We start from the raw sequence: 45,810 nt of genomic DNA, 5'->3' as shown, positions 1-45,810 counted from the left end.
ACATCATGCCCGGCATTGTGGGCATGCCGGGCATGTTCATGGTGGTCGTCATCTCCATGTTGTGCCCGCCATGGCCGGAGCTGGTGGGCGCGGGCTTGCCGAAGCTCTCCAGCAATGTGGTGATCTGCTCCATCTCCGGTGACTGCGCCTTCTCGATATCCGCGGCGAGCGCGCGCACCTGCTCGTTCCGGGTGCGGCTCGGCACCAGCCGCGCCATCTCGACCGCCTGCGCGTGGTGCGGGTACATCATCTGCAGGAAGGTCACGTCCGCGTCGTTGAAATCGCTTCGGGTAGCGGGCTTTCCGGAGCTCGCCGACGAGGAGCCGTGATCCATACCGGGCATGGAGTTGTCGTTGCTACAACCTCCGGCGAAAAGCGCTGCGGCGGTGGTCGTCGCGGCAATGGCGACGGTGATTCGGCTACGGGTGATGAACATGTCTGTGCTCCTGAGGAATTGCGAATGAACGGTTTTCGGGCAGGCGGCAGCCGCGTCCGTGGTTACGGGCGCGGTGGGGTCTGTCAGATCCGCAGAATCGACAATTCGGCCAGGGACAGCACGGTCCACGGTGGTGCGCGTTCGCGTATCGGCCGCCACTGGCGCGGTTTCGACATACCGCCACCCGGTCGATCGAGGGTGATCCAGTAGAGCAGGACGAGCATCAGGGCGACCGCGACGGCGGTCAGGACGAAGACGCAGGCGTGCATGCCGCCGTGTGCGTGGCCGCAACCGTCATCGGTGCAGTCCGGTCCGGCGGCCGCATTGTGGTCGACGGGCAGTGCCATGGTCGCCATCGTGTGGTGGTCATCGGCGGGCGCGACCGAGAAAACTCCGGCGTGCATGGCGACAATGCCTGCGAGCAGCACCAATACGCCGAGCACCCGGACGAGTCCGGTGGTGCGCGAAGACGGCTGCGGTTCGACCACAACGTCATTCTAGAGAGCGCCCAGGTGTCGCCCGCTGATACCCCCTGGCCGTATCGGACACCGGCTAGGTATTCGCGATATCGATGACCAGCCGGGTGGGATTGGTCAGGGTGCTGACCTCGAAGGCCGGGCGATCGGTATTCACCCCGATGAACGATTGGGTCGTGCCCTCGAAGACCCCACTCCGATACACCCCGGCGACTACCGGCGCACTGGGATCGGTGGCCGGATCGGGACCCGAATACGGCGTCACGCCGTTGTCGAACGGATACGCCGACCCGGTGATCTGAACCTCCAGAATCGACCGGCCCGCGACATCGACGACCTTGCCGCTGGCGTCCTGGATGGCCTGCCCGGTGTATTGCACGATCCAGCCGGGCGTGCCCGCACCGCCGAGTTCGTAGACCACGCGATCGAAGCCGGCATGGTGCCCGATCCGGATGCCGGACACGGTCACGCCCGCGTCGCTGGACGGGGTCCCGCGCTTGGGGCCCGCATCGTGCGGTGCGGTGTCGGGCGCATCGGTGAATGTGCCGGTCGTGGTCGGCGCGGTGGTCGTGGTGTTCGGGCTGGACCCGCCGTCGCCGCAGCCGACGAGCACCGTCGCCGCGGCGGCGACCAACAGCACCATCCTGTTACGCATGTGGCTGATGGTATTGGCCGCGGCTCGCGCCGTCGGGGATTTGCGATGACCCGGTGTTCGGCACCGGAGTGTCGCCGACATGCCGGGGTGGGCGCGATCCATCGGCAACGATCTAGCACACTTGAGGTGTGGGAGATGTCGAGGACGTACTTGGCCGGCTGCGGCGGTACCCGGATGTGGAGGCGCTGAACCTCTACGCCGTCGATGCCGCCGACCGGTTGATTCTCGACGTCGCCGCCGATGCCATCGATGCCGCCGGCAGCGGCCGGATCGCCGTGATCGGCGATGCCTACGGCGCGCTCACCCTCGGCGCGATCGCCGGACACGATCTGCGCGATATCCGTGTCCATCAGGACCTGCTCACCGGCGAACTCGCGTTGGCCAACAATGCCCGCGTGCTCGGTCTCGCGGATCGCTATACCGCACACACGCTTTCCAAAGAATTGCTCGCCGACGCCAAGGTCGTGTTGCTGCGACTACCGCGCATGCTCGCCGGACTGACCGAGGTCGCCGACGCCGTCGCCCGCTACGCGGATCCCGAGGTGACCGTCGTCGCGGGCGGCCGCGACAAATATCTGACCAAATCCATGAACGATGTACTGGCCGAATCGTTCGCGCAGGTGCGCGCGAGCCGGGGTCGGCAGAAGTCCCGCACACTATTGGTGAGCGAGCCGAAACCCGTTGCCGCGCCGCCGTTTCCGGTGCGCGAGCGGATCGACGATATCGATATCGACGTGGTCGCACACGGCGCGGCGTTCTCCGGCGCCAAATTGGATATCGGAACCCGATTCCTGTTGCAGCACTTCAAGTGGATGAAGCCCGATGCCCGCGATGTCATCGATCTCGGTTGCGGCACCGGCATTCTGGCGGTCGCGCTGGCCAAGGCGCGGCCCGGCATCCGGGTGGTCGGCACCGATCAGTCGGCGGCCGCGGTGGCGTCGGCGCGGGCGACCGCGGTGGTCAACGAGGTCGCCGATCGGGTGACCGTGGTGCGCGACGACGCCATGTCCTCCGCCGCCGACAACAGCGCCGATCTGGTGCTGTGCAATCCGCCGTTCCATGTCGGCGCCGCCGTGCACACCGGATCGGCGATCAAGATGTTCGCCGAAACCGGTCGGGTGCTGCGTCCCGGCGGTGAACTGTGGACGGTTTACAACTCACATCTGAACTATCGCGGTGTGGTCCAGCGGATGGTCGGCCAGACCGAGGTGATCGGCCGCAATCGGAAATTCACGGTGACGCGATCCGTGCGTGGGCTGCGCGACGTACAGCGGTAGTAGAGTCCGAATTGTCCGTACCGAAGGGTCGCTCGGGAACTCGGCCGGGTCGATACACGTTGGACAACCTAGTTGGATATCGGACACCGGCTCGCATGAGACGGCTCGGGACTGACGGCCACGGCGACGTGGACCACGACTCCAGAAAGGCATCAACGGTGCGCACCACTAGCAATCCGGTTTTTCGTCAACTTCCTCGGCAAGAGGGCAGTGGCTATGCCAACTTCGGGTCAGGGGTGGCGGGCGCGGGCCAGATGACCCAGCAGTACGGCCAGCACCCGCAGTACCCCCAGTATCAGCAGGCACCGGCCACCCGGGCCATGACCATCGACGATGTGGTCACCAAGACCGCGATCACACTCGGTGTGCTCGCGCTGTCGGCGATCATCTCCTACGGCCTGACCAACGCGAACACCTCGCTGGCGCCACTGTTCGTCATCGGCGGTGGTCTGATCGGCTTCGTGCTGGTGCTGGTCGCGACCTTCGCCAGAAAGATGGACAACCCGGTCGTCGTGCTCTCGTACGCGGTCTTCGAGGGGCTGTTCGTCGGCGCGCTGTCGTTCATGTTCACCAATATCGAATTCGGCGGCGTCGGCGGCAGTGCCATGATCGCGCAGGCGGTGCTCGGCACCTTCGGCGTCTTCGCGGGCATGCTCGTGGTCTACAAGACCGGCGCGATCCGGGTGACCCCGCGCTTCACCCGAATGATCTTCGGCGCGATGATCGGCATCCTGGTCCTGATCGTCGGCAACCTGATCGCCAGCTTCTTTATCGACGGCGGCCTCGGCCTGCGTGACGGCGGCCCCCTCGCCATCATCTTCAGCCTGGTCGTGATCGCGGTCGCGGCCTTCAGCTTCCTGCTCGACTTCGACGCCGCCGACCAGCTCATCCGCGCCCAGGCCCCGGAAAAGGCCGCCTGGGGCGTCGCGCTCGGCCTGACCGTCACCCTGGTCTGGCTCTACATCGAAATCCTGCGCCTGCTGAGCTACTTCAACAACGACTAGTGATTCGGCTACCGAGAACGGCTCCCTTCCCGATCGGGTAGGGAGCCGTTCTTCGTGTGCCTCGAGCACCGCCATCGTGCTCAGGCGGCGATGCCGAGACCGGCGGCGACGATGACCGGGATCATGTACAGCAGCGGGAACCGGATGTGGCCGTAGGCGCGGGCCCGGGTGGGAAGTGTGACATCAGCGAGCGGAGCCCAACCGATGAAACGTCGAACGGCTCCCTATCGCGCCGGATAGGGAGCCGTTCAACGGATTTCGTGTGTCGGCCCGATGGGCGCGAAAACTAGCTCAGGCGCTCGATGACCATGGCCATGCCCTGGCCGCCGCCGACGCACATGGTCTCCAGGCCGAACTGCTTGTCGTGGGTCTGGAGGTTGTTGATGAGGGTGGCGGTGATGCGGGCGCCGGTCATGCCGAACGGGTGGCCGAGGGCGATGGCGCCACCGGACACATTCAGCTTGTCGAGGTCCATGTTCAGCTCGCGGGCGGAGCCGAGAACCTGGACGGCGAATGCCTCGTTGATCTCGTACAGGTCGAGGTCGTCGATGGTCATCTTGGCGGTCTTCAGGGTCTTGCGAACCGCCTCGATCGGGCCGAGGCCCATGATCTCGGGGGACAGGCCCGAGACGCCGGTGGCGACAATGCGCGCCAGCGGGGTCAGGCCCAGCTCCTTGGCCTTGGTGTCGCTCATGACGACCAGCGCGGCCGCACCGTCGTTGAGCGGACAGGCGTTACCGGCGGTAATAGTGCCGTCCGGGCGGAACACCGGCTTGAGCTGCGAGATCTTCTCGTAGGTGGTGCCGGCGCGCGGGCCGTCGTCGGTGGTGACGACGGTGCCGTCGGGCAGGGTCACCGGGGTGATCTCCCGTTCGAAGAAGCCGGCCTTGATGGCCTCCTCGGCGCGGTTCTGCGAGCGCACGCCCCAATGGTCCTGTTCTTCACGGCTGATGCCGGTGTACTGGGCGACGTTCTCGGCGGTCTGGCCCATGGCGATATAGACGTCGGGCAGGATGCCGGTCGCACGCGGATCGGTCCACAGGTCCGCGCCGCCTTCGGCGCGCTTGGCGGTGCGGGCCTCGGCCTCGGCGAACTCCGGGTTGTGGGTGTCCGGCCAGCCGTCGGCGGTGCCCTTCGGGAACCGCGACACGGTCTCGACACCGGCGGAGATGAACACATCGCCCTCACCGGCCTTGATGGCGTGGAAGGCCATCCGGGTGGTCTGCAGCGAGGAGGAGCAGTAGCGGTTCAGGGTGACGCCGGGCAGGGTGTCGTAGCCGAGTTGTACGGCCACGTTGCGGGCCATGTTGAAACCGCCCTCACCGGCGGGCTGGCCGCAGCCCAGGATCAGATCGTCGATCTGGGTGGGGTCGAGGCCGGGAACCTTGTCCAGGGCCGCGCGGACCATCTGGGCCGCGAGGTCATCCGGCCGCATGCTCACCAGCGAGCCTTTTCCGGCGCGGCCGATCGGCGAGCGAGCGTAGGAAACGATGACGGCCTCGGGCATGAGGACTCCTTTGTTGGACGGTCAGGGTGCGCCCCGGACGGTGTCCGAAACGCGGTCTTCGAACCGTTTGTTACTTGTGCGTTCGAATCGAATCTACGTCGCGTCCTGTTGGGCGGGAACCCGGGGTCGTCTCCTTCAGTGCCGCGGTCAAGACCGGGAGCAGCAGCGCGGCCGCCAGTTCGTAACCCGCCGCCGAGGGGTGGAATCCGTCCTCGGAGAACAGTTGCTCGGGTGCGGCACGGAACTCCGAGGCGAGCCGGTCACCCATTGCCACCGGGATGCCACCGGCCATCGTGGTCGCGACCGATTGGGCCCGGGCCAAGCGGATGCTCCAGTTACGCACCACCGTCCGCAGCGGCTGCGGAATTGCCACGACGGTGCCGAGATTCGGACAGGTGCCGACCACCACGATGCTGTCGGCACGGCGCAGGCGGGCCACCGCGGCGGCGAGCCGGTGCGCGGAGGCGCGGATGGAGTGCTTCTTGGTGACATCGTTGGCGCCGATGAGGATGACCGCGGCATCCGGCGGCGGTCCGGCGACGAACATCGCGTCGACCTGTCCGGCCAGCCCCTTCGAGGTCGCACCGGATATGGCCTTGGTACTCAACCGGATTCGCTGTCCTGTGGTCTCGGCGAGGCCGCGGGCGATGCGCACGCCGAGGACTTCCTCGGGTGATACGCAGCCGACCCCGGCCGCGGTGGAATCGCCGAAGATCATCAGATGCACGTCGGCAGGCAGCCCGGTGCGCCACGGTTGCGGCGCGAGGCAGCCCGCGGTGTAGATGCCGTCGGCCTCGGGCGGTTTCGAGGTATCGCGCCCGATGACCCCGCGCGCGATCCCGGCCTGTGCCACGAGCAGCCGATAGGTCGCCCACCATGCGGTCCCGGCGCCGGAACCGGCCAATACAGTTGCGGCACCTGTCACTGCCGCCGTCTTCCACCCGATGCGAGGAGCACTCACCCGAACGAATTTACCGATTTCACGCCGCTACGGCAGCCGGGCGGGCGCGTCGAATTCGTCGCAGTACGCGTGCGGCTCTCGGGTCGACCTCAGGCAGCCGGGTCGCCGGGAACGTCGAACCACGCGTGCGCGGGGACGCTCACCGTGTCGGTGGTGACGGTGACCTCGACGCGTCCCGGACCGGTGTCCTGGAACAGGGCGTACTGAATGCTGCCGTAGAGGCCGGTGACCACGTTGTTGTCGTAGCTGCCCGTTGCGCCGGTGTTCAGATTGCGCCACGCGACTGTGGTGCGGACCTCACACAGCGGAGCCAGCGGATAGTCACCGGGGCCGAGCCCCACCGCCGGATCCGCGCGGACATTGAGAACGGCCCGGCCCGGCCACTGCGCACTGGTGTCGGCCCAGGTGCGGATGGTCGTCCAGCAGAGGGCGCCGTGCGCCAGCGTCGGCACCTGCGGGAACTGAACGGTCGCGGCCTGGGCGGGGGCGGCCCCGACGACTCCGGCGGCCACCGCAGCTCCGGCCAGAACTGTCGCGGCGCGAGCGATGTTCGGCTGCTTCATATTTGCGATCCTAGGGAAGTGATCACCGTCATGTGCGATTTGTCGGGCTAGACGCGCGCGCACGGATACCGATCCCTTCTGCAACGATAGGGGGCATGCGCATCGCTGATCACGTCGTTGACCTCATCGGCAATACGCCGCTGGTTCGATTGAACTCGGTGGTGGGCCCCAACGCAGGCATTGTCGCGGCCAAGATCGAATATCTGAATCCGGGTGGTAGCTCCAAGGACCGAATCGCCGTGAAGATGATCGAGGCGGCCGAGGCCTCGGGTGCACTGCTGCCGGGCGGCACCATTGTCGAGCCGACCTCCGGCAATACCGGGGTCGGGCTCGCGCTGGTCGCGCAGCAGCGCGGCTACCAATGCGTGTTCGTCTGCCCGGACAAGGTCAGCGAGGACAAGCGCAATGTGCTGCGTGCCTATGGCGCCGAAGTCGTGGTGTGCCCGACCGCGGTGCCCCCGGACCACCCGGACAGCTACTACAGCGTCTCCGACCGGCTGGTCCGCGAGATCGACGGCGCGTGGAAGCCGGACCAGTACTCCAACCCGGGCGGCCCGGACAGCCACTACGAGACCACCGGGCCGGAGATCTGGCGTGATACCGACGGCAAGGTCACCCACTTCGTGGCCGGTGTCGGTACCGGCGGCACCATCACCGGCGCCGGTCGGTACCTGAAGGAAGTCTCCGGCGGCAAGGTGCGGATCGTCGGCGCCGATCCCGAGGGTTCGGTGTACTCCGGCGGCACCGGTCGGCCGTATCTGGTCGAGGGCGTCGGTGAGGACTTCTGGCCCTCGGCCTATGACCCGGCCGTGCCCGACGAGATCATCGCCGTCTCCGATGCCGACTCCTTCGATATGACCCGCAGGCTCGCGCGCGAGGAGGGCCTGTTGGTCGGCGGTTCCTGCGGTATGGCGGTGATCGCGGCCATCGAGGTCGCCCGGCGCGATCCGGATGCAATCGTGGTCGTACTGCTGCCCGACGGCGGCCGCGGCTACCTGTCCAAGATCTTCAACGACCAGTGGATGAGCTCCTACGGCTTCCTGCGTGATCGGATGGACGGCGCGGCGGAGCCGTTGGTCGGCGATGTGCTGCGCGGCAAGTCGGGTGCGCTGCCGGATCTGGTGCACACCCACCCGTCGGAGACCCTGCGCGATGCGATCGAGATCCTTCGCGAGTACGGGGTTTCGCAGATGCCGGTCGTCGGCGCCGAGCCGCCCGTGATGGCAGGCGAGGTCGCAGGCAGCGTCACCGAGCGTGACCTGCTCTCGGCAGTCTTCGAAGGCCGTGCGCACCTGACAGATTCGGTCGCCCAACATATGAGCCCGTCGTTCCCACTGATCGGTTCGGGCGAGCCGATCTCGTCCGCAACCAAGGCCCTCTCGGACACCGACGCACTAATGGTCGTCGAGGACGGCAAGCCCGTAGGCGTAATCACCCGCCACGACCTCCTCGGCTTCCTCAGCACAGGCTCAATCTAACCTCCACCCCCACACTCACCCACCCACCCACCCAGTGGATCAAGATCAGGTGGCAGTCATGGCGGCGTCGGTCGAGAAGCCACCGCCATCAGTGCCACCTGATCTTGATCGCGCTACGCGGTTCGGCGGGGGCGCGAGTTGTCTTGGGCGGCACCGATTATGAGGTCGGTCCAGTGGTCGGCGAGGAGGGCGAGGCGGTACCAGGCGGCGTGGACGCGGTCGTCGGTGACCTTATCGGCGGTGTGCAGTAGGTGGCTGGCGTGGACGTAGGCAGCGGCCATTCGATCCATGGTCGCGCCGATGGATTCGGCGCGGATATGTGCGGTCGAGCGCTGCTGCGGCACTCGGGTGATCACCCAGGTGTCGATGGCGGAGACGAGTTCGGCTCGGCGGCAATCGATTCCGGCGGTAGCGAGCGGATCGCCGTGCCGCTGCCGGTGTAGGTCGGCGAGCGCGTGTGCCAGTGGAATGAGCGGATGATCTTGCCCCGGCTCGACCGGATGTCCGCCGAAGGCGGCGACCAATTCACGCTGCTCCGGCAGCGCTCTCGCGCCCCCGATGATCGGGGCGCTACTACGCACGAACATGACTGGCTCCCAACGGGATCGAGATCAACCGGGCGGCGGGGTCGGATAAGAGCGCGTGCATCGTGTACCTCCACCTACATTTCGATGCGATACAGCTTGCGCCTCGTCCCTTGGCAATTCGGTGACGTCGAGATGGCACCGCGATGACAGGCAGTAACAATGTTCTCTACACGGTGTAATTCGCGTTGTGAAACTAGGCCGACCAGTCTGCAATGGTGAATGTGCCGGTCGTGCACCAGGATTCGCGGCATTGGGCATCGGGCATCGGGCATCGGGCATCGGGCATCGGGCATCGGGCGAGTGGCCGGCACCCGGCGGCAGTCCGGCTCGACTGGAAGTTCCCCCGACTGCCGCGGCGTGCTGATCCAGCGCTGCCGAGAGCGCGGGTAGTGCCGCGGCTGCGGCGAGCGCCGGTAACCCGCGTGTCTGGTGCAGGCGGTTCAGAGTCCTTCGTGCCGACACTTCGAGCAACGCGGGGCCGAGCAAAAACATCTGCTCATGTCAGCAATCGGCCAGCATCTATGAAATTGTGGCGTTTCATTCAAACGGCCGGTCGAGTTGTCACCGAAACGCATTCGAGTCGGTGAGTGCCTTTCCGAGCACCAACTGATGCACTTCCGCCGTGCCCTCATACGTGAGCACCGACTCGAGATTGTTCGCGTGCCGCAGCACCGGATAGTCCAGTGTGATGCCGTTGGCGCCGAGGATCGTCCGGCATTCGCGGGCGATGGCGATGGCCTCCCGAGTGCTGTTCAACTTGCCCGCGCTGATCTGCTCCGCCAGCACCTCGCCGCGATCCTTCAACCTGCCGACCTGCAGCGCGAGCAGCTGGCCCTTGCCGTACTCGAGCGCCATATCGGCGAGCTTCGCCTGGGTCAGCTGGTAGGCGGCCAGCGGCTTGTCGAAGACCTCCCTGGTCCGCGCGTACTCGATGGTCGCGGCCAGACAGTCGCGCGCCGCGCCGAGCGCGCCGAAGATGATGCCGAACCGCGCCTCGCTCAGACACGCGAGCGGGGAACTCAGTCCGCGCGACTGCGGCAGCACCGCATCGGCAGGCAGCCGCACGTCGTCGAAGTCCAACTCCGCCGTCACCGACGCGCGCAACGACAACTTGTGGTGCATCTCGCGCGCGGTGAATCCGGGCGCGTTCGCAGGGACCAGGAAGCCGCGTACCACCTGTTTGCCCTCGTCCTCGGTCTGCGCCCACACGACCGCGATGTCGGCCACCGATCCGTTGGTGATCCACATCTTGGAGCCGTTGAGCACCCAATCGGTGCCGTCGCGCTTGGCCCTGGTGCGCATGCCACCCGGATTCGAGCCGAAATCCGGTTCGGTGAGTCCGAAGCAGCCGAGCGCGCGCCCGGCCGCCATATCCGGCAGCCACTGCTGCTTCTGCTCCTCGGAGCCGAACTTGTGGATCGCGGTCATGGCCAGCGAACCCTGCACCGAAACCATGCTGCGCACACCCGAATCGACCGCCTCGAGCTCCTGGCAGGCCAGACCGTAGGCGGTCGCCGACAGACCCGCGCATCCGTAGCCCTCCAAGTGCATACCGAGCAACCCGACATTGCCGAGTTCCGGCGCGAGCTCACGGGCCGGGAACGTCCCTGCCTCGAACCATTCCGCGATCTGCGGCCGCAACCGATGGTTCGCGAACGTGCGGACGGTATCGCGGATCTCGCGCTCGTCCTCGGTCAACAGGGCATCGATCGCGAACAGTTCATCAACGCTCAGCATGAGCTCAACCTACCGCCGTCGCCGCCACGAAAGCCGGGATCGGGTCACAACAGATGATCCGGCCGATAGCCCGCCGATCGCCCGGGTTTAGGCTGACCCCATGAGCGAGCGCAGCGAGCGATCAACGAATAGAGCTGAGCTGGGATTCTCCACCAGAGCCGTGCATGCCGGATACGAACCCGAAGCGCGGACCGGTGCGGTGAACGTGCCCATCTACGCGAGTTCGACCTTCGCCCAGGACGGGGTGGGCGGGTTGCGCGAAGGCTACGAATACGGCCGTACCGGCAACCCGACCAGGACCGCACTCGAGGCGAACCTCGCCGCGCTCGAATCGGGCCGCTACGGACGCGCATTCGCCTCCGGCATGGCCGCCACCGACTGTGCGCTGCGGGCGACGCTGCGCCCCGGTGACCACATCGTCATCCCGGACGACGCCTACGGCGGCACCTTCCGGCTGATCGACAAGGTCTTCAGCCAGTGGGGCATCGAGCATTCGCCCGCGCATGTATTCAATGTCGACGAGATGCGTGCCGCGATCCGCCCGAACACCAAGCTGATCTGGATCGAAACCCCCACCAACCCGCTGCTGAGCATCGGCGACATTCCGGCGCTCGCCGAGGTCGCGCATGTCGCGGGCGCGAAACTGGTGGTGGACAACACCTTTGCCACGCCGTACCTGCAGCAGCCGCTGCTGCTCGGCGCCGATATCGTCACGCATTCGACCACCAAGTACCTCGGTGGGCACTCCGATGTCGTGGGCGGGGCGTTGATCACCAACGATCCGCAACTCGATGCGGCATTCGCCTTCCTGCAGAACGGTGCGGGCGCGGTGCCCGGCCCGTTCGACGCCTACCTCACCCTGCGCGGCACCAAAACCCTCGCGGTGCGGATGGATCGGCACTGCGACAACGCCGAAACCATTGCCGAATTCCTGACCGGGCATCCGGCCATTTCGCAGGTCATCTACCCGGGCCTGGCCGAGCATCCGGGCCACGCCATCGCCGACAAGCAGATGAAGCGCTTCGGCGGCATGATCTCGGTGCGGCTCAACGGCGGCAAAGATGCGGCGCACGAGTTCTGCTCGCGCACCAAGATCTTCACCCTCGCCGAATCGCTCGGCGGCGTGGAATCGCTGATCGAACATCCGGCCGCCATGACGCACGCCTCCACCGCGGGCTCGCAGCTGGAGGTGCCGGACGATCTGGTGCGACTCTCCGTCGGCATCGAGGACGTCAGCGATCTGCTGGCCGACATCGAACAGGCACTGGCGAACTAGATATGGAAACGAAGAGCGGCCGCATCCGTACTTTCCGGATGCGGCCGTTCTTCATGGCTTCGGGCCCGAGATCAGCTGTGGTACGGCTCGGCGCTGACCAACGTCACCTTCATGGTCTTGCCGTTGGGCAGCGTGTACTCACGGGTGTCGCCGACCTTCGCATCGATGAGCGCGCCACCGAGCGGCGAATTCGGCGAGTAGGTCTCGAGCTTGGAGTCGTTGAGACCCTCTTCGCGGGTCGCGATGAGGAAGGTCTCGGTGTCGGATTCGTCACCGTCGTAGTAGACCTTGACGACCGAACCCGGCAGTGCGACGCCGGACTTGGTGGGCGCAACGCCGACCTTGGCGTTGTTCAGCAGCTCCTGCAGCTGCCGGATGCGCGCCTCCTGCTGACCCTGCTCTTCACGCGCGGCGTGATATCCGCCGTTTTCCTTGAGGTCGCCCTCTTCGCGGCGCTCGTTGATCTCGGCGGCGATGACCGGACGATTGGCGATGAGCGCGTCGAGTTCACCCTTGAGCCTGTCGTGCGACTCCGGGGTCAGCCAAGTCACTTGCGTCTCAGTCATCTCGATCACTCCCTAGTAGTTGTTCCCGGCCGAGGCCGGGTTCCCTGATCCGCTGCAGTGCCCACAGGGGGCGGGCACGCACCAGCCGACGGCTAGTGCCATCCTGGGGAAGTTCATCGAACCCCGACAGGCCTCAGGTCCGGCAAACTCACTAACCCGGAACTAACAGCGCTGGCCGCCAATGCAGCAAACACGGCTCCGAGCCCCGGAACCGTGTATCACGCCATTTTAGCATGAATCACAAACATGCAGGTCGGCGTTCATTTTGCGGACCACTCAGTGGCGTATTGCCCGGAATCAGCCTGCCCGCAGATACTTCGGCACGTCATCGCTGCAGCCGTAAATGCTGCTCGACACCGGCCGGGCGGAGGCGCGCACGGTGGTCGTCAGCTCGATGGTGCCGCTGGCGGACGGCTCGATGAGCACCTCGCGGCGGCCCAATTCGGACCCGTCCCTGGCCATCGCGCGGACGAAACACACCACCGGCTGCTGCGAATCCTTGCGGGTGACCTTGAGATGGACCGAGATGGTCGAGTCGTCGACGACGGTGTATCCGAGCTGTTCGGCGTCGATATCCTCCGGTCCGTACTTCTGGAAGCCGACGTAGGCGACCCCGAGACCCGCGGCGAGCACGACCGCGCCGAGTGCGAACGGAATCCAGCGGCGCGTCGGGCGTGGCGTGGTCCCGTACCGGTCGGCACGTCGGTCGATCGGCGTGTCACCGGGCGTTTCACTCATGCCGTCTCACTCCGGGGGGTACGTCGGAACAAAAGTCTGTCGAATGGAACTATAGGGACAAGCAGATCGGACCCCGGCGGCGGAGAGTACGAGGTATGACGGTGGTTGATGAGGTGAACGAGACGTGAGTGGCTTTCGGCTCATGGCGGTTCATGCGCACCCCGACGACGAATCCAGTAAGGGTGCCGCGACGACCGCACGGTATGCCGACGAGGGCCACGATGTCCTCGTCGTCACGCTGACCGGCGGCGAACGCGGCAGCATCCTCAACCCTGCGATGGACACTCCCGGCGTGTTGGAGCGGATCGATGAGATCCGGCGCGAGGAGATGGAGGCCGCGGCCGCCGCGCTCGGTGTGCGTCAGACCTGGCTCGGTTTCGTCGACTCCGGCCTACCCGAGGGCGATCCGCTGCCGCCGCTACCCGAAGGCTGCTTCGCGCTGGTCCCGCTGGAAGAAGCCGTGGAGGCGCTGGTCCGCGTGGTGCGCGAGTTCAAGCCGCATGTGATGACCACCTATGACGAGAACGGCGGCTACCCGCATCCCGATCACATCCGCTGCCACGAGGTGTCGATGGCCGCGTTCGACGCGGCGGGCGATCCGGAGCGTTTCCCGGATGCGGGCGAGCCGTGGCAACCGCTGAAGATCTACTACGACCACGGTTTCACCATGGCCCGGCTGGATGTATTCGCCGCCGAATACGAACGGATCGGTGAGCCGTTTCCGCTGCAGGAGTGGCTGGAACGGACGCGCGCCTACCGGCAGGGCCGCCCGGACGGCATGGCCAGGGTGACCACCCAGATCGAGTGCGCCAAATACTTCCCGCAGCGCGATGACGCCCTGCGCGCGCACGCCACCCAGATCGATCCCAACGGCGCGTTCTTCGCGATTCCGATGGAAATGCAGCAGCGGCTGTGGCCGACCGAGGAGTTCGAACTGGCCAAGTCCAGGGTCGACTCCACGCGGCCGGAGACCGATCTGTTCGCCGGTATCGAAGACGAGCACCGGTGATGTTGGTTCTTCTAGCGCAAACTCCCGGCACGCCCACCGGACCCGAGTTCGGCAAGGCGTCGCCGCTCGGTCTGGTGATCATTCTGGTGTTGCTCGCCGGGACCGTCCTGCTGGTGCGGTCGATGAACCGGCATATCAAGGGCCTGCCTGCGACCTTCGAGCCCGAACATCCGGAACCGGATCAGGCGGCCGACGAGGGCACCGAACCCGGTATCGCCCGGCTCGACAAAAAGGACGTCGAGTCCGACGAAGGGCCTGATAAGACCTGATTTCGCAGCGGCCGTCCGAGAATCTCGGGCGGCCGTTGTTACATTTGCCGCTCCTATTTCGTCATTGGGTTAGTCGCGGCACGATCCACGGGCCGCAGGTGCTTTCGGGCACAGCTGCGAAGTGAGGACATACCAATGACATTCGAGGATCTGCGCGCTGAACTATCCGGCCGGGTGCTGGTGCCGGGTGACGCGGGCTTCGAGGCGGCGGCGCGGCCGTGGACCTTGACGGTCACCCAGCCGGTCGCCGCGGTGGTGCGGGCCGGCGATGCGGATGACGTCGCGGCGGTCGTGGCACACGCACGTCGAGCCGGGGTGCCGGTGATCGCGCAGCCGACCGGGCACGGCGCCGCGGGCGGGGTGGAGGACGCGATCCTGCTGCGCACCGGGGGACTGGACCGTGTCGAGATCGATGCCGAGCGGCGGGTGGCGAAGGTCGGCGCGGGCGCGAACTGGGGCTCGGTGCAGGCCGCGGCTGCGGCGCATGGACTGACCGGACTCGCAGGCAGCAATCCGGTGGTCGGCGTCACCGGATACACCCTCGGCGGCGGGCAGAGCTGGTTCGGCCGCAAGCACGGTTGGGCCTCGGATGCGGTGCGCGCCTTCGAGATCGTCGACGCCGAGGGCGCGCGGACGCGGGTGACCGCCGCGAACGATCCGGAGCTGTTCTGGGCATTGCGTGGCGGTGGCGGCGATTTCGCGGTGGTGACCGCGCTCGAATTCGACCTCTTCCCGGCGCCGGGGCTCTACGGCGGGCGGGTGATGTGGCACGGTGCGCGCACGGCGGAGGTCTTCGAGGCGTTCCAGCAGATCACCGCCGACGCACCCGACGAACTATCGGTGTGGTTCCACCGGTTCCAGTTCCCGGATGCGCCGCCGATGGTCGCGCTGGATGTCGCCTACCTCGGCGATCCCGAGGTAGGCCGATCCCTGCTGACCCGGTTGGACGCGATCGACGGGCCGCTCGCCGATAAGCGCGGCGCGCTATCGGTGGCGAGTCTCGGCGAAATCACCTCGGAGCCAACCGATCCCAGCCCGTCCCTGTCCCGCGCCGAACTGCTCACCGACCTCGGCGACGCGGTCGTGAAGACCCTGCTCGACGAGCCGGTCGCACCGCTGGTCGATATCCAGATCCGCCATCTCGGCGGCGCATTCGCCAAGGCGGGCGCGGACGGTGGCGCGCGCGGACCGGTCACCGAGCCCTATCTGCTCTATGCGTTGGGACTCGGACTTCCGCATATCGCCGACGCGGTCAAGGCCAGGCGGGCCGAGATCGTCGACGCGATCGGCGCGCACATCAGCGGGCTCAAGCCCTACACTTTCCTCACTCCGGAGGAGACGGCAGCCGCGGCATTCGACTCGTCGACCTTGGCGCGGTTGCGGGAGATCAAGCGGGCGCGCGATCCGCGGTCGGTGATTCGCGCCAATTATCCGGTTCTCGGATAACGGATTTCGCATACGTGACTGCGGACCGGCGGCCCTATCGGCTGGCGGTCCGCAGTTCTGGGCGGAACTCGGTAGGGCCGTTTACGTTCGATCATGTGCTGCTCCGGAAAGGTATCGGCGCAACCTTTTTGGGTCCTTGTCGTGCTGGATTCCGTGATCTGGGCCGAGTTGGATCGAGTTTGGATGTCATCCGGTTGTGCTACCTATTCTGCTGACTCTTCTAGCGAAGGATGCCCATGGACAATGTGATCGGACAGATCGACCGCGCACTGGATATGACGGGTGCGATCGTGATCGCCGCCGTCGACGGCGACCGGCTCGCGGCGCCGACGCCATGTCAGGATTGGGATGTGCACGCGGTGCTCAATCATGCCGTCGGCAATATGCACCGGTTCGCGGCCGGGGTGAGCGGGACCGATGCGGGTGCCGGACTCGAGGACGACTGGCTCGGCATCGATCCGCAGGGTGCGTTCGCCGCGGCCGCCGAGGTGGACCGCGCCGCCTGGCATCGCCCCGACGCCCTGACCGGCACCGTGCGCATGGCACTCGGCGAGCTCCCCGGTCCGGCGGCCGCCATGGTCCATCTCACCGAGGTCGTCGCGCACGGCGTCGATATCGCGGTGGCCATCGATCGCCCCGACCTCGCCGATGACGAATTGTGTGCCGAACTGCTGACCACAATGCACGCCATGGGCGGACTCGACGGGTTCCGCAAGTCGGGGATGTTCGACGAGGAGGTCACGGTACCGGCGGACGCGCCCGCACACCGTCGACTGCTCGGCTATCTCGGGCGAGCCTGGTAACCGCTTGCCGCAGAGTAGATCTCAGGCGCGACGCACGGGATGACGCAGGATCGTGCGGGTATTCGCGCCGGGGGTTTTGCGCGGATCCGAGAGGTAGATCTCGTGATGGCGGCCGTTCATGAGCAACCCCTCGGCGGTCATGAACGCGTCCATCCTGGCCAGTGTCTCCGGTTCGGTGGCATACGGTCCGATATGCATGACCTGGATCGCCTCCCCCTCGGTCAACCGCTCGAACGTCGCCCCGGACACCATCTCGGCGGTGACCACCTCGGGCATGCGGATCATCAGCCGCCACTGCCACTGCTCGCGCGGCACCGACAGCGGCGGTTCGTCGGAGTTCACCCACCACTGGCCCTCCAGCTTCGGCACCACGAAATCCTGGTCGTCCGCCTTGGCGATCTTCTTGGCGCCGTATGCGGCTCGGTACAGCGTCTGCACCGCCTCGGTGTACCGCTCGCCGCCGGGTGCGCCGAAGCCGGTGACCGTCAGATAGCCGTAGGTGTCGAAGGTGCGCAATTCGGGGTCGCGGGTGGCGTCGTAGTAGTGCGGGTCGCTCTTGGCCAGATCGAGTTTCATCGTGAGCCCTTCGGTATCGAAATCTCGGACGATGACGAGCGTGAACCCTCCATCGGCGGGAGAGTCAAGCTGACTCGGAGCAGTCCCGTGTGGAAGTTTGGCAGTCGTGGAGGAGATCTTCCGTAAGGCCGGTGTGCGCGGTTGGGTGCACGCCCGATGTCTCGATTGCGCCGGTGAGGTGGGGCTCGGCGCCGATGAACCGGTGGTGCTGGCGTCGGTGGTGAAGGTGCCGTTGGTGCTGGAGTTCGCCCGTCAGGTGGTCGCGGGTCAGCTCGACCCGACCGATCGGGTGCGGGCGAGCGCGGCGGACCGGCTCGGTGGCGTCGGCACCGCCGGATGTCTGGACGATGTCGAGTTCAGCCTGCGCGATGCGGCGTTCTTCGCGCTGACCGTGAGCGACAATACCGCCGCCGACCTGCTCTTCGATCGCGTCGGCCTGGACAATGTGCGCTCGCTGGTGCGCGAATTGGGGCTCACCGAGACGCGGATCGTCGGCTCGCCCAGGTATGTCGTCCAGACCATGGCTGAGGATATCGGCGCTTCCGATACCACCGAGTTCGCGCGGCGCTTCCCGACCCTGAGCGTGTCGGAAGTGCTTGCCACCCGGGCCATGGACCCGCTGCGTACGACCGCGAGCACGCCGCGCGATATGACCCGGCTGCTCACCCTGCTCGGCCAGGACCGCGCGGGCGATCCTGCCGCCTGCCGGTGGGTGCGCGAACTCATGGGCCAGCAGCTCAACTGGCACCGGCTCGCCGCGGCCTTCCCGTCGGAGGTATCGGTGTGGGGCAAGACCGGATCACTGCCCGCGATTCGCAATGAGATCGGGGTGGTGGCATATCCCGGTGGAAGTCGTTATGCCGTAGCGGTATTCACCAGAGCGGATACGCTGGCGCAGCGATTGCCCGAGGTGGAGCATGCGATCGGTGAGGCCGCGCGGCTGGCGATTCACCGCATCCGTCACGATCTGCCGAATACGACATTCCACGGCCGCTGCGCCACCTCCTGAGCGGGCACGGGCCGCGACGCGCCGTCGCCCTGGATGACCGTCACGATCAGCTCGGCCAGTTCGCGGACCAGCGGATGCGGTGCCGCGGCGGGCCAGGCCAGCGAGAGCCGCCAGCTCAGTGCGTCGGTCAGCGGTCGCCAGACGACGCGCGGTTCCTTTTGCGCGACCATGCCCTGGTCGAAGGCGACGCCGCGGCCGGAGAGCACCATGCCGAGGACGAATTCGGGATTGCGCGCGTGCTGGACGCGGGTGGGCCGGAAGCCGTGCTCCCAGCAGGTGCGCAGAGTCGCGTCGTAGAGTCCGGGGGCGGCGGCCCGCGGAAAGATCACCAGACCGAGTCCGGCCAGGTCGGCGAGGGTGAGCGCGGAGCGGGTGGCCAGTGCCGAATCTCGTGGCAGCACCACGCCGAGCGGTGTCTCGACCTCGGGTCCGAGCTCGAGGCCGACCACATCGACCGGATGTTGCAGCAGCCCCGCATCGAGTTGACGGTCGGCGAGCAGTCGGATCTGCTCGGCGGTGGTCAGTTCCTGTAGATCGACTCGGACGGCACGGCTTTCGAATGCGGTGAGGATCGCCGCGAGCACCCGCCCGGCCAGTTCGGGTGGGACACCGACCCTCAGCGCATCGATCTCACCCCGATGTGCCTTGCCCACCAGCCGTTGCGCGCGGTCCCAGCGGGCGAGCAGATCGCGGGCTTCGACGAGCAGGATCTGACCCGCCTCCGTGAGTTCGACACGTCGGCTGTCCCGGTCGAAGAGCCGGGCCCCGAGATCCTGTTCGAGTTTGCGGATGCGCTGGCTCAGTGGTGGCTGCGCGATGCCGAGGCGCTCGGCGGCCCGTCCGAAATGCAGTTCTTCGGCGACGGCGACGAAGTACCGCAGCTGGCGCAGGGAGTCCACGCAGCGACGATAGCGTGACCGTGCTAGCCGATAGCTGCTGAAATCAGCCGTCGGATGCGGCCCGCCGGTCCTCGCGGAGCTGGCCGGGTGTGGCGTCGAAGCGTCGGCGGAAGGCCTTGCTGAAGCTGCTCATCGAACCGAAGCCGAGATCCGATGCGATATCGGTGATACTTCGATGCTGGTAGGCGGGGCTGCGCAGGCGGTCGCGCGCCAGTAGCAGGCGTTCTTCCCGGATGACATCGCTGGGCGTGGTTCCGGCATTGCTGAACGCCAGTTGAATTTGCCGCAATGACCAGCCGAGCGCGACGGCGACGCGCGTGCCGTTGAGGTCCGGATCTCCGGCACGGTCGTGGATATACCGGCGAGCGGTCGCTTCTACATGGGCGAGCTGGGTGGGCGAGTTCGCCGGTTCGCCGAGGATCTGCATGCAGAGCAGATCCACCAGCCGTTCGGAGACGCTGTCGAATTGGAGGTCGGTGAGTGCGGCGGATTCGCTGTGCAGGCCGCGGAGTATCCCGTCGGTCACCCGCCCGAGCCCGGTCGTGAGATCCAGCGGGTGGTCGGGTGGAACGACGCGGTTGAGGCGATGCTTGATCTCCTTGCGCGGAATGGTCATGATCATCCCGCGCGTGCCGTCGGACATGGACATCGCGTAGGGGCGGTCGACGGAAACCAGGGCCATTGTTCCCGGGGCAAGGATCCCGTACCCGTCGTCGGTGCGGAAGGACAGTCGCCCGGTGAACGGAACGATCAGCCGGTAGTCGTCATCGGGGTCGGCGCGAATATGGCTCGGGTTGCGAAGGTAGGTGACGGCATCCGATTTCCACCCGACGAGCTGGTAGGCGTCGGTTCGCCGCAGCTGCGTGTGCCCTTGGAAGTCGGTGCTGCTCGGGAATCTGTAGCCGAGCCGACAGTGGTACGTGCTGATCAGATCGGCCCAGTACTCGGCTCGCTCATGTGGATCCACCACACTTGTCGTGGTGGAGTCGGCGATAACCGCTTGGTTCATCAATATCGCCTCCGATTCGACGATCATCGGTGGCCCGGGCGACGGCCCCAACTCTGGAAGAAGCCTAGTGCAGAACCGCGCGGATCACCGGTGGAGCAAGCATTGCCGGGTTTTCGAGGTCTGCGCATTCGGACAATGCTCGTGCGCATCGGGACAAGCGGGTGTGCGCGGGCGGCGGATACGGTCCGGATAGCTGAGGACCGGATCGGCCGGTGCGGCCATCGGTGCCGACCCGATTCGGCTGGTTGCGGACGATATTCGGGAGTTCATATGCGCAGAATCGTGATCGGCGACAACGGAACCGGACAGGGGCGGGTGCTGGCGGACGACACTGTCGACCCGCTGACATTGGCGCTGCTCCCAGGCGCCGAGATCCATCGGATGTGGGAACTCGACGAACTTCCCGAGCTGCCGGTCGACAAGACGCCTGCGCAGACCGGCACGAGCTATTTTCCCGGTGCGGGCGGGCTGCGTTTCGGATTCATCTCGGTACCCCCGGGCCTGACCTATGAGCCCGATGCCGACCTGTCCGAGGAGGCGATGGCGGCCGTCGTGGCGGAAGCGGAGGCGAAATTGCCGGGGATGATGGCGGCCTTCGACCCCGCCGCGCCCGGCATGCACAGCACCGTGAGCATCGATTTCATCGTCGTGCTCAGCGGCGAGGGCCGCCTGCGCCTCGGCGACGGCGTCGATGTATCGCTGCGAGCCGGCGATTGCGTGATCCAGCACGGCACTCCACACGCATGGTTCAACGACGGTGCGGTGCCGTTCGTATTCTGTTACACCCTCTGCGGCGTCGCCGACCAGAAGGTGCAGATACAGGCATGACCGACCTTCTGCAGCGTCTGCGGGGGAGGTCCCTTGGATGAGGGGCGTCGGAAGTCGTTGGCGCAATTTCGAATACGTCCTGGTGGCGGCCGGCCCCTGTGCCGTAGCCGTCGACCCGGCGACGGTGGGGTCGACGCAGAGGTTCATCGATTGCCTGGTAGTGCGAGTCGTCGTCGAACCCGGCGATTGTCCCCTGACCGCCGAGGCCGTCCGCGCGATCCGGTACCTGTGCCTCCTCAGCGAGGCGGCCCATATCGTTATCGCCGGAATCCCGCACTGCACAACCTCGGGTAGTCGGTTCACGCCGGAGGCCGATCCACTCGATGTCCTCACCCACATCGCCGACACACTGGACGTGCTTTCGGACCTTGCCGCGCAACTGCGGCAATACGGGGAACGTGTCCACCTGATGCCGTTCGGATGGAATGTCGCCTGCCGCGCCGAAAAATCGGCACGACAATGGGATTTGCCATCCATTGCCGTCTCCCCCTCCGGGTATGTCGAGGTGGTGCCGGATCCAGTCGGAATCGGTGATCGGGCTCTGGCATGCCAAGTTCGTTGACGCGGCCATCCCCGGAATCCGGCACCTCGGTGGTCATCGGTCGTGATGGCGAGATCGAGATGCTGGCGGCGCTCGCGGAACGGGTCGCCGCGGGGCGGGGGGCCGTCGTGCTGGTGGCGGGCGAACCAGGTATCGGCAAGACGTCTCTGTTGGACGCGGCCAGGGTGCGGTGCGTGGCGGCGGGCCTGCATATTCGGCTCGGGGCCGCCACCGAACTACGGCAGACTGTCCCGTTCGCCGCGCTGCGCTCCTGGCTCGACGCCGACACGCCAGGCGCAGATCCGATCCCTGCCTTGCTCGACCGCGACTTTCGGCCGCGCGACGCCGAGGCAAGGCATGAGATCGTCGTCACCGAGGCGATCCTCGATGACGTCGAGACCTGGTGCGCTACCGGCCCACTCGCGCTGATCATGGACGATGTCCACTGGGCCGACGCGTCGAGCGTGTCGGTGTTGCAGCGGTTGTGCACCCGCATCGATGAGCTACCGCTACTGCTGCTGCTGGGTGCCCGCCCACAGCCTCAGGACTCGGCGTTCACCGCACTATCGGCTGAACTCCTCGCATGCCGCGCCCCGCTGATACGACTCGGCGGGTTATCCGCCGGGGCAGCGGCGGAATTGGTGTCGCATATCGTCGGTGCCACCCCCGGCCCGGGGTTGTTGCGGGAGGTGGCGGGTGCGAGCGGAAATCCGCGCTACATCACCGAATTGGTCGCCGCCTTGCTGCGTGAGCAGGCGATCACGGTGCTCGCCGACACCGCCGACATCCCCGAGGCTGTCGCCGGGCAGCGCCCGTCCGCCACACTCGCGCAGGCGATTTCACGGAGGTTGGACTTTCTGCCGCGCCGGACCCGGCACGTGCTGGCGACTGCCGCCGCGCTCGGCCCGGTCGTCGACGTCACGGAACTGGCAGCGGTTCTTGACCGCTCTCTCCTGGATGTATGGAGTGTCGTCAGTGATGTGATGGCGACCGGAGTGCTCGCACTTGTCGACTCCGAAGTGGTGTTCCGGCATGACTTGATCCGGCGGGTGCTGTCGGATCAGCTACCTGCCACGGTGCGCGCTGGTCTGCTGCGCACGGCTGATCGGGTACTGCAGGCGACCAACGCGCCAATCGAGCGGATCGCACATTATCTGGCGGTCGCCGACTACGAACTCGATGACACCAGCGTCGACTGGCTGGTAGTGGTAGCCGACGAATTGGCTTTCAGAGCGCCCGAGCTGGCGGTGCGGCTGTTGCGGCGCGCGACGACGGAGTCCGATAACCCACCGCTGATCCGCCGGTATATCGAGGCACTGCTGAGGAGCGGTCGAGCTGCCGAGGCGGAGGCCGAAGTGCGCGTTGCGCTCTCGACGCGGTCGGAGTACGGCGAAGATATCGAAATGCGCTGGCTGCTCGCCCAGGCCTGCCGAGTCCGGGGCCGAATCGCCGATGCCGTAGATATCGCCGAAACGGCGCTGAGCACAATGGATCTCGATGTCGGGGCGGTGGGCCGCTTCCACGGCATGTACGCGGTGGACAATGTATTCCTCGAGCGGTTCGATACGGCCGAGCGAGCGGGTCGAATTGCGATCGCGATGGGGGAATCCAGCGGGGATCCCCGCACTATCGGGTACGGCCTCAGCGCCGTGGGCGCGGTCCGGTACACCCGAGGCGATCTCATCGAGGCACTGGAGTTGAGCACTCGGATACCCATCGCCTCGACCGTCGGTACCGATCCGGACCAAATCGATCCATACGCGCTGCGGGCACTTTGTCTGATCGAGCTCGATCGCCTGACGGATGCCGAAGACGTGTTGAATCAGGCGATTGCGCACAACCACCGTGTCTCTGGCGTGTCCCAGTCCGCGAACTTGGTCGCCAAGGCACGGCTCTACCTGCTGAACGGTCGCTGGGATGACGCGGTGGCCGAATGCGGCGCCGGCGCGGCGCCGGACGTGCTCGGGTACTCGACGGTCGCGGGTAGCCTCGCGGCGCTCATCGGTATTCACCGCGGCACGTTCCTGCCGGATGTGGACAGTATTCCCATCGCGGACGACCTCGCGGGCACCGCAGGCTACGCGCACCTGCACCTGTGGGCCAAGGCGTTGACGCACGAGGCGCACGGCCATCCGGACCTCGCCTTGAAGTTGCTCGTCGACACCCATGAGCGACTCGCCGACCATTCGGCCGCGGCGACGCTGTACTACATCTTCCCGGATATCGCCCGACTGGCCGCGGACCTCGCCGATACGGATGCGGCCCGGTCGGTAGTGGTCGGCGCAGACGAACTCGTAGCGCGACAGCCGACCGCCTCCAGGATCGGGACAGCACTACTGTGTCGAGGTCTGGCCGAGCGCGATTCCAATAGCCTGTTGGCGGCGGCCCGGGCCTTCCGGCGGTCCGGACGGCTGCTCTACCAAGCGCAGGCTCACGAGAACGCCGCCGTGCTGCTCGCCGCTGCGGGACGCGATGTCGATGCCCGCCGTTCGCTGGACACCGCGATCGGGATCTACAGCCGCCTCGGCGCATCGTGGGACACCGCCCGGACGGTCGCGCGCCTGCGACCGTACGACATTCGGCGAGGTGTACGCGGTCGACGCAACCGGCCCAAATCCGGCTGGGCGGCGCTGACCGATACCGAGCGCAAGGTAGCCGCGCTCGTTGCCGAAGGCTGCACCAACTCCGATATCGCGGCGCAAATGTTCTTGTCGCGCCGCACAGTTCAGTCCCACGTATCGAACATCCTCGCCAAGCTCGGGCTGCGATCGCGGCGCGAGGTCGCCGCGAGCATGCCGCATATGTAACCGGCCGTCCGCCGAGATCCTGTTCGAGTCGATATCTGTCTTTCGCCTGCCGATGCCGGGTCAATAGTTGCTTAGTGCAAGCAATTAATATATAGTTGCTTACTGCAAGCAATTAATCTCGTGCTGGGAGTCGGCATGGCAGTCTCACCCGATACCGCGCAGAGCCTGATCAAGGAGCTGTATCTGATCGGCCGGGCGATCCGCCTCGCCCTCATCCATCCGGAAGAAGGGGACATGCTCCCCGGCGGGGTCGCGGTGCTGGGCACCCTCGAGGTCAAAGGGCCGTGCCGACAGGTGGACCTGGCCGTCGACCTGTGCCTCAGCGCGTCGGTATTGAGTAGGCACGTCGCGGAATTGGTCGCCGCCGGATACATCAGCAGGCAGGCCGACCCCACCGACGGTCGTGCTTCCCTCATCCGGATCACCGACGCGGGACGCGAACTGCTGCAACGAGTTCGGGCGTCGCGGGCCGCGGGCCTACAGACCGCCCTCGCGGACTGGGACGAACACGAAGCGGAGCAGGCGTGTGCGGCAGTGCACAAGCTCAGGAACTCACTCGTCGCCCATATCCACCGCACCGATGAGCACCAGCCGGTTTCGTAAGAGAGTCAGGTAGTAGATGTCCACATCAGTCCAGGCGCCACCGCGGCGGGAAATGACCCACCGCGAAATCCTCGAAGCGATGACCGGTTTGCTGGCCGCGCTGTTCACGGCGCTGCTCAGCACCACGATCGTCTCGACCGCGCTACCCACGATCATCGGCGATCTGCAGGGATCGCAGACCGCATACGCCTGGGTCATCACCACGGCGCTGCTGGCCAACGCCGCATCCACTCCGATCTGGGGCAAGTTCGCCGATCTGTTCAATAAGAAGCTGCTGGTCCAATCGGCCATCGTCATTTTCGTCGCCGGCTCGATCGTCGCCGGACTCGCCCACAACGTGCCGGTGCTGTTGGTCGCGCGCGTCATCCAGGGCATCGGCATGGGCGGGTTGACCGCCCTGGTCGTGGCGATCATCGGTTCCATCGTCGCGCCTCGCGAACGCGGTCGGTACTCGGGCTACATGGGCGCGGTAATGGCGGTATCGATGTCGGGTGGGCCGATCCTCGGCGGCGTCATCGTCGACAGCCCGCTCGGCTGGCGCTGGTGCTTCTTCGTGTGCGTGCCCATCGCGGTGATCGCGTTGGTGCTGCTGCAGCGGACGCTGCGGCTGCCCACCGAGCGCAAGGCGGACGTGTCGATCGACTGGCTCGGTGCGGCGCTGTTGACCGCCGGTGTTTCGGTGCTGCTGATCTGGGTGTCGTTCGCCGGGAAGGCGAACTACTACGCCTGGCTCTCCACGGAATCTGCGCTCTACGTCGGTGCGGGTGTGCTGCTGCTGATCGCGACCGTGTGGGTCGAGTCCCGCGCGAAGTCGCCGATCATCCCGCTGCCCATCGTCACCGAACGCACAACGGGTCTGGCGATCATCGCCTCGATCGCGGTCGGTGTCGGCATGTTCGGCGCGACCACCTTCCTCGGTCAGTACTTCCAGACCGCGCGCGGCTACTCGCCGACCGTCGCGGGTGTTCTGACAATCCCGTTGGTGGCGGGCATGCTGACCGCGTCGGTCGGCTCCGGCCAGCTGATCACCCGGTTCGGCAAGTGGAAGAGCTTCGTCGTCAGCGGCGCTGCGCTGCTGGTGGTCGGGTTCGGGCTGCTGTCCACGATCGACCACGCGACCAACCTGTGGCTGGTCGGCATCTACATTGCCGTTGTCGGGCTCGGCGTCGGCATGATGATGCAGAACCTGGTGCTGGCCGTGCAGAACACCGTGAGCGTGCACAATATCGGCGCGGCATCCAGCAGCGTCGCCTTCTTCCGCACCTTCGGCGGCGCGATCGGTGTCTCGGTCCTTGGCTCGGTGCTGGCAACCCAGGTCAGCGATCTGTCCAGGCAAGGGTTTGCCAAGCTCGGTATTCAGACCACCTCCTCGGGCAGCGGCAATCTCGATCTCGATGCCCTCCCCGGACCCATCGCCACCATCGTGCGCGCCTCCTACGGCGACGCGACCGGCCGGATCTTCCTGATCGCCGCCGCCGCAACGGTCGTCGCCCTGATCGCGACCGCGTTCCTTCCGAACCGCCCGCTGCGTCGCACGGTCGATATCGACCCTGCCCTCGACCCGATGCATTCGGATGCGGACTCCACGCTCGAAGATGACGTGGTCTCGGCGCATAGGGTTGCGGAACCGGCGCTGCGTTAGGGAATCGAGCAATCGCTGAAGGCCCCGGAGCGGATCCGGGGCCTTCGTTCGTTCTAACAGCCGCCTGGCACGACTCATTTCTGCGAGCCGGGGTCCAGCGGCCGGAGTCTTCGCGTTGCGACGATATCCGTCGGCAAGTGGCGAGAATGTGATGGCCGGTCCGAATCGGGTACCTCCTCGAGTGCCCGCTTCCGGCGAACGTGAGAGGCTGAAATGGTGAACCTGCTGGGTAGCGCGACCTCACCGTATTTGCGACAGCATGCGGACAATCCGGTGCATTGGCGGGAGTGGGATCCGGCGGCCTTGGCGGCGGCGCGTGAGCGCGATGTGCCGATCCTGCTGTCGGTCGGATACGCGTCGTGCCACTGGTGCCACGTGATGGCGCACGAGTCGTTCGAGGATGCGCGGACGGCGGCGCAGATGAACGACAACTTCGTGTGCATCAAGGTGGATCGGGAGGAGCGTCCGGATCTGGACGCGGTCTATATGAATGCCACGGTGGCGATGACCGGTCAGGGTGGCTGGCCGATGACGTGCTTCCTCACGCCGGAGGGCGAGCCGTTCTATTGCGGCACCTACTACCCGAAGGTGCCGCGCGGTGGGATGCCATCGTTCACCCAGTTGCTCACGGCAGTCACCGATACCTGGAACACCCGGCGCGATGAGGTGGACAAGGCTTCCGCGCAGGTGGCCGACGCACTGCGTGCGCAGGCGGCCGGGCTGCCCGATGCCGATGTGGCGATTTCGGCCGAACTGCTCGATCATGCGGTCGGCGCGGTGCTGCGCGATGAAGACCACAAGTACGGCGGGTTCGGTGGTGCGCCGAAGTTTCCGCCATCGGCTTTGTTGGAGGGGCTGCTGCGCAGTTGGGAGCGCACCGGCGATGCCGCGACCTTCGATGTGGTGAATCGGACGGCCGAAGCCATGGCGCGCGGCGGGATCTACGATCAGTTGCGCGGCGGGTTCGCGCGCTACTCCGTCGATGCCGCATGGCTGGTGCCGCATTTCGAGAAGATGCTTTATGACAATGCGCAATTGCTGCGCGCCTATGCGCATCTGGCCCGCCGAAGCCCTGAGCGAGAGTCATTGGCGCACCGGGTTACTCGCGAGACGGTGCAATTCATTCTCGAAGACCTCGGCACCGACCACGGCGGGTTCGCCTCCGCGCTGGACGCCGACACCCACTTGGAGTCGGGCGGACCGGGTGTCGAAGGCGCGACCTATGTCTGGACACCCGCGGAGCTGATCGGCGAACTCGGTCCTATCGAAGGTGCTTGGGCTGCAGAGGTTTTCGGAGTAACTACCGCCGGGAATTTCGAGCAGGGCACCTCGGTGCTCACCCGGTATGTCGATCCGGATGCGCTGTCCGACAACGGGACTGCCCGCGAACGCTTCGAACGTGCCCGCGCGACCCTGCGCGCGGCCCGTGCTCGACGCCCACAGCCGGACCGCGACGACAAAGTAGTGACCGCCTGGAACGGAATGGCGATTACCGCACTCGCCGAGGCGGGTTCTGCACTGCGGCAAGACGATTGGGTGGAGGCCGCCGCTCGCTGTGCCCGCTTCCTACTGGCCGAACACGTGGTCGACGGCCGGGTTCGCCGGGCCTCGCTCGGCGGCGTGGTCGGCGCGTCGCCAGGCGTCTTGGAGGACTACGCCTGGCTGGTCACCGGCCTGCTGGCCCTACACCAGGCCACCGGCCGACTCGACTGGCTCGAACACGCACAACGACTGCTGGACAAGGCAATTCACCACTTCGCTGACGACACTGCGCCCGGCAGCTGGTTCGACACCGCCGACGACGCCGAAACTCTCGTCGCCCGCCCCCGCGATCCCATCGACGGCGCAACCCCCGCAGGCGCATCTGCCTTGGCCGAAGCCCTCCTCACAGCCGCCGCCACCAGCGCCCCGGAACCGGCCCTGCGCTACCGCGAACTGGCCGACCAGACCCTCCGGCGTGGTGCCGTCGTCCTCGCCCGCGTCCCACGCTCGGCAGGTCAATGGCTCACCGTCGCCGAACCCGCGCTCCGCGGGCCCCTCCAGGTAGCCATCGCCCTATCCGACACCGCAACCACGGCAACGGATTTGATCGCCACCGCCCGCGCCGAAGCCCCCGGCGGCACCATCATCATCGCCGCCACCACCGACTCGGTCCCCCTCCTGACCGACCGCATCCCAGTCGACGGCGCCCCCTCCGCCTACGTCTGCCGCGGCTCCGTCTGCGACCTCCCCGTAACGACCCCATCCGAGCTGCGCGCCTCCCTGAACCGCCCCTAGCCCCACCGCACCCGCTCGGCTGGGCCCACCCAACCGCAATCAAGTCCGCGCTCCGAGTTCCCGGCGCACCGATTGCATGCTGCGCACCGATTGCATGCTGAGCGCCGATCGTCCGCTGCGCGCAGACCTCACACAGTGCGCCTGGTGCAGGAAGTGCCCTGATTGCATGTCGAATGCAGGCTGCCGGTCGCCTGCCGGGCACCGGTTGTTTGTCGGGCGGCGGTTGTCTGCCGAGAAGATTGTTCGCCGGGCACAGGTTGCCAGGCGGGCAGCGTTTGCTTGCGGAGTGCAGATTGTTCGCGGGGCGCAGGTGCCTGCCGGGCAGCGTTTGCTTGCGGAGCGCAGATTGTTCGCGGGGCGCAGGTGCCTGCCGGGCAGTGTTTGCTTGCGGAGCGCAGATTGTTCGCCGGGCGCAGGTGCCTGCCGAACGCAGGTTGCGCGCCGTGCACAGGCTCCACTGCGCGGGCAGGCCGCACACCATGCGAGGGCATCGACGGGTATGCGTCGAGGTGCGGCAATGTGCCCACGCCGGACGGACTGGTTGCGGCAGAGTTGGTAGGTGACCTTGCGTAGTCAGGCTTTGTTCATCGGTGGTCGATCCGGGGTCGGGAAGACCACGGTGGCATTCGAGGTTCATGCGCGGCTTTCGGCGGCGCGGGTGCGGCATTGTTTGATCGAGGGGGACAATCTGGATCTGGCGTATCCCGCGCCTTGGGAGCACAGTCTCGCGGAGCGGAATCTTGCTGCGATGTGGGCGAATTACCGTGCGCTCGGGTATCGGCGGATGGTTTACACGAATGTCGCGAGCGTTTTCGAGGGGGTGCTCGGTGAACTGGTCGCGGCGATGGGGGAGGACCCGGAGGTCACCGCGGTCCTGCTGACCTGTGCGGATGCGATTGCGGCCGAGCGGCTCGCGGGCCGGGAGATCGGTAGTGCACTGGATGAGCACGTCGAGCGCGGCCGGGTGATGGCGGCGAAACTGGAGGCCGAGGCCCCGGATTGGGTGCATCGGGTGGGCACCGATGGCCGCGAGGTCTCCGATATCGCCGCGGAGATTGTCGCCCTGACCGGCTGGCTGCTCTGAACTGATCCCGCAGGGACGATCGACGCGACGGCTCGGCCGCAAGCACTGCGCGTCGCCGCGATCCGGCGCCCGAGGATCCTGTGAGGGCGATTCTGTTGTTGCGGTTCGTAGTTCGGTGATCGCGCTGATGGCGGCCGGTTCAGTATCGGGTTCCGTGCCAGTGGCTGCCCGGGTGGTCTCCACGTCGGTCCAGCGATCGGGGCTTCTGCGACGGAATTCGATTGTCGCCCTGGCCGGCGGATTGGACTGACCCCTCCCGAAAGCACTGCGATTCAGCGCTTCTACGAGGGCGATTCGGTTGTCGCGGTTCGTACTTCGGTGATCGCGCTGATGGCGGCCGGATCGGTATCGGGTTCCATCCCTCTGGAAGTCGGGGCGGTCTCCACATCGGTCCAGCAGGCGGTGGGTTCGGGCATTCCACGCAGCGGAATGTTGTCGTAGAGAACCCATTTGGCGCGCTCGTGCTCGGCTGCCGCTTCTATGATCGCACCGCTCACCAGGATTCGGCGCCGCACCTCCTTGGCTTCGGTGGTCAGCCGGGCGGCCTCATTTACCGCATCGCCGATCACCGTGTACTCCAACCGCGTATCGGAGCCGATATCGCCGGCGAACACCCGCCCACGTGCGACGCCGATGCCGATATCGAGTTCGCCGGTGGCCGTGACCTCGTCGCGAATGCGCCGCGCGGCTCGCAGGGCAGGTGTCGCATTGTCGCGCAATGCGATCGGCGCACCGAAGATGCACAGCGCCGCATCGCCCTCGAACTTGTTGACCAGCCCGTTATTCTCCTCGGTCGCGGCAACCACGATCGCGAGCAGGCGATTGAGCTTCGCCACGAAATCATGCGGCGTCAGACCGCTGGACAGCTCGACGGATCCGGTGACATCGACGAACAACGCCGAAACCTCGCGCACATCGCCGGTCAGATCGACCCCGCCCGCCAAGGCCCGCTCGGCGACCTCCGCGCCGACGTGCCGGCCGAATACATCCCGCATCCGCTCGCGTTCACACAGATTCGCGGCGAGTTCATTGACCGAATTCTCCAGCCGCCCGATCTCACTGGTGCTGCCGACGGGAACCCGAACATCGAACTCGCCCTTGGTGATCCGATCGAGTGCCCGGCGCAGCGTGCGCATCGGCGTTGCGACCGAACGGGCCAGGATCGCGGTCGCCAGCGCGCCGGATCCGATGCCGACGATGGAGAGGTAGATGGCGGCGCGGACGCGGTCCGGTGCGCCGGAGGCCGGGTCGGCGAGCACCGTGATCAGCATGAGCAGCGGCATCGCACCCGCCACCGCCCAGGTCATCACGACCCGCATCAGCACCGAGGAACTCCAGTGCGCGGTGGGGCCGAGCACCCCGGACACCACCGGAATGGTCGGGCGGATCAGCCGGTCGACGATCAGGAAGGTGAATCCGGCCGATTGCAGTGCGCCGAGGGTGAACAGTGCCACGGTGACGGCCGCACTGTTGTGTGCGGCCAGATGTGAGAGCATCGAGGCCGCAACGATCACGCCGGGCAGCCATATCGCCAGCGCTCGGGTGGTGATCGCGATCGGTAGGCGCAGCAGTCGTTGCGCCTCGTCGACGGTCGGCTTTCGCCCGTCATCGAGCCACCCGAAATACGCGGTCCGATCGCGCACGGCGAGCCCGACCCCGGCCAGGAAACCCATCACCGGATAGATCGACGCCAGCCCGATGATGCGCCGCCAGTCATCCCCGATCCGGCCGAAAAACCCACTGAGCCACAGCTCGGTCACGATCACTCCGAGGCCACCGAGGTTCGCGGCGATCACCACCGCCGCCAACCCCCACCGCGCCTTGAGCGCCCAAACAACCAGCTTGGTGATCACGGTGCCCTGACATCCGGATCGGAGCCCGCCTTCGCCGTCGCGTGCGTGCGCACCGAAACCCCGACGCGCACGGACGTCCCCGAGCCGGGTAGCCACCAGTTCCAGGTTCCGAACAGCTTCATCAGCGCGGGCACCAAGACCAACCGCACGAGTGCCGCATCGATCGCTACAGCCACCGCCAGCGCCAACCCGACCTGCTTCAGCTCCAGCACGCTGGCGGTCAGGAAACTGCCGAAGATCACCACCATGATCGCCGCCGCCGCACTGATCGGGCGGGCCGTGTGCTGGAGCCCCGCCGCCACGGCGTATTCGTTATCGGCCGCGGTGCGCGCGGAGTTCTCCCAGAACTCCTTGATCCGGCGGATCAGGAACACCTCGTAGTCCATCGACAGCCCGAACAGAATCGCGAAGACCATCGTCGGCAGGAATACCTGGATGAACCCGGTGCTGTGGAACCCGAGCAGTGACTCGCCGACGCCCCACTGGAACACCGCCACGGTGATGCCGAGGGCCGCGCCGGTGGCCAGCAGATTCATCACTATTGCCTTGATCGGTAGTGCGATGCTGCGGAAGGCAGCAATGAGGAACACGAACGAGCAGCATAGAACCAGCGCGACGACCAGTGGCAGTTTCGCCGTGATCTCGTCGGACATATCCGCGAACTCCGCCGTCGCACCGCCGACCAGCACGTCACCGGGCAGTTCGGTGGCCCGGTCGCGGATCTCCCGGACGAGTTGATCGGCCTCGGTGGAATCGAATGCGGTCTTCGCAATCACCATCGCGAAGATCCGTCCGTCCCGCTGGATCGGCAGCACCTGTTCGATGCGCTCATCCGAGCGGAGTGCGGTCAGGAAGTTCTGCACCTCGCTGGTCGAGGTGGCGTTCAGCGCCGTATCACCGGAACCGGTCACCACGATTGTGATCGGCGCGAGCAGTCCGGGCGCGAAATTCTCCGAGGCGATCTTGCTCGCCTTGCCGGACGCGGTATCGCCCATCGCCGCGGTGCCCATATCCATGCCGTAGCGAATTCCGGTCAGCGGCGCCGCCGCCACCAGCAACACCAGCGTGGCCGCGATACCGAATACCACCGGTCGTGCCATCACGATCCGACTCCACCGCGCCCACCGCCCACTCGCCGGATCGGCATCGACCCCCGGCCGGGTCTCCAATGGCTGCCATCGCGCGGGCAGAGCGCCGCGATTCACCCGCGACCCGAGCATTGCCAGCACCGCGGGCAGCAGCGTCAGCGCCACCATCAGCGTGGCCACGACCGCGACCGCCACGCCCACCGCGATACCGCGGAACACGGGCGCGCGCACCACCACCAGCGAGCACAGCGAGATCATCACGATGAAGCCCGAGGCGACGATCGTCTTACCCGCCGTGGCGATAGCGATCCCGCAGGCATGCGCCACACCGGCCGCGGAACTCCCGCCCGGCTTCGCGAGCTCTTCGCGGAACCGACTGACCACGAACATCGCATAGTCGAGCCCGATGCCGGTGCCGATCATGGTCGCGACGGCCAGCAACAGCGAACTGGTCGCCATCACATGCGAGAGCAGAAACAGTCCACCGAAGGCGAGCAGCAGTCCGCTCAAAGCCACCATTACCGGCACCAACGCGGCGACCACCGTGCCGAGTGCGAGGATGAGCAGCACGAACGCTACCGGCAGGCCCAGCGCCTCGGCCCGCCCGGAATCGGCCACCTCGATCTCCATCAGATCGCGCAGCACCGGTGAGAAGCCGGTGAGCGCGACGGTCACCCCGTCCGCGGCGAACTGTCCCGCACGTTCCTGCAGCTCACCGGCCAGCTCTGCCCGCTCCGGAATCGTGCCGTCGATCCCGACGACCGCAAGCGCCGCATGCCTGCTCGCCGAGATCTGCGACTTCTGATCTCCCTGGAACGGCCCCACCGTGACCCGCACCCCGGGAACCCCGCGCAGATCCGCGACCGACCGCTCCACGATCGCCCGGTAGGCCGGATCATCGACGGTCCGCTGCTCCGAATCGAAGACCAGCGCGAGCTGTTCGGCTCCCAGATCGGGATAGTGCGCGGCGAGCAGTTCGGTGATCCGCGTCGATTCCGCCTTGTCGGCGTGGAATTCCATGGCCTCCAGGCGGCCGTTGAGCTGTGGGTAGGCGACCGCGCACGCGGCGATCAGCACCAGCCATACCGCGACGACGATCCGCCGGTGCTGTGCCATCGCCACGCCCCAGCGGTAGCCGATACCCTGCTCGCGCCTCGCCTGCTGTCTACCGGTCTCGATCGTCTGCTGTCTCATATCGCCCCGCCATTTTCCGGATCCGCATCCGTCCCCAACTCTATTGCCGCTAAGAGCAATTCGGCATGCCCACGATGCTCCGGCTGCCCGGCTGCATTCAGCGCAGTACGACCAACCAGATCGCGGCGTAGTGGCAGAGGGCGGCGAGCACCGTAGCGGCGTGGAAGAACTCGTGGTGGCCGAAAACGGTGGGCCACGGGTTCGGCCATTTGGTCGCGTAGAGGATCGCGCCACCGCTGTAGACCAGACCGCCGATGAGCAGCAGGATCAGCGGTGCGAGGCCGATATTCGTATTGAGCTGCCCGGCCACCGGCACGATCGCCCAACCGAGCAGCAGATACAGCGGCACCCCGACCCAACGGGGCGCGGTCGGCCACAACAGTTTCAGCGCCACACCGGCCAGCGCGCCGAGCCACACGACCAGCAGCAGTATCTGGCCCGTTCGTCCAGGCAGGCCGAGCAATGCGAACGGTGTATAGCTGCCCGCGATGAACAGGAAGATCATCGAATGGTCGGCCCGCTTCATCTGGATGCGCGCCTTCGTGGTGGCCCAGGTCACCCGGTGGTAGACGGCGCTGATGCCGAACAACCCGCACACCGTCAGCCCGTAGATCAGAGTGGACCAGCCCGCCGTCGCCGAGACGATTGCGGCCTTCAAGACCAAAACGAGCACCGCGATTGCCGCGATGCCGACCGCCCAAGTGTGAATCCAGCCCCGCATCCGCGGCTTGATCAGTATCGACGTGCCCGGGATCGCGACAGGTGTCGCATCGGTCGTGCCGATCATTTCGGACACCGAGTTACCTCCTAGTGATACCCGCCAGTAACCTACGGTACCGTAAGTTGCGGTACTTGGTCACTGTACCCGGAACCACAGTCGATGCCGGGATCGCGCCGCTGAGGCGTAGGGTTGGTCGCCGTGGAGCTTCCGAGTCAGGTGCGTGGTTTGCCGTACCGCATCTACGAGGCGCGGCTGTCCAAGCAGCTGGCCGGCAAACAACATCCTCGGCACGTCGCGGTGATGTGCGATGGTAATCGGCGCTGGGCCAGAGAAAACGGTTTCACCGATGTGACCCACGGGCATCGGGTCGGCGCGCTGAAAATCGCCGAACTGGTCGGCTGGTGCGCGGACGAGGGCATCGAGATGGTGACCGTCTATCTGCTGTCCACCGAGAATCTGCAGCGCGATCCCGACGAACTGGAGACCCTGTTCGAGGTGATCACCGATGTCGTCGAGGAGCTGTCCGCACCGGAACAGAACTGGAGTGTGCGCATCGTCGGCACCCTCGACGGCTTTCCGGAATTGGTCGCCAAGCGGCTACGCACCGCTGCCGAACGCACCATCGGACGCGACGGTGTGCACGTGAACGTCGCGGTCGGCTACGGCGGCCGGCAGGAGATCGCCGATGCGGTCCGCAAGCTGGTCCGCCAGGAGGTCGCGGCGGGGGAGACCGGAGAGGATCTGGTCCAGTCGATCACCGTGAACTCCATCGGCCAGCACCTCTACACCTCCGGCCAGCCGGATCCCGACTTGGTCATCCGAACCTCCGGTGAGCAGCGTCTTTCCGGGTTTTTGCTGTGGCAGAGCGCATACTCGGAAATATGGTTCACCGAAGCCTACTGGCCGGAATTCCGACGGGTGGACTTCCTGCGCGCCTTGCGCGACTACGCCGCTCGACATCGCCGCTTCGGTATCTGACGCAACGGCATTCGCGTACCGTCCGGTTTGTGGACGAGTCGACGAGTGTTGTGCCCGGGCCGAAGGGGGAGCAGATGTCCTACATCGGCTATGAGGAATTCGGTCGGCGCTTCCTGGAATATGCGGCCTCGGAACAGCGCATCTCGGGTGCATTCGCCCAGTTGACCGGTGCCGCCTTCGATTTCGGCCCGATCGGTGTCGGGCCCGCCAAATTGGCGAAGGTCGCCGCGCAGGTGCGACTCGGAGAGTCGAAGCTGCAACGGTACGTCGACGAGGTCATCTCCTTCGAGCTGGTCATTCCGCTCGATGTAGATCTGCTGCTCGATCTCGCCGTCGACCGGCACCGCTTCCATGTCGACGGCAATATCCACCTGCATTTGACTGTGCGCACCGCCGAACCGCTGCGGGTCGTCATCGATATCGCCGAGCCACGCCCGAGCGATGTTCGCATCAATGTGGCCACCGCCACCAAACGCGGACAGCTGCTGCGCATCCTGGCCAGCGTCGACCACGAGATCCGGCGCTTCGTCGCGCGCTATCTCGCCACCGAGATCCGCAAACCGCATATCGCCGCGGTGCGCGATATCGATGTCGCCGCCCGGCTGGACGCGGCCTGGAAGCTGTGACTCCTTCGAGCTGACCGGTTTCCAGCTGGCCGTTTCGAGCAGACCGTTTCGAGCAGACCGTTTCGAGCGACCTGCAAGCAGTCGCTACGGCCTGCAAGCAGTCGCTACGGCTAGAGCTTGCGCAACCGCAGCCGATTGATGCTGTGGTCGGCGTCCTTGCGCAGCACCAGCGTTGCGCGCGGACGGGTGGGCAGAATGTTGTCCACCAGATTGGGCCGGTTGGTGGAGTTCCAGATCTCCTTCGCGGCGGCCGTCGCCTGGTCGTCGGTGAAGCCCGCGTAGTGGTGGAAATGCGCGTTCGGATCGGCGAAGGCGGTCTCGCGCAGCGTGAGAAACCGTTGCACATACCAGTTCTCGATGTCCTCGATGCGTGCGTCGACGTAGATCGAGAAGTCGAACAGATCCGAGACCATCAACCGCGGACCGGTCTGCAGCACATTGAGACCCTCCACGATGAGAATGTCGGGCTGAGTCACACAGTGGAACTTGCTCGGCACGATGTCGTAGGAGATATGTGAATACACCGGCGCACATACTTCGGCTGCACCGGATTTCACCTCGGTGACGAAGCGCAGTAGTTTGCGGCGGTCATAACTTTCCGGAAAACCCTTGCGGTGCATGATGCCGCGCCGAGTCAGTTCCGCGGTGGGATATAGGAATCCGTCGGTTGTGACCAAATCCACACGCGGATGGTGATCCCACCGCGCGAGTAGGGCCTGTAGTACGCGGGCGGTGGTGGATTTTCCGACCGCGACACTGCCCGCGACACCGATCACGAATGGCACCTGTTGATCGGGATGGGTTTCCCCGAGAAAGGTCGCGGTCGCGGCGAACAGCCGCTGACGTGCGGCGACCTGCAAGTGGATGAGGCGAGCGAGCGGGAGGTAGACCTCGGCGACCTCTTCCAGATCGATCTGTTCGCCGAGGCCGCGAAGACCGATCAGTTCTTCCTCGGTGAGCACCAGGGGAGTCGATTTACGCAGGGTCCGCCACTGTTTCCGGTCGAATTCCACATAGGGACTCGGCTCGCTCATTCGTGCCACTTACCCGACACTCCGTTCAGGCAAACACGCATACATCGCGCGCCGACTGTATGAGATTCGGTCCAGCTCTCGCATAGCCGAATTCTGCTCTGCGTCAACATCGTGTGAAACGCGGGGTGCCGATACCGGGTGGTAACCGGTCGATGACATGGCCTTCAGCGGCTAATGTCGGCGGACATGGAAGCGCATCCCCTCGTGACCGAGTACCTGCGGCTCGGCTTGGCATTCGACCGGCTGGAGGAAGGTTTCGTCGACGCCTATACCGGCGATCCGGCGTTGCGTCGCGAGGTGGAGAACGCGCCTGCTCCCGAGCCGCGCGAGTTGGCGCGGCGGGCGGCGGCATTGCGGGTAGAACTGCCCGCGGCCGGATTGCCGCGGCAGCGGACCGAATTCCTCGATGTGCATCTGCGCGCGCTGGAATGCTCCGGCCGCAAGTTCGCCGGGGACGACATCGGGTTCGTCGACGAGGTGCGCGCGTACTTCGATGTCGATATCGCACCCGGCGATGTCGAGGACTACCGCGACGCGCACCGGCAGATGGACGAGGTAGTGCCAGGTGACGGCCCGCTCGCCGAACGGGTGACCGCATTCCGCAAGGCCGATGAGATTCCGCCGGAGCGGTTGAGTGTCTGTGTCGAGGCGTTCTCGAGTGCGTTGCGGGAACGGGTGCGCGAGCGTTATCCACTGCCCGACCACGAGCACGTCACCTATGAGGTGGTGGGGGATAAGCCCTGGTCCGGCTTCAATTACTACCTGGGCAACTACCACTCCCGGGTGGCGATCAACTCCGATCTCAAACAGCATATGGCGCATCTGCCCGGCCTCATCGCGCATGAGGCCTATCCGGGACATCACACCGAGCACTGCCGCAAGGAGGCCGGTCTGGTCGCGAACGGGCAGGCCGAGCAGACGCTGTTCCTGGTGAACACTCCGCAGTGCCTGATGGCGGAGGGTCTTGCCGATCTGGCATTGCGTTCGATCGTCGGACCGGGCTGGGGCAAGTGGGCGCAGGAGATCTACGCCGATCTGGGTCTGCGTTTCGAAGGTGAACGCGCCGAACAGCTTTCGAATGCTTCGGCCAAATTGCTCGGAGTCAGGCAGGATGCCGCGCTGCTGCTGCACGATCGCCGCCGCGATGCCGACGAGGTCGCCGAATTCCTGCAGCGCTGGGGCCTGACCACCCAGGAACGCGCACGCCAGTCCCTGCGCTTCTTGTCCTCGCCGCTGTGGCGCGCCTACATCAGCACCTACGTCGAGGGCTACCGCCTACTCGGCAGCTGGCTGGACCGGGCCATCGACGCCGACGACCGCGCCGACCGCTTCCGCCGCCTCCTCGACGAACCGCTCACTCCCGGTGCCCTGCGCGTCATGTGACTACTGGATGACGGCACAACCGCCGCCGCTGGAGATGGTGCAGATCAACTGGGACAGCGTCCGCAGGAGGGCATCGAGCGGCGATGTCGGGACCGAGACCAGATTCGGCATGGCGTCTCCTCGGGGTAGCGATGTGGACGGACTCGCCCGTGAAACCGGTGATATCGGCCCTGGTGTTAACGCCTGTCTGCCCCCGAAAACTCGCGCCCCTTGCACAATGGGCACGCTCGACCTGCGGCTTCGTGTGGAACAGTGCGCTGGAGTACCGGCTTGCACTGGTTGGTGACCCATTCGGCGCGCGCGAGGCACATCCTCACGCGGTGAAGGTGATGCGCACCGAGATGGGGTCGGATTCCAGTGCCTTGATCGTCCATGCCGTGGCCGATTCGGAGGTGCGGCCCCTGGCGAAGCTGCGGGCGCGGGCGACCACATCGTCATCGGGGACGAAGGCCGCGGTGCCGGTGTACCAGCGCTTGCCCTGACGCAGCCGGACCTGCGGATTCGCCGCGATATTGCGCGCCCAGCCCGCGCGGTGGCCGTGCTGGGAGATCAGCCACGCGCCCTCGTCGTCGATCGAAACGGTGACCGGCACGCGGCGCGGCTGACCCGATTTGGCGCCGATGGTCTCCAGTTCGGCGAGCATCGAGGAGCGGATACCGATTCGATCGAGCAGTCCGACAGCGGGATTGGCGAGATAGCGCCCGACGAACCGTTCCCGGCGGAACTTGCGCGCGGCGGCTTCGGTGGTGCGTTGACTCATAGCTGTGCTCCTTCAGCGGAAGATGACGCAGGTCGTGGAGCCGTGTGCGACCAGCTTGCCCTGGTCGTCGACGACGCGACCCTCGGCGGTCGCGGTGGTGCGGCCGACGTGGATGGTGGTGCCGGTGGCGATCAGGCGACGGCCGTCGGTGGGGACCGCGCGGATGTAGTTGATCTTCAGTTCCAGCGTGGTGTAGCCGACACCGGCGTCGAGCGTGGTGTGCACCGCACAGCCCATCACCGAATCGAGCAGGGTGGCGCAGATGCCGCCGTGCGTGGTGCCGAGCGGATTGGCGAAATCGGGCCGGGTCCGCAGTCCGAAGGCCGCTTTGCCGAATTCGAGCTCCTCGACCTCCAAGCCGAGCAGATCGCCGATGAACGGCGGGCGCGATTTCGTCGTCATCGCGGTACGCAGCAGTTCGAGTCCCGACAGCTGCGTCAGATCGGTCGGTGCGCTCATGACCGCGCCTCGCCGCTCGGCTTCGTCATGACCGCAGATGCGGCTGTGTCGAATGTTCGCTCGCTCATGAATCCCGTCCTTTCGATGAACCGATCGGTTCACATCTGTCATGATTGCAGCATGGACCGATCGGTTCATGCAAGCATGGAAGAGGAGGACGGCGATGACCTCGGGTCCGCGCGACCGACTGATCGAGAGCGCCATCGATCTGGTGCGCGAACAGGGCGTGCACGCCGCCGGGCTCGCCGCTCTGCTCGAACGCAGCCGTGCCTCCCGCAACTCGCTCTACCAGCACTTTCCATCCGGCAAAAGCGAGCTGGTCGAGGTTGCGACCAAGACGGCCGGTGAGCGTCTCGCCGCAGTGACGGACAAGATCACCGGCTCCGGATCGGCCGAGCAATGGATCGCCGCGCTCGTCGGCTGGTGGCAGCGCACGCTCGAAAAGTCCGCGTTCGCCACGGGATGTCCGATCGTCGGCGCCGCACTCGCCGAATCCGAGCCGCGGGTGCAGGCCGCTGCGGGCGCCGTGTTCACCGACTGGACCGACCAGATCGCGAACGGATTGCGTGACAAGGGTTTATCGGCCGAGGAGGCGCGGTCGCTGGCCGGGTTCGTCATCAGTGCGTTGGAGGGCGCCATCATTCAATCCCGGGCGCTGAAATCCACTCGGCCGCTCGACGACGCGCAAGTGCACCTCACCGCCTTATTGCGGTCCGCCGTCCCCGGGGCTTGACGGGTCTCGGCCCGTTGTCGACCCCCGGATAAGATGATTGGACCGCGACTGGCGCACTCGAGGTGGAAGCAACCACCGGGAAGCACCCTCGCCCCGCACCGCGCGCCTGGGTGCCGGGCTCATGGCCTTGGGGTGCGCACTCCGGGCCACCCCGGACCACGGAGGTTGCGATGCATACCGAGACACAGAACCCCCTGATCGGCGCGGCGCGGACGGCCAATAGACTCGGCCAGGTGACGCAGACGACCGCCTCTGTCAATACCCAATCCCTCGGTGAGCTCGATCCGGAGGTCGCTGCCGCGATGGCGGGCGAACTCGCCCGCGAACGCGACACCCTCGAGATGATCGCCTCGGAGAACTTCGTGCCGCGCGCGGTGCTGCAGGCGCAGGGCAGCGTGCTCACCAATAAGTACGCCGAGGGCTACCCGGGCCGTCGCTACTACGGTGGCTGCGAGCACGTCGATGTCGTCGAGACCCTTGCCCGCGATCGCGCCAAGGAACTCTTCGGCGCCGAATTCGCCAATGTGCAGCCGCATTCCGGCGCGCAGGCGAATGCCGCGGTGCTGATGGCGCTGATGGAGCCGGGCGACCGGCTGCTCGGCCTCGACCTCGCGCACGGCGGTCACCTCACCCACGGCATGCGGCTGAACTTCTCCGGCAAGCTCTACGAGGTGCACTCCTACGGGGTCAGCAAGGAAGATCACCGCATCGATATGGAGGAGCTGCGCAAGACCGCGCTCAGCTCGCGTCCGAAGGTGATCGTCGCCGGTTGGTCGGCCTACCCGCGGCACCAGGACTTCGCGGCGTTCCGGGAGATCGCCGATGAGGTCGGCGCGAAGCTGTGGGTCGATATGGCGCACTTCGCCGGTCTGGTCGCCGCCGGTTTGCACCCCTCGCCGGTGCCCTATGCCGATGTGGTGTCCTCCACCGTGCATAAGACGCTGGGCGGTCCGCGCTCCGGGTTGATCCTTGCCAAGCAGGAGTACGCCAAGAAGCTCAACAGCTCGGTATTCCCCGGTCAGCAGGGCGGCCCGCTCATGCACGTGATCGCGGCCAAGGCCGTCGCGTTCAAGATCGCGGCGAGCGCCGAATTCAAGGAGCGCCAAGAGCGCACCCTGTCCGGTGCGAAGATTCTGGCCGAGCGGCTCGGCGGCGCGGATGTCAAGGACAAGGGCATCAGCGTCCTCACCGGCGGCACCGATGTGCACCTGGTGCTCGTCGATCTGCGCAACTCCGAGATCGACGGTCAGCAGGGTGAGGATCTGCTGCACGAAATCGGAATCACGGTGAACCGCAATGCCGTTCCGTTCGATCCGCGCCCGCCGATTGTCACCTCCGGCCTGCGTATCGGCACCGCCGCCCTCGCCACCCGTGGGTTCGGTGACGCCGAGTTCACCGAGGTCGCCGACATCATCGCCACCGCACTGGCCGGCGGCTCCGATGTCGATGCCCTGCGTGCCCGCGTCACCAAGCTGGCCCGGGACCTGCCGCTCTACAACGGCCTCGAGGACTGGCACCTGCTCGGCTGAGCCCTCTTATTCGCCTGGGAATCCGGCTGCGCGCCAACGGTATTCGTTGGTGTGCAGGGGTTCCCAGGCGAATTCGTTTGTAGGTGAGGTCGAAAGCATCTCCATCGCCGGACTTCTGGGCGGTTGCTGTGGGGCCCCGCATTGAGATCGCCGCGGCTGGCCCGATCTGCGCCGATTCGCACGACGGCCGACTCCGCGTCGGCGACCGAATGCACCCCGAGTTCCGGCAGGTAAAGAGCGATCTCGCCGCGATCGGCAACAAGAACAGCGGTCGACGCGCGGCTGACCGTGCTCGTCGGTTGTCGGACCGTACATCGTCCGATGAGATGCTCACCCGCCCGGGCCCGCAGGAAGAAGGGTCGGCGGGCACAACAACCCGGGTGGGCAATGGTTCAGAGGCGCAGGGGGCAGCCGGGTTCGAGGATGTGGACGGTAGTGTCCGCGGCCAAGTCGGCGGTGGCATCGCGATAGAGGTCGGGGCGGTTGCGGGTGGATTCGGTCATCAGGCGGTCGCCGAGGGGACCGCTGGTGAAGGCGTAGTGGATGGGGACGGCGAGTCCTGATCTTGATCCCGCAGCGCGAGTCCTATTGGTCGACGCGGGCTTTGGCTCGGACGATGGACTCGTCTAGGTAGCGGGTGATGTCGGCGCTGGTGGCGGGACGGATCATGAGGGCGCGGTTGGCGGGCACTTCGCAGTAGCGGCCGGCCTTGGTGTCGATCCAGCGGAGTTTTCCGGTGCGCAGAGGTTCGGCATTGCGCGGGCCGACCAGGACGGTGGCGGTGCCGCTGGTGTCGCAGGGTTGGCGCCAGAAGCGGCGGTAGCGGTCCTGGATGGCGCGGGCGGGGGAGTTGCCGAAGGGGTCGGGGCGGTCGTCGTTGAGATCGTCGAGGAGGTAACTCTTTTCGGCCGCGGTGCCGGGTGGCGGATCGGGGAGCAGGCGGATCAGTTCGGTGGCGAGTTGGTCGACGCGGACTCGGCGCAGCCGTACCTTGCCGCCATCCGGAGCCGCAGCCTGCAACGCGATGACGCCAGGTCCGGTGCGGGTGGCGCAGCCGATGGCGCGCAGTTCGATCCCGCCGCGGGTGTTATCGATGCCGAACAGTTCGATGCGCCACTCGGGTTTGGCGAGCACCCCGATGGCACGCTGCAGCGACGCATTGTCCGCACGGTCCAGCTCCGCGCGGAATTGCCGCTGGTAGGCCCGATATTCATGAAGTCCGGGAAAGCGGCTGGTGAAGCGAAACGGAAAGGGCATGCGATCCAGGCCGGTGCCGAACCAGGCCGCCGCGAATTGCTCGGCGGACAAGGTCCACTGCGTCATCATTGCGCCCCGAGTACGGGCGGCACGGTTTTCTCCACTTCGCCGATGAGCTCCTCGCCGTGCTCCTCGGTGCGTAGGTACTTCGCCGACTTGTGTTCACCGTCCTCGCCCCGGCGGCCACGCGCGCCGGGCGGAAACATCCCGGAGTACCCGGCGGCACCTGCCGCGCCCACCCGGGTCGGTGTACCGGTGGTCGGCTGAGCAGTCGTCGCTACCGGTGTGGTGCCCGGCACCGACTTGCCAGGACTCGGAGTCTCGCCGGTGTTGGGCGCAGCACCGAGACTGGGTGCGCCACCGGGACTGGGTGCGCCACCGAGACTGGGGGAAGCACCCGTCGAGGTCCCCGGCCCGATCCCGCCGGACGTGACTGCGGTCGGTGCGATCTGCGTACCGGCCGCCGAGGGGATGGCCGACGTTGCGGATGTATGGGTGGCGGACGCGGGCATGGTCGACGAGCCATTGTGCTGAGTCGACGAAATAGATTGCGGAGCAACAGCTTCAGCTCGCCCCGACCCATCCGCCTCGCCTGTGCCCCCGCCATTGTTCGGATCCCCGGCCTTACCGGTGTCCTCTGCCTTACCTGTATCCCCGGCGCCGCTGGTCTCTTCCGCTTTGCCCGAATTCCCAATCCCGTTGCTGTCCGCCGCTTTACCTGTATCCCCAGCCCTGCCGGTGCCCTCCGTCGTGTCTGTATCCGTTGCCTTGCCGGCAGCCTCACCCGGTCCGGTGCCCTCCGCCGGGCTCGTATCCCATGTCTTCCCGGAATCCCCACCCGGCAAAGCCCCCAGTACTCCCGAAACCGCCGACCCCCCAGAGATCGGATTGACCGGCGGCGGCAACGTGGGAATCAACGGCGCCGTACTCCCATAAGGCTGGATATAAAACGTGCTCATATCGTCCCGAGCCTGCTCCTCCCGCGAATTCCGCAGCTCAGGCCCTCGCGCATTATCCGAACTATCCACCACCGGCGGTACCGCCACCTTGAACCGCCCCGCCGCGCTCACCGCCGCCGACAGCGGTGTCGACTGCTGATCCAGCGACTCACCCAGCTCACCGACGCGCTCGGCATACTCCCGAATGGCGCGCACCGCCCGGTCGGCCGCCGCGCCCTCCCAATGTTGATCCACTGCTTGCTGAATCGCGGTTTCGAACTGCTGTCCGGCCTTGGTCACCGCCGCCGCGATGGCCGCCCAGGCATCGAACGCACCGTCCAGTCCGTCCGGGTTCATCTGGTCCGCAGCCTGTTTGATCTCCGCGTGCGAAAAGTTCTGCGCGTTCTCGGGATCGGTGATCGCGCGGCCGTCCATCTGTGCTGTCATGGCCGAGCCAGCCCCTTCCGTCAGTGCCGTCTGACCCTATAGACGCACTCGACCCCACCCCGGTTCCATCGAAACACAGCCGATCTCGCCACGCCAGACCATCTGGTCCGCTGAAGGGTGCCGGTGGTACCGATGTCAGTTCGCATTGGCGGCCGCGACCAGCGCCGGGTAGTCCGGCAGCTCGATGGTCTTGACGTTCTCGGTCATTTTCACCATCTTGTCGTACATCCACGAGTGCAGGAACCAGTTGCGGAACTTGATGCCGAGCGCGGTCTTCGGCGCGAAGAAGCGGCCCGCATTGCTGTAGTCCGCGAGTTTGCCGAGCGAGTGCATGAGCTCGTCGTAGCGCGCGAAGGCCATCCGGTAATCGCCGTCGGCGAGCGCGAGTTCACCGGCCATGATGTAGGCGCCCTGCACCGCGAGTCCGGTTCCGAAGCCGCCCAGGGTGTTTCCGTAGCCCGAATCGCCGACCAACGCGACCCGGCCCCGGCTGTAACTCTTCATCTTGCGCACCATGCTGATCGAGTCCAGGAAGAAGTCGTCGAACTCCGCCATTTCGGCGAGCATGCGCGGCGCCTCCCAGCCGACCTCGGCGAAGGTCTCCTCGATGATGTGTCGCTGTGCCTCGATGTCGTCACGGGCGTAGTCGAGTTCGGGCGAGGCGAAGATGTAGAGCTGCTGTGCCTTCGAGCCGCCGGTGATGACACATTTGCCCGGCTCGTTGTAGCCGTAGGCCGTCATCCGCTC

Annotated in this window: 43 protein-coding genes and 1 riboswitch; of the genes, 21 read left to right on the top strand and 22 right to left on the bottom strand. The window is 66.2% G+C overall.

Translation table 11 applies throughout. From position 1 onward, the window contains the following. The 3 genes from ON44_RS27775 to ON44_RS27765 all read right to left on the bottom strand — a co-directional run. Positions 1–436: DUF305 domain-containing protein (locus ON44_RS27775; RefSeq protein ID WP_040695267.1), on the bottom strand; the 436-nt coding region annotated here is incomplete at its 3' end. 83 nt (positions 437–519) lie between these two features. Further along, positions 520–924: a DUF6153 family protein gene (locus tag ON44_RS47120; RefSeq protein WP_051182528.1), complete on the bottom strand. Its 405-nt coding sequence runs from the start codon at positions 922–924 to the stop codon at positions 520–522. 64 nt (positions 925–988) lie between these two features. After that, complete coding sequence (locus ON44_RS27765) at positions 989–1,567, bottom strand: AMIN-like domain-containing (lipo)protein (RefSeq protein WP_040695291.1); 579 nt, start codon at positions 1,565–1,567, stop codon at positions 989–991. A gap of 128 nt (positions 1,568–1,695) precedes the next feature. On the opposite strand from ON44_RS27765, the gene ON44_RS27760 reads away from it, so the two are divergent. Both ON44_RS27760 and ON44_RS27755 read left to right on the top strand, forming a co-directional pair. Then, the gene (locus tag ON44_RS27760) at positions 1,696–2,844 is read left to right on the top strand and encodes a class I SAM-dependent methyltransferase (RefSeq protein WP_040695264.1); all 1,149 of its coding nucleotides are present in this window, start codon (positions 1,696–1,698) and stop codon (positions 2,842–2,844) included. 158 nt (positions 2,845–3,002) lie between these two features. Continuing rightward, positions 3,003–3,848 carry a Bax inhibitor-1/YccA family protein gene (locus ON44_RS27755; RefSeq protein ID WP_040695289.1) on the top strand — a complete coding sequence of 282 codons (846 nt, stop codon included), beginning with the start codon at positions 3,003–3,005 and terminating at the stop codon, positions 3,846–3,848. A 286-nt stretch (positions 3,849–4,134) separates the two neighbouring features. On the opposite strand, the gene ON44_RS27750 is transcribed toward ON44_RS27755, so the two are convergent. The 3 genes from ON44_RS27750 to ON44_RS27740 form a co-directional block, all read right to left on the bottom strand. Beyond that, entirely contained in the window at positions 4,135–5,355 is a 1,221-nt protein-coding gene (locus ON44_RS27750) for an acetyl-CoA C-acetyltransferase (protein WP_040695262.1), read from the bottom strand. Between the two features lie 70 nt (positions 5,356–5,425). After that, positions 5,426–6,316 (bottom strand): SGNH/GDSL hydrolase family protein, encoded by an 891-nt coding sequence (locus ON44_RS27745; RefSeq protein WP_040695256.1) that lies wholly within the window; start codon positions 6,314–6,316, stop codon positions 5,426–5,428. A gap of 89 nt (positions 6,317–6,405) precedes the next feature. Further along, complete coding sequence (locus ON44_RS27740; protein WP_040695254.1) at positions 6,406–6,879, bottom strand: hypothetical protein; 474 nt, start codon at positions 6,877–6,879, stop codon at positions 6,406–6,408. 95 nt (positions 6,880–6,974) lie between these two features. Between ON44_RS27740 and ON44_RS27735 the strand changes: the two genes are divergently transcribed. Further along, positions 6,975–8,357 carry a cystathionine beta-synthase gene (locus tag ON44_RS27735; protein ID WP_040695253.1) on the top strand — a complete coding sequence of 461 codons (1,383 nt, stop codon included), beginning with the start codon at positions 6,975–6,977 and terminating at the stop codon, positions 8,355–8,357. Between the two features lie 113 nt (positions 8,358–8,470). Here the strand turns inward: ON44_RS27735 and ON44_RS27730 are convergent, their stop codons facing one another. Continuing rightward, a complete protein-coding gene (locus tag ON44_RS27730) occupies positions 8,471–8,944 on the bottom strand; it encodes a DUF4254 domain-containing protein (RefSeq protein ID WP_051182527.1) in 474 nt (157 codons plus the stop codon). 561 nt (positions 8,945–9,505) lie between these two features. Further along, positions 9,506–10,681, bottom strand: coding sequence for an acyl-CoA dehydrogenase family protein (locus ON44_RS27725; protein WP_040695250.1), 1,176 nt, complete (start codon positions 10,679–10,681; stop codon positions 9,506–9,508). 100 nt (positions 10,682–10,781) lie between these two features. Between ON44_RS27725 and ON44_RS27720 the strand changes: the two genes are divergently transcribed. After that, entirely contained in the window at positions 10,782–11,957 is a 1,176-nt protein-coding gene (locus ON44_RS27720; RefSeq protein WP_040695248.1) for a cystathionine gamma-synthase, read from the top strand. Positions 11,958–12,028: 71 nt separating this feature from the next. Here the strand turns inward: ON44_RS27720 and greA are convergent, their stop codons facing one another. Both greA and ON44_RS27710 read right to left on the bottom strand, forming a co-directional pair. After that, the gene (greA, locus tag ON44_RS27715) at positions 12,029–12,523 is read right to left on the bottom strand and encodes a transcription elongation factor GreA (protein ID WP_040695247.1); all 495 of its coding nucleotides are present in this window, start codon (positions 12,521–12,523) and stop codon (positions 12,029–12,031) included. A 297-nt stretch (positions 12,524–12,820) separates the two neighbouring features. Beyond that, entirely contained in the window at positions 12,821–13,261 is a 441-nt protein-coding gene (locus ON44_RS27710) for a DUF4307 domain-containing protein (RefSeq protein ID WP_040695245.1), read from the bottom strand. A gap of 124 nt (positions 13,262–13,385) precedes the next feature. Between ON44_RS27710 and mca the strand changes: the two genes are divergently transcribed. The 4 genes from mca (at position 13,386) to ON44_RS27690 (ending at position 16,788) form a co-directional block, all read left to right on the top strand. Beyond that, on the top strand, positions 13,386–14,270 hold the full coding sequence (gene mca / locus ON44_RS27705) for a mycothiol conjugate amidase Mca (protein WP_245567357.1): 885 nt from the start codon (positions 13,386–13,388) through the stop codon (positions 14,268–14,270). Further along, positions 14,270–14,539, top strand: a complete 270-nt coding sequence (locus ON44_RS27700; protein ID WP_040695241.1) for a hypothetical protein — start codon at positions 14,270–14,272, stop codon at positions 14,537–14,539. Before mca ends, ON44_RS27700 begins: the two co-directional genes overlap by 1 nt. 135 nt (positions 14,540–14,674) lie before the next feature. Then, positions 14,675–15,985 carry an FAD-binding oxidoreductase gene (locus tag ON44_RS27695; protein WP_040695239.1) on the top strand — a complete coding sequence of 437 codons (1,311 nt, stop codon included), beginning with the start codon at positions 14,675–14,677 and terminating at the stop codon, positions 15,983–15,985. 236 nt (positions 15,986–16,221) lie between these two features. Then, positions 16,222–16,788 carry a TIGR03086 family metal-binding protein gene (locus ON44_RS27690; RefSeq protein WP_051182526.1) on the top strand — a complete coding sequence of 189 codons (567 nt, stop codon included), beginning with the start codon at positions 16,222–16,224 and terminating at the stop codon, positions 16,786–16,788. Positions 16,789–16,809: 21 nt separating this feature from the next. Here ON44_RS27690 and ON44_RS27685 read toward each other — a convergent pair whose 3' ends face one another. After that, entirely contained in the window at positions 16,810–17,364 is a 555-nt protein-coding gene (locus ON44_RS27685) for a GyrI-like domain-containing protein (protein WP_040695238.1), read from the bottom strand. A gap of 106 nt (positions 17,365–17,470) precedes the next feature. Here ON44_RS27685 and ON44_RS27680 point away from each other — a divergent pair, with 106 nt between their 5' ends. Next, entirely contained in the window at positions 17,471–18,373 is a 903-nt protein-coding gene (locus ON44_RS27680) for a serine hydrolase (RefSeq protein WP_040695236.1), read from the top strand. Here the strand turns inward: ON44_RS27680 and ON44_RS27675 are convergent. After that, positions 18,325–19,272: a LysR substrate-binding domain-containing protein gene (locus tag ON44_RS27675; protein WP_040695235.1), complete on the bottom strand. Its 948-nt coding sequence runs from the start codon at positions 19,270–19,272 to the stop codon at positions 18,325–18,327. The genes ON44_RS27680 and ON44_RS27675 overlap by 49 nt on opposite strands. A 43-nt stretch (positions 19,273–19,315) precedes the next feature. Then, a complete protein-coding gene (locus tag ON44_RS27670; RefSeq protein ID WP_040695284.1) occupies positions 19,316–20,281 on the bottom strand; it encodes an AraC family transcriptional regulator in 966 nt (321 codons plus the stop codon). A gap of 270 nt (positions 20,282–20,551) precedes the next feature. Between ON44_RS27670 and ON44_RS27660 the strand changes: the two genes are divergently transcribed. From ON44_RS27660 to ON44_RS27630, 7 genes are all read left to right on the top strand, one after another. Further along, positions 20,552–21,109: a cupin domain-containing protein gene (locus ON44_RS27660; protein WP_040695232.1), complete on the top strand. Its 558-nt coding sequence runs from the start codon at positions 20,552–20,554 to the stop codon at positions 21,107–21,109. Between the two features lie 37 nt (positions 21,110–21,146). Continuing rightward, positions 21,147–21,671, top strand: a complete 525-nt coding sequence (locus tag ON44_RS27655; RefSeq protein ID WP_040695230.1) for a hypothetical protein — start codon at positions 21,147–21,149, stop codon at positions 21,669–21,671. Next, the gene (locus ON44_RS27650; protein WP_083898186.1) at positions 21,656–24,457 is read left to right on the top strand and encodes an ATP-binding protein; all 2,802 of its coding nucleotides are present in this window, start codon (positions 21,656–21,658) and stop codon (positions 24,455–24,457) included. Before ON44_RS27655 ends, ON44_RS27650 begins: the two co-directional genes overlap by 16 nt. A 135-nt stretch (positions 24,458–24,592) precedes the next feature. Next, entirely contained in the window at positions 24,593–25,060 is a 468-nt protein-coding gene (locus tag ON44_RS27645; protein WP_040695228.1) for a MarR family winged helix-turn-helix transcriptional regulator, read from the top strand. 52 nt (positions 25,061–25,112) lie between these two features. Next, positions 25,113–26,702 carry an MDR family MFS transporter gene (locus ON44_RS27640; protein WP_174415143.1) on the top strand — a complete coding sequence of 530 codons (1,590 nt, stop codon included), beginning with the start codon at positions 25,113–25,115 and terminating at the stop codon, positions 26,700–26,702. A gap of 213 nt (positions 26,703–26,915) precedes the next feature. After that, a complete protein-coding gene (locus ON44_RS27635) occupies positions 26,916–28,979 on the top strand; it encodes a thioredoxin domain-containing protein (RefSeq protein ID WP_040695226.1) in 2,064 nt (687 codons plus the stop codon). A gap of 559 nt (positions 28,980–29,538) precedes the next feature. Beyond that, positions 29,539–30,063 carry an AAA family ATPase gene (locus ON44_RS27630; protein ID WP_040695225.1) on the top strand — a complete coding sequence of 175 codons (525 nt, stop codon included), beginning with the start codon at positions 29,539–29,541 and terminating at the stop codon, positions 30,061–30,063. Between the two features lie 281 nt (positions 30,064–30,344). On the opposite strand, the gene ON44_RS27625 is transcribed toward ON44_RS27630, so the two are convergent. The 3 genes from ON44_RS27625 to trhA form a co-directional block, all read right to left on the bottom strand. After that, positions 30,345–31,916: an adenylate/guanylate cyclase domain-containing protein gene (locus tag ON44_RS27625; RefSeq protein WP_083898185.1), complete on the bottom strand. Its 1,572-nt coding sequence runs from the start codon at positions 31,914–31,916 to the stop codon at positions 30,345–30,347. Beyond that, positions 31,913–34,198, bottom strand: coding sequence for an MMPL family transporter (locus ON44_RS27620; RefSeq protein WP_063721645.1), 2,286 nt, complete (start codon positions 34,196–34,198; stop codon positions 31,913–31,915). The genes ON44_RS27625 and ON44_RS27620 overlap by 4 nt, the downstream gene beginning before the upstream one ends. 97 nt (positions 34,199–34,295) lie before the next feature. Continuing rightward, on the bottom strand, positions 34,296–34,985 hold the full coding sequence (gene trhA, locus ON44_RS27615; RefSeq protein ID WP_051182523.1) for a PAQR family membrane homeostasis protein TrhA: 690 nt from the start codon (positions 34,983–34,985) through the stop codon (positions 34,296–34,298). A 123-nt stretch (positions 34,986–35,108) separates the two neighbouring features. On the opposite strand from trhA, the gene ON44_RS27610 reads away from it, so the two are divergent. Both ON44_RS27610 and ON44_RS27605 read left to right on the top strand, forming a co-directional pair. Next, positions 35,109–35,897 (top strand): isoprenyl transferase, encoded by a 789-nt coding sequence (locus ON44_RS27610; protein WP_085998630.1) that lies wholly within the window; start codon positions 35,109–35,111, stop codon positions 35,895–35,897. 29 nt (positions 35,898–35,926) lie between these two features. Beyond that, on the top strand, positions 35,927–36,523 hold the full coding sequence (locus ON44_RS27605) for a hypothetical protein (RefSeq protein ID WP_245567356.1): 597 nt from the start codon (positions 35,927–35,929) through the stop codon (positions 36,521–36,523). A gap of 110 nt (positions 36,524–36,633) precedes the next feature. On the opposite strand, the gene coaA is transcribed toward ON44_RS27605, so the two are convergent. After that, positions 36,634–37,566 carry a type I pantothenate kinase gene (gene coaA, locus ON44_RS27600; RefSeq protein ID WP_040695223.1) on the bottom strand — a complete coding sequence of 311 codons (933 nt, stop codon included), beginning with the start codon at positions 37,564–37,566 and terminating at the stop codon, positions 36,634–36,636. Positions 37,567–37,743: 177 nt separating this feature from the next. Between coaA and ON44_RS27595 the strand changes: the two genes are divergently transcribed. Next, entirely contained in the window at positions 37,744–38,940 is a 1,197-nt protein-coding gene (locus ON44_RS27595) for a hypothetical protein (RefSeq protein ID WP_040695274.1), read from the top strand. 313 nt (positions 38,941–39,253) lie between these two features. Here the strand turns inward: ON44_RS27595 and ON44_RS27590 are convergent, their stop codons facing one another. Beyond that, positions 39,254–39,700 carry a nitroreductase family deazaflavin-dependent oxidoreductase gene (locus tag ON44_RS27590; RefSeq protein ID WP_040695222.1) on the bottom strand — a complete coding sequence of 149 codons (447 nt, stop codon included), beginning with the start codon at positions 39,698–39,700 and terminating at the stop codon, positions 39,254–39,256. Positions 39,701–39,712: 12 nt separating this feature from the next. Then, positions 39,713–40,159 carry a PaaI family thioesterase gene (locus ON44_RS27585; protein ID WP_040695273.1) on the bottom strand — a complete coding sequence of 149 codons (447 nt, stop codon included), beginning with the start codon at positions 40,157–40,159 and terminating at the stop codon, positions 39,713–39,715. 163 nt (positions 40,160–40,322) lie between these two features. Here ON44_RS27585 and ON44_RS27580 point away from each other — a divergent pair, with 163 nt between their 5' ends. Then, positions 40,323–40,892 carry a TetR/AcrR family transcriptional regulator gene (locus ON44_RS27580; protein ID WP_051182522.1) on the top strand — a complete coding sequence of 190 codons (570 nt, stop codon included), beginning with the start codon at positions 40,323–40,325 and terminating at the stop codon, positions 40,890–40,892. A 34-nt stretch (positions 40,893–40,926) separates the two neighbouring features. Continuing rightward, positions 40,927–41,011: riboswitch (ZMP/ZTP riboswitch) on the top strand. Between the two features lie 114 nt (positions 41,012–41,125). Further along, complete coding sequence (gene glyA, locus ON44_RS27575) at positions 41,126–42,421, top strand: serine hydroxymethyltransferase (protein WP_040695270.1); 1,296 nt, start codon at positions 41,126–41,128, stop codon at positions 42,419–42,421. A gap of 585 nt (positions 42,422–43,006) precedes the next feature. Here the strand turns inward: glyA and ON44_RS47115 are convergent. The 3 genes from ON44_RS47115 to ON44_RS27555 all read right to left on the bottom strand — a co-directional run. Further along, on the bottom strand, positions 43,007–43,747 hold the full coding sequence (locus ON44_RS47115) for an ESX secretion-associated protein EspG (protein WP_051182521.1): 741 nt from the start codon (positions 43,745–43,747) through the stop codon (positions 43,007–43,009). Beyond that, entirely contained in the window at positions 43,744–45,063 is a 1,320-nt protein-coding gene (locus ON44_RS27560) for a PPE domain-containing protein (protein WP_083898184.1), read from the bottom strand. Before ON44_RS27560 ends, ON44_RS47115 begins: the two co-directional genes overlap by 4 nt. Positions 45,064–45,198: 135 nt before the next feature. Further along, a partial coding sequence (locus ON44_RS27555; RefSeq protein ID WP_040695217.1) for an FAD-dependent oxidoreductase occupies positions 45,199–45,810 on the bottom strand: 612 nt, incomplete at its 5' end.

It is taken from the genome of Nocardia vinacea NBRC 16497, assembly GCF_000308835.1.
GTDB lineage: Bacteria > Actinomycetota > Actinomycetes > Mycobacteriales > Mycobacteriaceae > Nocardia > Nocardia vinacea.
The sequence above is the reverse complement of the archived record's forward strand: the minus strand, read 5'-3'. Positions and strand labels throughout refer to the sequence as shown.

What these genes read in the sequence shown, in the direction of transcription:
- ON44_RS27585 (WP_040695273.1), bottom strand. Translation starts at nt 40,159, where the DNA reads ATGAGCGCACCGACCGATCTGACGCAGCTGTCGGGACTCGAACTGCTG.
- ON44_RS27730 (WP_051182527.1), bottom strand. Translation starts at nt 8,944, where the DNA reads ATGTTCGTGCGTAGTAGCGCCCCGATCATCGGGGGCGCGAGAGCGCTG.
- ON44_RS27750 (WP_040695262.1), bottom strand. Translation starts at nt 5,355, where the DNA reads ATGCCCGAGGCCGTCATCGTTTCCTACGCTCGCTCGCCGATCGGCCGC.
- ON44_RS27670 (WP_040695284.1), bottom strand. Translation starts at nt 20,281, where the DNA reads ATGAACCAAGCGGTTATCGCCGACTCCACCACGACAAGTGTGGTGGAT.
- ON44_RS27765 (WP_040695291.1), bottom strand. Translation starts at nt 1,567, where the DNA reads ATGCGTAACAGGATGGTGCTGTTGGTCGCCGCCGCGGCGACGGTGCTC.
- ON44_RS47115 (WP_051182521.1), bottom strand. Translation starts at nt 43,747, where the DNA reads ATGATGACGCAGTGGACCTTGTCCGCCGAGCAATTCGCGGCGGCCTGG.
- ON44_RS27580 (WP_051182522.1), top strand. Translation starts at nt 40,323, where the DNA reads ATGACCTCGGGTCCGCGCGACCGACTGATCGAGAGCGCCATCGATCTG.
- ON44_RS27700 (WP_040695241.1), top strand. Translation starts at nt 14,270, where the DNA reads ATGTTGGTTCTTCTAGCGCAAACTCCCGGCACGCCCACCGGACCCGAG.
- ON44_RS27560 (WP_083898184.1), bottom strand. Translation starts at nt 45,063, where the DNA reads ATGACAGCACAGATGGACGGCCGCGCGATCACCGATCCCGAGAACGCG.
- ON44_RS27695 (WP_040695239.1), top strand. Translation starts at nt 14,675, where the DNA reads ATGACATTCGAGGATCTGCGCGCTGAACTATCCGGCCGGGTGCTGGTG.
- ON44_RS27660 (WP_040695232.1), top strand. Translation starts at nt 20,552, where the DNA reads ATGCGCAGAATCGTGATCGGCGACAACGGAACCGGACAGGGGCGGGTG.
- ON44_RS27725 (WP_040695250.1), bottom strand. Translation starts at nt 10,681, where the DNA reads ATGCTGAGCGTTGATGAACTGTTCGCGATCGATGCCCTGTTGACCGAG.
- ON44_RS27640 (WP_174415143.1), top strand. Translation starts at nt 25,113, where the DNA reads ATGACCCACCGCGAAATCCTCGAAGCGATGACCGGTTTGCTGGCCGCG.
- greA (WP_040695247.1), bottom strand. Translation starts at nt 12,523, where the DNA reads ATGACTGAGACGCAAGTGACTTGGCTGACCCCGGAGTCGCACGACAGG.
- ON44_RS27720 (WP_040695248.1), top strand. Translation starts at nt 10,782, where the DNA reads ATGAGCGAGCGCAGCGAGCGATCAACGAATAGAGCTGAGCTGGGATTC.
- ON44_RS27655 (WP_040695230.1), top strand. Translation starts at nt 21,147, where the DNA reads ATGAGGGGCGTCGGAAGTCGTTGGCGCAATTTCGAATACGTCCTGGTG.
- ON44_RS27740 (WP_040695254.1), bottom strand. Translation starts at nt 6,879, where the DNA reads ATGAAGCAGCCGAACATCGCTCGCGCCGCGACAGTTCTGGCCGGAGCT.
- ON44_RS27690 (WP_051182526.1), top strand. Translation starts at nt 16,222, where the DNA reads ATGGACAATGTGATCGGACAGATCGACCGCGCACTGGATATGACGGGT.
- ON44_RS27650 (WP_083898186.1), top strand. Translation starts at nt 21,656, where the DNA reads ATGCCAAGTTCGTTGACGCGGCCATCCCCGGAATCCGGCACCTCGGTG.
- ON44_RS27635 (WP_040695226.1), top strand. Translation starts at nt 26,916, where the DNA reads ATGGTGAACCTGCTGGGTAGCGCGACCTCACCGTATTTGCGACAGCAT.
- trhA (WP_051182523.1), bottom strand. Translation starts at nt 34,985, where the DNA reads ATGATCGGCACGACCGATGCGACACCTGTCGCGATCCCGGGCACGTCG.
- ON44_RS27710 (WP_040695245.1), bottom strand. Translation starts at nt 13,261, where the DNA reads ATGAGTGAAACGCCCGGTGACACGCCGATCGACCGACGTGCCGACCGG.
- ON44_RS27590 (WP_040695222.1), bottom strand. Translation starts at nt 39,700, where the DNA reads ATGAGTCAACGCACCACCGAAGCCGCCGCGCGCAAGTTCCGCCGGGAA.
- ON44_RS27645 (WP_040695228.1), top strand. Translation starts at nt 24,593, where the DNA reads ATGGCAGTCTCACCCGATACCGCGCAGAGCCTGATCAAGGAGCTGTAT.
- ON44_RS27735 (WP_040695253.1), top strand. Translation starts at nt 6,975, where the DNA reads ATGCGCATCGCTGATCACGTCGTTGACCTCATCGGCAATACGCCGCTG.
- ON44_RS27620 (WP_063721645.1), bottom strand. Translation starts at nt 34,198, where the DNA reads ATGAGACAGCAGACGATCGAGACCGGTAGACAGCAGGCGAGGCGCGAG.
- ON44_RS27685 (WP_040695238.1), bottom strand. Translation starts at nt 17,364, where the DNA reads ATGAAACTCGATCTGGCCAAGAGCGACCCGCACTACTACGACGCCACC.
- ON44_RS27595 (WP_040695274.1), top strand. Translation starts at nt 37,744, where the DNA reads ATGGAAGCGCATCCCCTCGTGACCGAGTACCTGCGGCTCGGCTTGGCA.